The sequence below is a fragment of the Devosia sp. Z6_126 genome (assembly GCF_058133495.1).
On the sequence record NZ_JBYUNO010000002.1, the window covers coordinates 448,987 to 504,938 of the forward strand.

General features: G+C 61.4%; 58 protein-coding genes and 1 pseudogene (1 of these 59 running past the window's edge). 20 read left to right on the forward strand and 39 right to left on the reverse strand.

From position 1 onward, the window contains the following. Positions 1-54 precede the first annotated feature (54 nt). The 7 genes from AC3YOG_RS09115 (at position 55) to dld (ending at position 6,374) form a co-directional block, all read left to right on the forward strand. A complete protein-coding gene (locus AC3YOG_RS09115; RefSeq protein ID WP_489890142.1) occupies positions 55-582 on the forward strand; it encodes a TRAP transporter small permease in 528 nt (175 codons plus the stop codon). 5 nt (positions 583-587) lie between these two features. Further along, positions 588-1,871 (forward strand): TRAP transporter large permease, encoded by a 1,284-nt coding sequence (locus AC3YOG_RS09120; RefSeq protein ID WP_489890143.1) that lies wholly within the window; start codon positions 588-590, stop codon positions 1,869-1,871. Between the two features lie 3 nt (positions 1,872-1,874). Further along, positions 1,875-2,603, forward strand: coding sequence for a FadR/GntR family transcriptional regulator (locus AC3YOG_RS09125; RefSeq protein WP_489934827.1), 729 nt, complete (start codon positions 1,875-1,877; stop codon positions 2,601-2,603). 21 nt (positions 2,604-2,624) lie between these two features. Next, positions 2,625-3,467: a 5-dehydro-4-deoxy-D-glucuronate isomerase gene (kduI, locus tag AC3YOG_RS09130; RefSeq protein ID WP_172123017.1), complete on the forward strand. Its 843-nt coding sequence runs from the start codon at positions 2,625-2,627 to the stop codon at positions 3,465-3,467. Continuing rightward, positions 3,464-4,228, forward strand: coding sequence for a 2-dehydro-3-deoxy-D-gluconate 5-dehydrogenase KduD (gene kduD / locus AC3YOG_RS09135; protein ID WP_489934828.1), 765 nt, complete (start codon positions 3,464-3,466; stop codon positions 4,226-4,228). The genes kduI and kduD overlap by 4 nt, the downstream gene beginning before the upstream one ends. Before the next feature lie 4 nt (positions 4,229-4,232). Then, positions 4,233-4,559, forward strand: coding sequence for a cupin domain-containing protein (locus tag AC3YOG_RS09140; RefSeq protein ID WP_489934829.1), 327 nt, complete (start codon positions 4,233-4,235; stop codon positions 4,557-4,559). Between the two features lie 129 nt (positions 4,560-4,688). Then, on the forward strand, positions 4,689-6,374 hold the full coding sequence (gene dld / locus AC3YOG_RS09145; protein WP_489934830.1) for a D-lactate dehydrogenase: 1,686 nt from the start codon (positions 4,689-4,691) through the stop codon (positions 6,372-6,374). Here the strand turns inward: dld and AC3YOG_RS09150 are convergent, their stop codons facing one another. The 5 genes from AC3YOG_RS09150 to AC3YOG_RS09170 form a co-directional block, all read right to left on the reverse strand. After that, entirely contained in the window at positions 6,375-7,259 is an 885-nt protein-coding gene (locus AC3YOG_RS09150; RefSeq protein WP_489935263.1) for a DMT family transporter, read from the reverse strand. Between the two features lie 17 nt (positions 7,260-7,276). Beyond that, entirely contained in the window at positions 7,277-8,491 is a 1,215-nt protein-coding gene (locus tag AC3YOG_RS09155; protein ID WP_489934831.1) for a mandelate racemase/muconate lactonizing enzyme family protein, read from the reverse strand. A 125-nt stretch (positions 8,492-8,616) separates the two neighbouring features. Next, positions 8,617-9,627: a TRAP transporter substrate-binding protein gene (locus AC3YOG_RS09160; protein ID WP_172123014.1), complete on the reverse strand. Its 1,011-nt coding sequence runs from the start codon at positions 9,625-9,627 to the stop codon at positions 8,617-8,619. 57 nt (positions 9,628-9,684) lie between these two features. Beyond that, positions 9,685-10,962: a TRAP transporter large permease gene (locus AC3YOG_RS09165; protein WP_127752725.1), complete on the reverse strand. Its 1,278-nt coding sequence runs from the start codon at positions 10,960-10,962 to the stop codon at positions 9,685-9,687. Continuing rightward, a complete protein-coding gene (locus AC3YOG_RS09170) occupies positions 10,959-11,495 on the reverse strand; it encodes a TRAP transporter small permease (protein WP_127752724.1) in 537 nt (178 codons plus the stop codon). The genes AC3YOG_RS09165 and AC3YOG_RS09170 overlap by 4 nt, the downstream gene beginning before the upstream one ends. A 199-nt stretch (positions 11,496-11,694) precedes the next feature. On the opposite strand from AC3YOG_RS09170, the gene gntR reads away from it, so the two are divergent. After that, on the forward strand, positions 11,695-12,729 hold the full coding sequence (gntR, locus tag AC3YOG_RS09175; RefSeq protein ID WP_489890150.1) for an HTH-type transcriptional regulator GntR: 1,035 nt from the start codon (positions 11,695-11,697) through the stop codon (positions 12,727-12,729). Between the two features lie 77 nt (positions 12,730-12,806). Here the strand turns inward: gntR and AC3YOG_RS09180 are convergent, their stop codons facing one another. Together AC3YOG_RS09180 and AC3YOG_RS09185 are read right to left on the reverse strand one after the other, a co-directional pair. Continuing rightward, the gene (locus AC3YOG_RS09180) at positions 12,807-13,016 is read right to left on the reverse strand and encodes a YMGG-like glycine zipper-containing protein (RefSeq protein WP_127752722.1); all 210 of its coding nucleotides are present in this window, start codon (positions 13,014-13,016) and stop codon (positions 12,807-12,809) included. 148 nt (positions 13,017-13,164) lie between these two features. Further along, a complete protein-coding gene (locus AC3YOG_RS09185; RefSeq protein ID WP_172123012.1) occupies positions 13,165-13,356 on the reverse strand; it encodes a hypothetical protein in 192 nt (63 codons plus the stop codon). A gap of 192 nt (positions 13,357-13,548) precedes the next feature. Here AC3YOG_RS09185 and AC3YOG_RS09190 point away from each other — a divergent pair, with 192 nt between their 5' ends. Continuing rightward, positions 13,549-14,451 carry a S1C family serine protease gene (locus tag AC3YOG_RS09190; protein WP_489934832.1) on the forward strand — a complete coding sequence of 301 codons (903 nt, stop codon included), beginning with the start codon at positions 13,549-13,551 and terminating at the stop codon, positions 14,449-14,451. 44 nt (positions 14,452-14,495) lie between these two features. Here AC3YOG_RS09190 and AC3YOG_RS09195 read toward each other — a convergent pair whose 3' ends face one another. The 7 genes from AC3YOG_RS09195 to AC3YOG_RS09225 all read right to left on the reverse strand — a co-directional run bounded on the left by AC3YOG_RS09195 (position 14,496) and on the right by AC3YOG_RS09225 (position 22,378). Then, positions 14,496-15,416, reverse strand: coding sequence for an MYG1 family protein (locus tag AC3YOG_RS09195; protein WP_489934833.1), 921 nt, complete (start codon positions 15,414-15,416; stop codon positions 14,496-14,498). A gap of 614 nt (positions 15,417-16,030) precedes the next feature. Next, positions 16,031-16,408, reverse strand: coding sequence for a septal ring lytic transglycosylase RlpA family protein (locus AC3YOG_RS09200; RefSeq protein ID WP_127752718.1), 378 nt, complete (start codon positions 16,406-16,408; stop codon positions 16,031-16,033). 566 nt (positions 16,409-16,974) lie between these two features. Beyond that, positions 16,975-17,889, reverse strand: coding sequence for an SMP-30/gluconolactonase/LRE family protein (locus AC3YOG_RS09205; RefSeq protein WP_489934834.1), 915 nt, complete (start codon positions 17,887-17,889; stop codon positions 16,975-16,977). A 32-nt stretch (positions 17,890-17,921) separates the two neighbouring features. Next, the gene (locus AC3YOG_RS09210) at positions 17,922-18,887 is read right to left on the reverse strand and encodes an ABC transporter permease (protein ID WP_489934835.1); all 966 of its coding nucleotides are present in this window, start codon (positions 18,885-18,887) and stop codon (positions 17,922-17,924) included. Continuing rightward, on the reverse strand, positions 18,884-19,879 hold the full coding sequence (locus AC3YOG_RS09215) for an ABC transporter permease (protein ID WP_489934836.1): 996 nt from the start codon (positions 19,877-19,879) through the stop codon (positions 18,884-18,886). The genes AC3YOG_RS09210 and AC3YOG_RS09215 overlap by 4 nt, the downstream gene beginning before the upstream one ends. After that, the gene (locus tag AC3YOG_RS09220) at positions 19,876-21,345 is read right to left on the reverse strand and encodes a sugar ABC transporter ATP-binding protein (RefSeq protein ID WP_489934837.1); all 1,470 of its coding nucleotides are present in this window, start codon (positions 21,343-21,345) and stop codon (positions 19,876-19,878) included. The genes AC3YOG_RS09215 and AC3YOG_RS09220 overlap by 4 nt, the downstream gene beginning before the upstream one ends. A 19-nt stretch (positions 21,346-21,364) precedes the next feature. Further along, positions 21,365-22,378: an ABC transporter substrate-binding protein gene (locus AC3YOG_RS09225; protein ID WP_127752713.1), complete on the reverse strand. Its 1,014-nt coding sequence runs from the start codon at positions 22,376-22,378 to the stop codon at positions 21,365-21,367. Between the two features lie 223 nt (positions 22,379-22,601). On the opposite strand from AC3YOG_RS09225, the gene AC3YOG_RS09230 reads away from it, so the two are divergent. From AC3YOG_RS09230 to AC3YOG_RS09240, 3 genes are all read left to right on the forward strand, one after another. Continuing rightward, positions 22,602-23,354, forward strand: a complete 753-nt coding sequence (locus tag AC3YOG_RS09230; RefSeq protein WP_489934838.1) for a GntR family transcriptional regulator — start codon at positions 22,602-22,604, stop codon at positions 23,352-23,354. 9 nt (positions 23,355-23,363) lie between these two features. Continuing rightward, positions 23,364-23,573, forward strand: a complete 210-nt coding sequence (locus AC3YOG_RS09235) for a tautomerase family protein (RefSeq protein WP_127752711.1) — start codon at positions 23,364-23,366, stop codon at positions 23,571-23,573. Between the two features lie 114 nt (positions 23,574-23,687). Continuing rightward, a complete protein-coding gene (locus tag AC3YOG_RS09240) occupies positions 23,688-24,731 on the forward strand; it encodes an Ldh family oxidoreductase (RefSeq protein ID WP_489934839.1) in 1,044 nt (347 codons plus the stop codon). A gap of 45 nt (positions 24,732-24,776) precedes the next feature. On the opposite strand, the gene AC3YOG_RS09245 is transcribed toward AC3YOG_RS09240, so the two are convergent. The 5 genes from AC3YOG_RS09245 to AC3YOG_RS09265 are packed head-to-tail and all read right to left on the reverse strand — an operon-like array spanning position 24,777 to position 29,678. Beyond that, positions 24,777-25,388 (reverse strand): DJ-1/PfpI family protein, encoded by a 612-nt coding sequence (locus tag AC3YOG_RS09245; protein WP_489934840.1) that lies wholly within the window; start codon positions 25,386-25,388, stop codon positions 24,777-24,779. A gap of 56 nt (positions 25,389-25,444) precedes the next feature. Beyond that, the gene (locus tag AC3YOG_RS09250) at positions 25,445-26,395 is read right to left on the reverse strand and encodes a substrate-binding domain-containing protein (RefSeq protein WP_172123002.1); all 951 of its coding nucleotides are present in this window, start codon (positions 26,393-26,395) and stop codon (positions 25,445-25,447) included. Between the two features lie 46 nt (positions 26,396-26,441). Then, positions 26,442-27,446, reverse strand: coding sequence for an ABC transporter permease (locus tag AC3YOG_RS09255; protein WP_489934841.1), 1,005 nt, complete (start codon positions 27,444-27,446; stop codon positions 26,442-26,444). Next, positions 27,433-28,944: a sugar ABC transporter ATP-binding protein gene (locus tag AC3YOG_RS09260; RefSeq protein ID WP_489935264.1), complete on the reverse strand. Its 1,512-nt coding sequence runs from the start codon at positions 28,942-28,944 to the stop codon at positions 27,433-27,435. The genes AC3YOG_RS09255 and AC3YOG_RS09260 overlap by 14 nt, the downstream gene beginning before the upstream one ends. A gap of 56 nt (positions 28,945-29,000) precedes the next feature. After that, positions 29,001-29,678, reverse strand: coding sequence for a GntR family transcriptional regulator (locus AC3YOG_RS09265; protein ID WP_127752705.1), 678 nt, complete (start codon positions 29,676-29,678; stop codon positions 29,001-29,003). 169 nt (positions 29,679-29,847) lie between these two features. Between AC3YOG_RS09265 and AC3YOG_RS09270 the strand changes: the two genes are divergently transcribed. After that, complete coding sequence (locus AC3YOG_RS09270; protein WP_489934842.1) at positions 29,848-30,714, forward strand: alpha/beta hydrolase; 867 nt, start codon at positions 29,848-29,850, stop codon at positions 30,712-30,714. Between the two features lie 1,133 nt (positions 30,715-31,847). On the opposite strand, the gene AC3YOG_RS09275 is transcribed toward AC3YOG_RS09270, so the two are convergent. Next, positions 31,848-32,633 (reverse strand): IclR family transcriptional regulator, encoded by a 786-nt coding sequence (locus AC3YOG_RS09275; protein ID WP_489934843.1) that lies wholly within the window; start codon positions 32,631-32,633, stop codon positions 31,848-31,850. 166 nt (positions 32,634-32,799) lie between these two features. Here AC3YOG_RS09275 and AC3YOG_RS09280 point away from each other — a divergent pair, with 166 nt between their 5' ends. Next, positions 32,800-33,903 carry a LacI family DNA-binding transcriptional regulator gene (locus AC3YOG_RS09280; protein ID WP_489934844.1) on the forward strand — a complete coding sequence of 368 codons (1,104 nt, stop codon included), beginning with the start codon at positions 32,800-32,802 and terminating at the stop codon, positions 33,901-33,903. A 2-nt stretch (positions 33,904-33,905) separates the two neighbouring features. On the opposite strand, the gene AC3YOG_RS09285 is transcribed toward AC3YOG_RS09280, so the two are convergent. The 5 genes from AC3YOG_RS09285 to AC3YOG_RS09305 all read right to left on the reverse strand — a co-directional run bounded on the left by AC3YOG_RS09285 (position 33,906) and on the right by AC3YOG_RS09305 (position 41,948). Continuing rightward, entirely contained in the window at positions 33,906-35,777 is a 1,872-nt protein-coding gene (locus AC3YOG_RS09285) for an ABC transporter ATP-binding protein (RefSeq protein WP_489934845.1), read from the reverse strand. A gap of 21 nt (positions 35,778-35,798) precedes the next feature. Further along, positions 35,799-36,683, reverse strand: a complete 885-nt coding sequence (locus AC3YOG_RS09290; RefSeq protein WP_489934846.1) for an ABC transporter permease — start codon at positions 36,681-36,683, stop codon at positions 35,799-35,801. After that, a complete protein-coding gene (locus AC3YOG_RS09295; RefSeq protein WP_489934847.1) occupies positions 36,683-37,618 on the reverse strand; it encodes an ABC transporter permease in 936 nt (311 codons plus the stop codon). Before AC3YOG_RS09295 ends, AC3YOG_RS09290 begins: the two co-directional genes overlap by 1 nt. Positions 37,619-37,689: 71 nt before the next feature. Then, the gene (locus AC3YOG_RS09300) at positions 37,690-40,254 is read right to left on the reverse strand and encodes a hypothetical protein (RefSeq protein ID WP_489934848.1); all 2,565 of its coding nucleotides are present in this window, start codon (positions 40,252-40,254) and stop codon (positions 37,690-37,692) included. Between the two features lie 77 nt (positions 40,255-40,331). Then, positions 40,332-41,948 (reverse strand): ABC transporter substrate-binding protein, encoded by a 1,617-nt coding sequence (locus AC3YOG_RS09305; RefSeq protein ID WP_489934849.1) that lies wholly within the window; start codon positions 41,946-41,948, stop codon positions 40,332-40,334. Positions 41,949-42,219: 271 nt separating this feature from the next. On the opposite strand from AC3YOG_RS09305, the gene AC3YOG_RS09310 reads away from it, so the two are divergent. Then, positions 42,220-44,400 (forward strand): alpha-amylase family protein, encoded by a 2,181-nt coding sequence (locus AC3YOG_RS09310; RefSeq protein WP_489934850.1) that lies wholly within the window; start codon positions 42,220-42,222, stop codon positions 44,398-44,400. A 142-nt stretch (positions 44,401-44,542) separates the two neighbouring features. On the opposite strand, the gene AC3YOG_RS09315 is transcribed toward AC3YOG_RS09310, so the two are convergent. From AC3YOG_RS09315 to AC3YOG_RS09325, 3 genes are all read right to left on the reverse strand, one after another. Beyond that, complete coding sequence (locus AC3YOG_RS09315; protein WP_489934851.1) at positions 44,543-45,367, reverse strand: ABC transporter substrate-binding protein; 825 nt, start codon at positions 45,365-45,367, stop codon at positions 44,543-44,545. 137 nt (positions 45,368-45,504) lie between these two features. Beyond that, positions 45,505-45,900, reverse strand: coding sequence for an ABC transporter substrate-binding protein (locus tag AC3YOG_RS09320; RefSeq protein ID WP_489934852.1), 396 nt, complete (start codon positions 45,898-45,900; stop codon positions 45,505-45,507). Positions 45,901-45,906: 6 nt separating this feature from the next. After that, positions 45,907-46,083 (reverse strand): twin-arginine translocation signal domain-containing protein, encoded by a 177-nt coding sequence (locus tag AC3YOG_RS09325; protein ID WP_489935265.1) that lies wholly within the window; start codon positions 46,081-46,083, stop codon positions 45,907-45,909. A gap of 64 nt (positions 46,084-46,147) precedes the next feature. On the opposite strand from AC3YOG_RS09325, the gene AC3YOG_RS09330 reads away from it, so the two are divergent. The 3 genes from AC3YOG_RS09330 to AC3YOG_RS09340 all read left to right on the forward strand — a co-directional run bounded on the left by AC3YOG_RS09330 (position 46,148) and on the right by AC3YOG_RS09340 (position 47,395). Further along, positions 46,148-46,312, forward strand: a complete 165-nt coding sequence (locus AC3YOG_RS09330; protein ID WP_489934853.1) for a hypothetical protein — start codon at positions 46,148-46,150, stop codon at positions 46,310-46,312. Between the two features lie 323 nt (positions 46,313-46,635). Next, positions 46,636-46,971: a hypothetical protein gene (locus AC3YOG_RS09335; RefSeq protein ID WP_489934854.1), complete on the forward strand. Its 336-nt coding sequence runs from the start codon at positions 46,636-46,638 to the stop codon at positions 46,969-46,971. A gap of 52 nt (positions 46,972-47,023) precedes the next feature. Then, complete coding sequence (locus AC3YOG_RS09340; protein WP_489935266.1) at positions 47,024-47,395, forward strand: hypothetical protein; 372 nt, start codon at positions 47,024-47,026, stop codon at positions 47,393-47,395. A gap of 278 nt (positions 47,396-47,673) precedes the next feature. Here the strand turns inward: AC3YOG_RS09340 and AC3YOG_RS09345 are convergent, their stop codons facing one another. Together AC3YOG_RS09345 and AC3YOG_RS09350 are read right to left on the reverse strand one after the other, a co-directional pair. Further along, positions 47,674-47,916, reverse strand: coding sequence for a hypothetical protein (locus AC3YOG_RS09345; protein WP_489935267.1), 243 nt, complete (start codon positions 47,914-47,916; stop codon positions 47,674-47,676). Between the two features lie 53 nt (positions 47,917-47,969). Continuing rightward, positions 47,970-48,179: a ParB N-terminal domain-containing protein gene (locus AC3YOG_RS09350; RefSeq protein WP_489934855.1), complete on the reverse strand. Its 210-nt coding sequence runs from the start codon at positions 48,177-48,179 to the stop codon at positions 47,970-47,972. Between the two features lie 725 nt (positions 48,180-48,904). On the opposite strand from AC3YOG_RS09350, the gene AC3YOG_RS09355 reads away from it, so the two are divergent. Together AC3YOG_RS09355 and AC3YOG_RS09360 are read left to right on the forward strand one after the other, a co-directional pair. Continuing rightward, on the forward strand, positions 48,905-49,462 hold the full coding sequence (locus AC3YOG_RS09355) for a DUF2924 domain-containing protein (RefSeq protein ID WP_489934856.1): 558 nt from the start codon (positions 48,905-48,907) through the stop codon (positions 49,460-49,462). Between the two features lie 212 nt (positions 49,463-49,674). After that, the gene (locus AC3YOG_RS09360; RefSeq protein ID WP_489934857.1) at positions 49,675-50,133 is read left to right on the forward strand and encodes an oligopeptide/dipeptide ABC transporter ATP-binding protein; all 459 of its coding nucleotides are present in this window, start codon (positions 49,675-49,677) and stop codon (positions 50,131-50,133) included. On the opposite strand, the gene AC3YOG_RS09365 is transcribed toward AC3YOG_RS09360, so the two are convergent. The 9 genes and pseudogenes from AC3YOG_RS09365 to AC3YOG_RS09405 form a co-directional block, all read right to left on the reverse strand. Beyond that, positions 50,109-50,726 carry a LysR substrate-binding domain-containing protein gene (locus AC3YOG_RS09365; protein ID WP_489934858.1) on the reverse strand — a complete coding sequence of 206 codons (618 nt, stop codon included), beginning with the start codon at positions 50,724-50,726 and terminating at the stop codon, positions 50,109-50,111. The genes AC3YOG_RS09360 and AC3YOG_RS09365 overlap by 25 nt on opposite strands. 151 nt (positions 50,727-50,877) lie before the next feature. Continuing rightward, positions 50,878-51,042, reverse strand: coding sequence for a LysR family transcriptional regulator (locus tag AC3YOG_RS09370; protein WP_489935268.1), 165 nt, complete (start codon positions 51,040-51,042; stop codon positions 50,878-50,880). 852 nt (positions 51,043-51,894) lie between these two features. Continuing rightward, a pseudogene (locus AC3YOG_RS09375) lies at positions 51,895-52,092 on the reverse strand (3-oxoadipyl-CoA thiolase); the annotation flags it as partial. A gap of 82 nt (positions 52,093-52,174) precedes the next feature. After that, entirely contained in the window at positions 52,175-53,206 is a 1,032-nt protein-coding gene (locus AC3YOG_RS09380) for a 3-carboxy-cis,cis-muconate cycloisomerase (RefSeq protein ID WP_489934859.1), read from the reverse strand. A gap of 17 nt (positions 53,207-53,223) precedes the next feature. Next, a complete protein-coding gene (pcaG, locus tag AC3YOG_RS09385) occupies positions 53,224-53,844 on the reverse strand; it encodes a protocatechuate 3,4-dioxygenase subunit alpha (protein WP_127751919.1) in 621 nt (206 codons plus the stop codon). Continuing rightward, positions 53,844-54,590, reverse strand: coding sequence for a protocatechuate 3,4-dioxygenase subunit beta (gene pcaH, locus AC3YOG_RS09390; protein WP_127751918.1), 747 nt, complete (start codon positions 54,588-54,590; stop codon positions 53,844-53,846). Before pcaH ends, pcaG begins: the two co-directional genes overlap by 1 nt. Then, positions 54,587-54,976, reverse strand: a complete 390-nt coding sequence (pcaC, locus tag AC3YOG_RS09395) for a 4-carboxymuconolactone decarboxylase (protein ID WP_127751917.1) — start codon at positions 54,974-54,976, stop codon at positions 54,587-54,589. The genes pcaH and pcaC overlap by 4 nt, the downstream gene beginning before the upstream one ends. Next, positions 54,954-55,763 carry a 3-oxoadipate enol-lactonase gene (gene pcaD / locus AC3YOG_RS09400; protein ID WP_127751916.1) on the reverse strand — a complete coding sequence of 270 codons (810 nt, stop codon included), beginning with the start codon at positions 55,761-55,763 and terminating at the stop codon, positions 54,954-54,956. The genes pcaC and pcaD overlap by 23 nt, the downstream gene beginning before the upstream one ends. 42 nt (positions 55,764-55,805) lie before the next feature. Beyond that, positions 55,806-55,952: the 3' end of a type II 3-dehydroquinate dehydratase gene (locus tag AC3YOG_RS09405; protein WP_127751915.1), read on the reverse strand. The gene runs 291 nt beyond the window's last position; the window shows 147 of its 438 coding nt (coding positions 292-438); the start codon falls outside the window, past its right edge; the stop codon is at positions 55,806-55,808.

Here is a 55,952-nt window from a genome sequence, read left to right on the forward strand (position 1 = left end):
ACTTGCGGGCCACGACGGGTGGCACGGCAGGCTCACCCATGAGGTCCAACTGCAATGCGAACCTGGCTCTTGCCCACCAGCCGCCGGCTGGGACAGCTCTCGACCGTCATTTTATGGCTGGCCGGCATTGGCCTCGTCGCAATGACGGCGATCGTTGCCTACCAGGTGTTCATGCGCTTTGTGATCAACGCCTCCCCCGCCTGGACGGAGAGCGGCTCGATCATGCTGATGACCTGGTTCATCTTCCTGGGCGCAGCCGTGGGGGTGCGCGAGAACTTCCATATGGGCTTTGACGTGCTGCTCTACGTCCTGCCGCCCGGCGCCAAGCCATGGCTGCGGGCACTCAGCGATCTGTGCGTCCTCGCCTTTGCACTGGGCATGGTGGTTTATGGCAGCGAATTGGCGGTGCGCTATTGGTCGACCCGCATTCCCGTGCTCGGCCTGCCTACATCCTTCACCTACTTCCCCATCGTCCTGTCTGGCGCGCTGATGTGCCTGTTTGCCGCCGAGCGCCTGCTGCTGCGCCTGGCCGGCGAGCCGATCGATGATGTTGCCGCCGACCCGACGATCACCGAGGCCTGAAGACAATGGAATACTGGATCCTTTTCGGCGTCTTTACCGTGCTGATGGTGATCGGCACCCCGATCGCCTTTTGCCTCGGGATCGCGAGCTTCGCCACCATCGTTTATCTCGGACGCCCGCCGGTGGTGGTGTTCCAGCAGCTCAATTCGGGTGTGTCGGCGTTCAGTCTGCTTGCCATTCCGTTCTTCATCTTTGCCGGCGATCTGATGATGCGGGGCGGGATTGCTTCGCGCATCATCTCCTTTGCCGGCTCGCTGATCGGCCATGTGCGGGGCGGTCTGGGGCAGGTCAATATTGCCGCCTCAACACTGTTTGGCGGCATTTCGGGCTCAGCCGTAGCGGAAGCTGCGGCGGTGGGTGGCATCATGATCCCGCAGATGAAGGCGCGCGGCTATGGCGCTGATTATGCGGTCAATGTGACCTCCATGGCGGCGCTGATCGCGCTGCTGCTGCCGCCCAGTCACAACATGATCATCTATTCGCTCTCGGGCGGTGGCAATATCTCGATCGCCGACCTGTTCACCGCCGGGATCATTCCGGGCTTGCTGTTGGCGGTTGTGCTGGCGATCACCGCTTATTTCGTTGCCGTCAAGCGCGGTTACCCCACCGAGCCTTTTCCGGGCTTTCGGCGCGCCGGCTACTTCTTCCTTGTTTCCATCCCTGGCTTGATGCTCATCGTCATCATCTTTGGCGGGGTGCGCTCCGGGATATTCACCGCGACAGAAAGCTCCTGCATCGCGGTGATCTATGCGCTGCTCGTGACCCTCATCATTTACCGCTCGCTCAACTGGAGCGAGTTCGTCCACGCCGTGTTGGGGGCGGTGCGGACCACGGCAATGGTGTTGTTTATCATCGGAGCGGCGGCGAGCTTTGCCTGGCTAATGGCCTACCTGAAGGTCGCGCTCATTCTGACCGAAGGCATGGCGACGATCTCCTCGGACCCCCTGCTGGTCCTGCTGATGATCAATGTGGCCCTGCTGCTGCTGGGCACCTTCATGGATATGGGACCACTGATCATCATCACGACGCCGATCTTCTTGCCGATGGTGAAGGCATTTGGCGTGGACCCTGTGCATTTCGGGGTGATCATGATCCTCAATCTCGGGATCGGGCTCAATACGCCACCGCTCGGGCCGGTGCAGTTCGTGGCGGCTGCGGTGGGCAAGATCAGCGTGATGGAGGCGATGAAGAGTATCTGGCCGTTCTACCTTGCCGGGATCGTGGTATTGGGCCTGGTCACCTATATCCCTGCCCTGTCGCTGTGGCTGCCGGCGTTGTTCAGGGGATAGGCGATGAGCGCGACCGAAAGCTCCTCTGCCCTGCGAAGACCAAAGCTTGCTGACCTCGTGACCGGAACGCTGCGCCGGCGGATCGCGGCGGGCGAATATGATGCGACCGGCAAACTGCCTACTGAGGGGCAGATGACGACGATCTTCGGCGTCAGCCGCACGGTTGTGCGCGAGGCAATCGCAGCTCTTGCAGCCGACGGGCTGGTGCAGTCGCGCCAGGGCGCCGGGGTGTTCGTTGTGCCCAGTCCGGCCAGCCCCTTCAACGCCCTGGGGGCGGAAAGCGCCAACAAGATTTCCGTCGCCATCAACGTGCTTGAAGTGCGCATGGGCATCGAGATCGAAGCCGCGGGTCTGGCAGCGGTGCGGCGCAGCGCCAGCCAGGAAGCTGCCATTCAGGAGGCCTGGAACGAGTTTGGCCGTTTGCTCAAGCTGGGAATTCCCACGGGCAAGACAGACTTCGCTTTCCATCGGACGATTGCCGCGGCAACCAACAACCCATTCTACACCGAGGTGCTCGAAGCGCTGGGTAGCCGAACCATTCCATGCGATGTGGCCTCGCCCTGGAGCACCGAAACTGTTCTAAGCCGTGAGTATCAGGCCGGGCTGCAGCGAGAACACCGCGATATCATGGAGGCGATCTCGGCACAGGACGCGGCCGCCGCACGTGAGGCCATGCGCCAGCATCTTTCCCGCAGCCAGGAGCGCTATCGCGCCCGCCTGCGCACCGTCTAACCCGCTTACCGAGGACCAGTTATGACCACTGAACATGAAATTCGCTTTGCCATCGACCCGGTCAGCGCGGCCACCATGAACACCGAGGAATTGCGGGAGCATTTCCTGATCGAGAGCCTGTTTACGCCGGGCGGAGTAAACTGGACCTATACCCATTATGATCGTATGGCCGTGGGTGGCGCCATGCCGGCAGGCTCGCCGCTCACGCTTGAATCCATTGCGCCTACTGGCACGGCGGCTTTTCTGGATCGGCGCGAACTGATTGCCGTTAATGTTGGCGGGCCCGGCAGCATCGAGGTGGATGGCACCAGGCACGAACTCGCGCCGCGCGACATGCTTTATATCGGCATGGGCAGCCAAGCGGTCAGCTTCGCTTCGGCCGGCGAGAGCGAGCCGGCCAAGTTCTACCTGCTGAGCGCACCGGCACATGCCGGGTACCCGACCAAGCTCATCCGGCAGAGCGACGCCAAGCGGCTCGACCTCGGCAGCCAGGAAACGGCCAACGAGCGGTCGATCTTCCAGTTCGTCAACGCCGATAGCGTGCAGACCTGCCAGTTGGTGGTCGGGCTGACGAGTTTTGCCCCGGGTTCGGTGTGGAACACCATGCCCGCGCATGTGCATGACCGGCGCATGGAGGCTTATCTGTATTTCGACCTCAAGCCCGACGCTCTGGTGGTGCATCTGATGGGCGAGCCGGAAGAAACCCGGCACCTGATCGTGCGCAACGAGCAGGCGGTGATCTCCCCGCCCTGGTCGATCCATGCAGGTGCGGGCACCGGGTCCTACACCTTTATCTGGGCCATGGCCGGCGACAATGTCGATTATACCGACGTCGAAAAGGTCGGCATGGATCAACTGCTGTGACGGACCTTTCGGCATTCAGCCTTCAAGGCAAAACGGTGGTGGTGACCGGCGCCAATACGGGGATCGGCCAAGGCATCGCAGTATCGGTTGGACGGGCCGGCGCGCGCGTGATCGGGGTTGGCCGATCCAGCATGAATGAAACTGCGGGGTTGCTGGCGGAACTGGCGGCCCCGTTCGTGCCAGTGCAGGCAGACCTGAGTTCAACCAGCGCCGCCCAAGCCATGTTCGATGCCGTCTGGGACCAACATGGCCCGGTGGATGGGCTGGTCAACAATGCCGGCATCATCAGGCGGGCCGATGCGGTTGACCTCACGGAAGCCGATTGGGACGATGTGATGGACACCAATCTCAAGAGCATGTTCTTTCTCTGCCAGGCTTTAGGGCGAAAGGCGCTGGCGGCGAACCGCACGGCCCGGATCGTCAACATCGCCTCCATGCTCAGCTTTCAGGGTGGCGTGCGAGTGGCGAGCTATACGGCGTCCAAGAGCGGCGTGCTCGGCATCACCCGGCTGCTGGCCAATGAATGGGCGGCGCGGGGCATCAACGTCAATGCCATTGCCCCCGGCTATATCCAGACCAACAATACCGCCGCCCTGCGGGCCGATCCGGAACGTTCGGCTGCGATCCTCGGGCGGATTCCAGCGGGGCGCTGGGGTGCCCCTGCCGATATTGGAGATGCGGCAGTGTTCTTGCTGTCCAATGCTGCAAACTACATGCATGGCGCTGTCATCCCCGTGGATGGCGGCTGGCTCGCGAGGTAATGAAATGAAGCTTTTTGCGCAGGCCAACGAAACCGCCTGGACCGGACTGGGCCCGGGCAATAAACGCCGGGTGCTGATCCACACCGACGAGCTGATGCAGGTCGAGTTCGCCTTCGAGGCCGGTGCGATCGGCGCCCTCCATAGCCATCCCCATATCCAGGTGAGCTATGTGGCGGAGGGCTCGTTCGAAGTCACCATCGACGGGGTAACCCAAACCGTCGGCCAAGGGGGCAGCTTCATCGTGCCGTCAGGGCTGGTCCATGGCGTCAAGGCGCTTGAGCGGGGCCGCCTCGTGGATGTGTTCACGCCACATCGCGCCGATTTCCTCTAAGCAGTTCTGCGGCCCTGCGGTCTGCCGATGAAAAGCGCTGATTATTGAACGTCTCGGTCACCTCGGAAGGCGTGAAAACTAGTTAGCGCTGTGCTAAGCGGCAAATGTCTGAAATTTCGGAGCTGCAGCATGGATCGGCTGATTGAAACTTTCGAAGCGATCGTCGGACCGGGACATGTGCATGTGGGCGAGCGCGCCACCCGCCGCTTCCGCAAGGGCTATCGCTATGGTGACGGGGAGATCCTCGCGGCGGTGCGGCCGGCAACGCTGCTCGAGCAATGGCGGGTGCTCGAGGCCTGCGTCGCGGCCGATGTGATCGTCATCTTTCAGGCCGCCAATACAGGCCTGACTGGCGGGTCAACGCCAGCAGGGAACGATTATGACCGGCCCATCGTCATCATCAATACGATGCGGATCGACCGGATCGACCTGATCGAGGAAGGGCGGCAGGTGATCGCCCTGCCCGGCGCCACGCTCGACAAGCTGGAAAAAGCCCTGCGGCCGATCGGGCGCGAGCCCCATTCGGTGATCGGATCGAGCTGTATCGGGGCTTCGGTGACAGGCGGGGTGTGCAACAATTCGGGCGGCTCGCTGATCCGGCGTGGGCCGGCCTATACGCAGTTTTCCCTTTATGCGCAGATCGATGCGGAAGGACGCTTGCAGCTGGTCAACCATCTGGGTGTGGCGCTAGGCGATGATCCCGAGACGGTGCTGTCGCGGCTGGACCGGAAGGATTACCGGGACAGCGACATCACTCATGCCAGCAATCAGTGGGCCTCGGACAAGCAATATTGCGAGCATGTGCGCGATATCGATGCCCCAACTCCGGCGCGGTTCAACGCCGATCCGCGGCGGCATTATGAGGCTTCGGGCTCGGCCGGCCGCATCGGCGTGTTTGCGGTGCGGCTCGACACCTTCGAGGCGGACAAGGATGTGACCGTCTTTTATATCGGCGCTAACGATCCCAATACGCTGGGGGAGATCCGGCGCGATATCCTGGCCAAGTTCGAGAACCTGCCCATTGCCGGGGAATATATCCACCGGGAGGCCTATGAGACCGCGCAGGTCTACGGCAAGGATTTGTTCCTGTTCATCCGCGCCTTTGGCACCGACAATGTGCCCAAGGCCTATGCGGCCAAGAGCTGGTTCGATGGCCTGACCGAGCAACTGCGGCTGGGCTCGACCATTGGCGATCACGTGCTCAACGCGCTGGCGCGGCTGTGGCCCGAGCACCTGCCCAAGCGGATGAATGCGTATCGCGACCGCTATGCCCATCACCTGCTGCTCAAGATGGGCGGCGCCGGAGTAGCCGAGGCGCGCGACTATCTTGCGGCGCGGTTGCCGACCGGGGATGCGGACTTTTTCGAATGCACCAAGGAGGAAGGGGAAGCTGCGTTCCTCCATCGCTTCGTCGTGGGTGGATCAGTGGTGCGCTATCGCGCCACCCACAAGCAAACGGTGGAGAATATCGTGGCGCTGGACGTCGCCCTGCCCCGCAATGCCATCGACTGGTTTGAAACCCTGCCGGCCACCATCACCGACCGGATCGAGCGCACGATCTATTGCGGGCATTTCTTCTGCCATGTGCTGCACCAGGAATATCTGGCCAAGAAGGGCGTCGATTGCCACGCGCTGGAGGAGGAGATGCTCGCGATCCTCGACACGCGCGGCGCGCAATATCCGGCCGAGCACAATGTGGGGCATCTCTACAAGGCGCAGCCGGCGCTTGAAGAGTTTTATCGGAGCCTTGATCCGACCAACAGCTTTAACCCCGGCATCGGCAAGACCTCGCGCAAGAAGATGTGGGCGACCTGATCAACCCGGTTCCGGCTGGGCCGCGCCGAGTTCGGTCTTGGCGCGGTGTTCGCGCAGATAGATGATGAAGCTGGAAGCCAGGATGATGGTCGCTCCGAGCAGCGTCAGCGGGCGTGGCAGGTCGCCAAAGAACAGATAGCCCAGGATAATGGCCCAGGGCAGCAGCGTGTACTGCAGGGGCGCGATGGTTGCCGCATCGGCCAGCTTGACCGCACGATTGACCCCGATATGGGCTACCATGGCCACAACGCCGAGCGCGCCGAGCAGCAGGAGGTCGGGCGCGGTTGGCGTGGTCCAGCTGAAGGGGGTCAGCACCAGGCCGGCCACCAGTGCGCCCGCGAGTTGGAACAGCACCAGCGTAGTATCGGGCGTGCCGCGCAGGGTGCGGCCGGTGATCATCATCAGGGCAAAGGCCAGCGTGCCGACCAAGGCAGCGCCCAGCGCGATGAAATTGATCTCACCGGAGGGGGTGAGCGCAACGAGCACGCCGACAAAGCCCAGGGCGATGGCGGCCCAGCGCACTGGCCCGACCTTTTCCTTGAGCAGGATTGGCGAAAGGGCTGCGACATAGATGGGCGCGGCCAGCCAATAGGTCATCACGTCGGCGAGCGGCAGGTAATACACCGCCCAGTAAAAGCAGAACACTTCTGCGGTAGAGAACACGACGCGCATGAACTGCAGCCAGGGGCGCTCAGCCGAAAGGATCGGGCGCAGTCCCGCTTTCCACAGGAAGGGTAAGAGGATCAGCAGCGCCACGGCGGAGCGCAGCAGCAGGACCTGACCGACCGAATAGGTCGAGACCAGCCACTTGCCAATCGCATCATTGAGCGAGAACAGGAACATCGCCAGCAGCATGACGAGCACCCCCATTCGAGCGGGGGACATGGCTGGCTTAGATGTGGTCACGTCACTTCTCCGTCGGCGCCTGAGCGGCGGTGGATGGCATCGGGGCGGGTAAACAACTCAGGCAGAAGCTCAAGCCCCAAGCCGGGCGCGTCGGTGACCGAAATCTCGCCTTTGCTGACGAGGGGCAACGCGGTCACAAGTTCGGTGTACCAGCCGGTGTAAAAGGCTCGCACGGACTCCTGGATCAGGGTGTTTCGCGCATGGAGCGAAAAATGGCAGGAGGCCATGAACACGACGGGACCCGTGCAATCATGGGGCGCCACCGGAATGTGGTGGGCTTCGGCGAGTGCAGCAATTTTCCGGGCTTCGGAGAGGCCACCGCACCAGGACAGATCGAGCATGGCAACGCCCGCGACACCGGTCGCGAGATAGTCGCGGAAGGCATGGGGATAGGCCAGCGTTTCAGAGGCACAGATCATCGCATCGGAATGGGGCGCATAGGCCTTGAGCGTCTCAAGGCTATCCATTCGAACAGGATCTTCGTGCCAGAAGGTGTCGTAGGGCTTGAGCGCGCGCGCGATGCGCTGGGCGGCCGGCAGTTTCCACAGCGAGTGGAACTCCACCATGATGTCCATCTTGTCCCCTACCGCACGGCGTATGCGCTCAAAGGGCGCCAGAGCGATGGTGAGCTCCTCGGCAGAGATATCCAGGCCATTGGTGCGCTCGGCCGCCAAGTCGAAGGGCCAGATCTTCATGCCGGTGATGCCCTGCTCGAGCAGGGAGTGGGCCAGATCGTCGGCGCGGTTGAGGAATGCGTCCAAGTCTTCGTATGGACCGGGAGCCGCTTCGCCCATGCCCCAATTGGCAACACTTTGCGCACGCGCGTCGCGGATGTAACGGTAGCCGGCGCAGGTGTTGTAGGTGCGGATCTTGTCGCGCGACTTGCCACCCAGGGCCACCGAGATCGGCACCCCAAGCACTTTGCCGAAGATGTCCCAAAGCGCGATATCCACCGCGGAATTTCCGCGTGTTTCGACACCGGCCCCGCGCCAGCCGAGATAACCGATCAGGTCCCGATTAATGGCCTCGATCTGCAGCGGGTCACGGCCGATCAGTTTTGGAGCAACTGTCTCGTGGATATAGGCTTCAACGGCTGCGGCGCCCATGAAGGTTTCGCCCAGTCCGGTGACGCCTTCGTCGGTGCGCAGAATAATCCAGACGATGTTGGCAAATTCGGCAAGCCGAAGCGTCTCGACGCCGGTGATCTTCATCTAGGCAATCCGGGAGCGGTTGTCCGCGCCGTGCTGAATAACGAGCAGCGGATTGGGTAGGCCATAAAGGTCAAACAAGAGGCGGGACCGTAGCACTGGTCCCGCCCCGTTCTGCGCTCGCGGGTTTAGCCGCGGATTTCAGTCAGAGCAGCGTTGACCCGCTCGACGACCTCGGCACCGATGGTGGCGGCGCTGCGCTCGTAGACGCCCTGCACGGCTTCGCGGATCTTGGCCATGTTCTCTGGCGAGATGTCGTTGACCTCGAGGCCCGCGTCCTTGATGCGCTGGAGCGACTGCTCGGAAAGCGTGCGGCTGGCCTTGCGCTGCACGTCGCGGCCAACCACGGAGCATTCCTGCAGGATCTGCTGCTCTTCGGCCGAGTAGGTGTCAAAGATCGGCTTCGAGAACAGGACCATGAACGGCGTATAGGCGTGGCGGGTGTTGGAGACGTAATCCTGCACTTCAAAGAAGCGCGAGGTGTCGATCGTCACATAGGGGTTTTCCTGCGCATCGATTGCGCCGGTTTCGAGGGCCGTGAACACTTCGCCGAATGCCATTGGCGTGGCGTTGGTGCCCAGCGTCTGGAAGGTATCGAGGAAGATGTTGTTCTGCATCACGCGAACGCGCATGCCCTTGAAGTCCTCAAGGCTTTCCACCGGACGCAGCGAGTTGGAAAGATTGCGGAATCCGTTCTCCCAATAGGACAAGTTGACCAAATTGTGCTTGGGCATCATGTCGGCGATGTACTGGCCGAACTCGCCATCCAGCAGGGCGTCAGCTTCCTGTTCGCTCGAGATCAGGAAGGGCAGATCAAACACGCCCAGTGCCGGCTCGATGGCGACAAGTGGCGAGCTCGATGAAATCACCATTTCCAGCGTGCCGGAGCGAAGGGACTGGGCGGACTGCAGATCGTCGCCCAGCGCCGAGCTCCAGAAGGCGTTGACGGTCCAGGCGCCGTCGGTGCGCTCGGCGATGCACTGGGTCATCGCGTCGACGCCGTCCCCCACCGGATGATCGGCGGCAATGCCGTTGGCGATGCGAATGGTGCGCTGGGATACTTCGGCGCTGGCCGGGACGGTCAGGGCCGCAATCAGGGTTGCCGATACGCTTGCGGCAAGAAGTGCCTTGAGTGTCATGTGGTTGTCCTCCTCTTTTGGACGTCGTTCTTTAGTCGTCAGGTCCTCGCGGCGAGGCTAGCGCAGCCAGCGCAACGGCGTGAGGACAAGTTCTGGAAACAGTACCAGCAGCAGCAGCACAAAACAGTGCGCCAGCAGGAACGGCATCACGCCGGTGATAACCTTGCCAAGCGGCACGCGCGCTACGCCGCTCACCACATTGAGTACGACACCAACGGGCGGCGTCAGCAGGCCGATGCAGTTGTTCATGATGAACAGGACGCCGAAGTAGACCGGGTCGATACCGGCCTGACGCACGATGGGCATCAGGACCGGGGTGAGGATGAGAATGGTGGGGGTGAGATCGAGCGCCGTACCGACGACGAAGACCAGCACCATGATGAGCAGCATCAGGAGCAGTTGGTTGCCCATCACCGGCTCAAGAATGCGGGTGATCTCGCCCGGGATGTTGGCGCTGGTGATGAGCCAGGCCGAAACCAGCGCACCCGCTACCAGGAACAGGACCACCGATGTGGTCTTGGCGGCGCGCAGGAACACCCAATAAAGATCGACGAGCTTGAGTTCGCGATAGATGAACAGGCCGACGAACATGGCGTATACGGCGGCGATCACACCAGCCTCGGTTGGCGTAAAGATGCCGAAGCGAATGCCGCCAAGAATGATCACGGGCATCATCAGCGCCCAGCCAGCACGCAAGGTGGCACGGCCGCGGGCACCCCAATCCTGCTTGGGCAGGACCTCGACGCCATCCCGGCGCGACACGATGGACCAAGCAACTAGCAGCGCCACCGCCATCAGCAGGCCCGGCACGATGCCGGCCAGGAACAGCTGAGTGATCGACACATTGGCGGCCACGCCAAAAACGATGAAGGCGATGGAAGGTGGGATCACTGGGGCGATAATGCCCCCCGCTGCGATCAAGCCAGCAGAACGAGGCACGTTGTAGCCGGCCTTGCTCATCATGGGGATCAGAATGGCGGCCAGCGCTGCCGTATCGGCGGCGGCAGAACCCGACAGCGAGGCCATGATCAGGGCTGCGAAGATGGCGACAAAGCCGAGGCCGCCACGGAGATGCCCAACAAAGGAGATGGCGAAATCGATGATGCGCTTGGACAGGCCACCCGCATTCATCAACTCGCCAGCGAGGATGAAAAACGGAATGGCCAGCAGAATGAAGCTGTTGGTGCCATCGACCATGTTCTGAGCGACGATCTGCGGATTGAAGATGCCCATATAGGTCATGAGCACGATGCCGCAGAACATCAGCGCAAAGGCGATCGGTGCGCCGATGGCCATGGCGCCCAGCAGTGACGAGAGGAATACGAACAGCGTCATTCGCCGCGCTCCAGCAAGCTGTCGATACTCTCGTAGTCACCCACGAACTGGGCGATCTCGCCTTCGGTCACCCGGCCGGTGAAAATTCGGAACAACCGCCAGATCGCGATCACACCAATGCCAGCCGCGGTAAAGAAGGTGACACCGAACACATAAGCCAGGGGCATGCCAGCGACTGGCGAACGCATGGAGGCGTTGATCGGCGCCTGCATCCAGGTGCCCCAGAACAGAACCACCACGCAAAACAGGATGAGGATGTTGGTCAGCGCCATGCAGATAATGCGGCCGCGGCGGCCGAACCGACGGACCAGCGTTTCGACACCCAGATGACCATTCTCACTGAAGGCCAACACGGCCCCGATAAAGGTGAGCCAGACAAAGAAGAACCGGCTCATCTCCTCGGAAATGACCAGGCCGGAATTAAAGCCGTAACGAAGCACGACATTGAGAAAGATCATGGCCGCCATGCCTGCAAGCAGCAGCACGAGGGATACCTCGATGATCCTGCCGATGCCCGAAGTGAGCCGCCTCATGGCAAGCATGCCCCGAGCGTGGCGAACGGAGTCGCATTGGTCACGATGATCTTCTCCCCACGGCCTGCCGCACATTGCGGCCTGCCGCTCTCCCCTCACGACTGTCCTGGTCAGCCGTCAATATAGACAACGGCTTAAATGACAGCGTATGTCATTGTCAACGGCTCACCTGCTGCGGACGGGTGCATTTGGAGGGGCGATGGGGGAAAATGGCAGAAGTTACAGGGCGGTAACGCTTAAGGATGTCGCGGCCGCTGCTGGTGTAAGCGTTATCACCGCATCTCGCGCTTTGCGGACGCCTGACATAGTGTCCGGGCTTGCTTTGGCGAGGGTAAAAGAAGCCGTTGCGAGTCTCGGCTATACACCTAACCAGGCAGCCCGCGCGCTCGCATCCGCGACCACCTCGACCATCGGGGTGATCATCCCATCCCTGACCAACCAGGTCTTTGCGGAAGTGCTGCGGGGCATTTTCGACGCGGCGGAAGGCACAGCTTACCAAGTGCAGCTGGGCAATTCGCGTTATACGAACCGCAAGGAAGAAGAGCTTCTGCGCTTGTTTGGTGCACAACGTCCCGCGGGGCTCGTGGTCGCGGGAATCGATCAAAGCGAATTGGCGCGTGCCATGCTCGACAGCTTCGGCTGTCCGGTGGTGCAGATCATGGACATCGGCGCCAGCCCAATCGACATGATGATCGGGTTTGACCACCGGGAAGGCGGGCGCGCCGCGGCGCGGCACCTGCTGGAGAAAGGTTATCGGCGCATCGGTTTCATTGGAGCCCGTATGGACCCGCGCGCGCAACGGCGGCTGGAGGGATATCGGGACGTTTTGCAAGCTGTCGATCTGTTTGACGAAAGGCTGATCTATACCAGCCCGCACCCATCTTCGGTCACCCGAGGCGCGGAGATGCTCGCCGATTTTCTGGAACTGGTGCCGGATGCAGATGCCGTATTCTGCAACAATGATGACATGGCCCTGGGCGCCCTTTTCGAGTGCCAGCGGCGACATATCCGGGTACCGAGCCAGTTCGGCATTATGGGTTATAACGACCTGGAATATGCTGCAGCTAGCGCGCCGAGCGTGTCATCGATCCGCACGCCGCGCTACGAAATGGGGCGCCAGGCGATCGGAATGATCATTGCCGCCGCGAATGGCGAGCGCCCTGTGCCCGCGGTGGTGAACCTTGGTTTCGAGCTCAAGGCGAGAGACAGTACGGATCGTCAGATCAGCGACTGACGCCAGCCTATCGCCAATGAAAAAAGGGGCCCGAGCGAACTCAAGCCCCCAGACAATCGCGAAACGTATTGGCCGCCCTATCGGGAGTTCCGGCCAATAACGGCGCCCGTCGCGCCACCGGCGACGCCACCGACAACGGCACCGGGCGTGCCAGCGACCGCGCCGCCGACAACTGCGCCAGCGCCAGCGCCAATCGCAGCGCCAGCGACAGTACGCTCAGTGGTGGTGCACGCAGTAAGGGACATGGCCCCAACAAGGACCAAGGCAATAGGTGCAATCTTCTTCATGTTTTCCTCCGGAGGTAAGATGGAGAGTGAACCACTAAAATCCTATGTGGTTCCAACCGAGATTGCCGCAACTTAGATCAAAGCCGCAAGGATTGTCGTTGAGGGAGTGGGACTTACCTTCCTGGATTGCCGAAATGAGCTCCTGGCGTCAGCCGGTTGTAGTGTAGGTGGCTAGCAACCAGGCCTTCAGCTCGGACTTATCCAAAATGGAAGCGGGCAACTGGTTGGGCAAGGCAAAGCCGTGCCGGCGCAGCGTCGCGCTCAGCGCGAGAGCGCGGTTTTGCGGGTTGACGACCTGCATTGTTCGTTCTGCGATCTCTGCCGCGAGGGTCTTGGACATGCGTTTTGTCAATGTTTCACTCCGAAGCTGACAGGCGCCAGTGAACGTAAAGCACGAGGCCAGCTTCTGTATGGCACTTCACTCTCGCGGGTTGAACCGGCAGAGCATGTTAACGGGCTGGAGACGAGCCTTGCGGCTGTGCGATATCATCCTATCTGGAACAAGTGCATGGCTCGCCGTGGGGAGATAGAAATGACCAACAAGTTCCGAACCTCCATTGTGTCCCTCAGGGCGATGGTGCCCGAAACGGCATTCACCGCCTCGACCCTGGGTACGATCCGTGAAGGCAGCGGCGTCGTCATCAACACCACGGGCCTGGTCCTGACCATCGGATATCTCATCACCGAGGCTGAGGAAGTATGGCTAACCACGCATGACGGGCGGGTTGTCTACGCCCATGTGCTCGGCATCGACCAGCAAACCGGATTTGGCCTCGTCCAGGCTTTGGGAGAACTGGATCTCCCTGCCCTTACCCTTGGCAGTTCCGGTGCCACCAAGTTGGGCGATATCGGCACTATCATTGATGGGGAAGGCAGTGAGGTGCTGACCGAGATAGTCGCCAAGCAGGAATTCGCCGGCTACTGGGAATATCTGCTTGATGAGGCGATCTTTACCGCCCCATTCCACCCTTCCTGGGGCGGAGCTGCGCTGGTGGATCCGCAGGGTCGGCTGATCGGACTGGGTTCGCTGCGCCTGCAGATGCTGCAACTCGGGCGCACCACGGACATCAATATGTTCGTGCCGATCGATTTGTTGAAGGACATCCTTGATGACCTCGTCAACCTCGGGCGGTCGCGGAACGAGCCTCGCCCGTGGCTAGGCGTATTCACGGCCGAGCAGAACAACGAGGTGATCGTGATGAGCGTCGCCGAGCACGGCCCCGCTGCAGACGCGGGGCTCAAGAGCGGGGACATCATTAGTGAGCTCGACGGCCATGCTATCAATGGCCTGAGTGATTTTTACCGCAAGCTTTGGACCACGTCGCCGGTGGGCTCCGAGTTCGCCTTGCGCCTGGTCCGAGACGGAAGAGACAATTGGGTCCGGGTAAAAACCGCGGACCGCAACAGCTTCCTGCAAAAGCCGCAACTGCAGTAACGAACAACGCCCCTGCCCCGAGGTATCGGAGCGGAGTGGGATGGTCAGGAGGTAATTTCTCGAACAGCCAAGTCGGCCATGGCCAGGATGGCGTCGCGAGACTTTGCCGCCGCGATGAACCGCCCATTGTGGCAGAAGCTCGCGCCCTCGACGCCGCAGATGGCCTCGAGATCGCCATTGGTCAGGCCAGCCCATGCGGCGGGAAGATCCGCGCGGAGCTTGAATTCGCCTTGCACGACGGGAATGCCGCCCAGGCACCAATCCTTGTCGCGGGGATGGACCACAAAGAGCAGGTGGTCGGCACCTGATTTCGCGATCGCTGATCGGTATGGCATGCCCTGGGGAAGCTCTAGGATCCGTCCTGAGCCGGCTGTTTCGATCGCCTGCAATACCACTTGTTCGGCACGCAATTTGGCAGCCCTGCGAGCGACATTGCCCTCAACAAACCGGCTGACGATGGCAAGAGCTTCGGCAAAGGCTCTGTCTTCGCTTGCCGGATCGGCCTGATCAAAGGGGGGCTTGAGACTATCCAGCAAAGCCGGCAGGGTCAGTTCGGCCAAGGCCCCGGCGACGGTGGCGCTGAGCGCGCCATTGTCCATCAGGTCGACCGGGAGAACGAATTCGCTGTCAAAGGAGGCGTGCACCTCATCCAAATTGGCGTCGATGATCCCTGAGGCACGGAGATAATCGCGTCCGTAATGCTTCCAGACCAAGCCAAAGGAGCTAAACGGCTCGCCGCTGTCCCGAACCGGCGCACCGCGCTGATGGTGATCGAAGATCTGTGCTGCGGCATCATAGGCGCCGCCAACATCGTAGATGATGCGGTCTTGGGCGGGAGTAATCCACTGTGCAGCGCGGGAGCGGATTAGTTGCGCATCGGGGAAGAGCCGGGTCAGAACGACGCTGGACAGGAGTTCGTCGGCGTGAAAGCCACCGGAGTGAGTAACGAGAAAGTTCGGCTGCAAAACGGGAACGCGCCTTTCTTGGGCAGAGCGATACCGCGCCTAGCATCTGGCTCGCCGATAAACCAGTGGCGCATGGCAACAAAAGTGCGGGAGGCGCCAAGCTCTACCCCGAATGGCGGATGATCAGAAGCGCAGGACTCAGCGAACAGCAGCCGATCGCTGAACCGGCCGCTCGGGGCAAATTGCGCAGTCTTCTGGGTCAACGCTGGCTTGGCTATCGGCTGGCGAAGTAGGGGTTCTCCGGGAAATCTCCTACCAAGCAGCGCGAGAAGCCGCGGGTGCCGGGCCGATAATCGAGCCGCACGCATGCCGCACGGCGGTCAGCTTCCGGAAACGCGGCGACATAGCCGCGGCCGGGCCGCAGCGCCGCGACGGAATCCACATTTCCCCTGGCGAGTGGCGGTTCGACGCGCCGAACCACTGGCTGCGGCTGAACAATAACCGCAGTTGGTGGTGATAAGACCACGACGCGCTCTCGAGACGTAGAACAGCCTGCCAGTGCCACAGCGGCTGCGAAGACTACAAGGACTTTACGCATGATGATCACCTCTGCTTGGAGAACACCCGTCTTATTGGTTTGTTCCCGAGCGCATTGAGGTGCAATTTCTGCTTATTTATGCGAGTATTTCTACAGTGACCGACGCGGTCCCGGAGCCGATCATGCCGATGGCCTGGGCAGCGCCTTTGGAGAGGTCGATGATCCGACTGCCGACGTAAGGTCCACGATCATTGATCCGCACGATGACGGACTTGCCGTTCTTCTTGTTGGTCACACGAACCTTGGTGCCGAACTTGAGGGATTTGTGAGCCGCGGTGAGCTGGTGCATATTGTACTTCTCACCATTAGCCGTGGTACGCCCGTGAAAGCCGGGGCCATACCAGGAAGCCACACCCGACAAAGTGCTGTCCTTGGCGAAAGCTTGTGGAGCCATTGGAACTGCGGCGAGGGTGAGGGAAAGAGCAACGGCGGCGGCTTTAAAAATCTTCTGCATTAAGGGAACGATATCTCGCTGTTGACGTTGAGGTCAGCATTAAAGGGATCGTTGCGGCCTCAATGGGCGGACAGAACGGCCGGATTAGGGTGATTCTGGGACCCTGCCGCATTGCGTCCTTATTGTGGGGCGTTGCTGCCCAACATGCGTCCAAATCGGGATCGTCAACCCTGCGACAGGTGTGCCTGGTCGACGCAGGTGGCGGTGTAGCTTGACATTGAGGACGCTCGCTAGGCGCCGCTGTAACCTGTGCTCGCACGTACCAGCGGAGATGTTGGGACCGTTGGAAACAAGGATTAACACTTCAATGCCGCGGAAAGCCCGTATTACAGGGCTCGGGAGATCGGGAGCGGAGCACGCAGCAAAGAACAGGAAACTACCCTTGAGGCACCCTCTCTATCTCGTGACCGGGGAGCGTCTTGCGGGTCGGCCAGCCGCAACTATCTAAGGGTCAAGCCGGTGCGCGATCCCCTCCTCGCGGCCGCCGGCGAAAAGAAGGCCCTGGCGCTGTAATAGCTGCCGGGGCCTTTGTTTTTTGTGCGGTGCCTGGCGTTGAGTGGTCGGGCTTAGAAGGTCTTTGCGCCGTTAACGAAGAGGCGCACGGAATACAGCGTCGTTGTGGCGCAGATAAAGAGCCGGTCCCGCTTGGGTCCGCCAAAGCAGACATTGGCGACCACTTCGGGAATGCGCACCTTGCCGATCAGGGTGCCGTCGGGATCATAAACGTGCACGCCATCCGCAGCCGAGGTCCAGATGCGGCCATCCGTATCGAGGCGGAAGCCGTCGAACAGCCCGGCCGTGCAATCCGCAAAGACTCGGCCGCCTGAGAGCGTGCCATTCTCGCCGACTTCGAAGACGCGCATATGGGCCGGGTTCTGCGGGCCATGGGTGCGGCCGGTGTCGACGACGTAAAGCAGCTTTTCATCGGGCGAGAACGCAAGGCCGTTTGGCTTGACGAAGTCATCACAGACAATGGTGAGAGCGCCGGAAGCGGGATCGATCCGGTAGACATTGGACGCGCCGATCTCGCTTTCGGCCTTGTTGCCCTCGTAGTCAGAATCGATGCCGTAGGTCGGGTCGGTGAACCAGATTGAGCCGTCTGACTTGACCACCAAGTCATTGGGGCTGTTCAGCCGCTTGCCGTTGTAGTTGTCGGCAAGGACCGTGATGGAGCCGTCATGCTCGGTGCGGGTGACGCGGCGGGTGCCATGTTCGCAGGTAACAAGGCGACCCTGGCGGTCAACGGTGTTGCCGTTGCTGTTGTTGGCGGGCTGGCGGAAGACGCTGACGGCGTCGCTGGCCTCATCATAGCGGAGCATGCGGTTGTTGGGCGCGTCGGACCAGACGAGGTAGCGCCCGGCCGGGAAGTAGGCGGGACCCTCGGCCCAATGGCAGCCTTGATAAAGCTTATGGACACTGGCCGTGGTGCACGGCAGGCGCGCAAAGCGTTCGTCCAGAATCTCATAATCCGATGCAGCCAAAATACCCTCCTCCGAGATTGCTTCTTGGGCTCTTACCTGAGCGCCTGACGCGTGCCAGTGATGGCGATCGCGGCAACGATGATCAGGCCGGTAAAGACGTCCCGCAAGCCCGAGCCGAAGCCTGCGGTGTTGAGCAGCGTGGACACCATGAACAGGAACAAGGCGCCGCCCCAAAGGCCGGGGACATTGGCCCGCCCGCCCGCGACCGAGGTGCCGCCGAGCACGACCACGGCGATTGAGGTCAGCAGGTATTCGCGGCCCATCGACAGCGAGGAACCACCCGAAAATCCGGCCAATAGCGCGCCGCACAGCGCGGCAAGAGCGCCGGAAAGCACATAGGTCAACAGCCGCGTGCGCTCGACCGACAGGCCAGCGAAGCGGGCGGCGCGCATGTTCTGGCCAGTGGCGAGCACGGTGCGGCCATAGATGGTGCGGTGCAGCACGATTCCCGCCACGACCGACAGCGCGATGGCGACGATGGCGAGTACGGGAACACCCAGAAAGCGCGAGAAGGTAAAATCGGAGAGCGCTGCGGGCGGCTTGATCTGCAAGCCGCGGCCATAGCTGATGCCGACGGACTGGATGATGAAGCTCGAGGATAGGGTCGCAACGATGGGCGGGATGCGGAGCAGTCGGATCAGCAGATAATTGAAGCCACCAATCAGGAGGCCGCAGGCGAGCGCGGCAAGGAGACCCCAGAGGATAAGGCTGTTCTGCCCATCCATGACCTTCATGGCGACGGCGCTGGCCAGGCCAATGGTGGCCGGGATCGAAAGGTCAACATTGCCGGGCCCGAGGGTGATGACGAACATCTGGCCCAAGCCCACCATGACGGTGAACACCGAGAAGGACAGGGCGGCGACGAGCATTCCCTGGGCGCCCTGCCCTGCAATGGAAAAGGAGAGCACCCAGACCAGGAAGGCGCCGAGGAATGACCAGAGCCAGACCGGAAGACTGTTTAGGGTGAACCGCGAAAGGGAAAGGGTCTGATCGGTCATTTTTCAGCTTTGCTGATGAGCACGCGAGCGGCGAGGATGATGATCAGGAACATGCCTTGGGCGCCGACCTGCCATTCCTGCGGAATGCGGCCGCCCGGCAGGAACGGGACCTGGAAGAAGTTCAGGGCCGAGGATGCCAGTTGTAGCACCAGGGCTCCGATTACCGCGCCGATGGGCGAGATGCGACCGCCAACGAACTCGGCGCCGCCGATCACCGCTCCGGCGATGGAGAGCAAGGTGTAGCCGGTGGCCATGTTGGCGTCGGCGCTGGAGGACACGCCGACGAGCGTCATGCCGGCCAGAATGCCGAAGATACCGGCTAGGGCGAACATGGCAACCTTGGCCTTGAGGATGGACCAGCCGGCACGATGGACCGCGCGGGCATTGCCGCCAACGCCGCGCAGCACCGCGCCATAGGAGGAGCGCATCAGGATCAGGTGCACGACAAGGCCAATCACGATCGCCAGCAAGACCGGCATCGGGATGAACGGGGGCTGGAGGGCCATGAAGTCGCGCAGCAAGCCGGGAGCCGAGCCACCGGGCGTCGGACGGATCAGGAGGGCGAGGCCGGCCCAGAAAAAGCTCAGGCCCAGGGTCACGACGATGGAGGGGACATTGCGCAAGTGAATGATGACGGCCGCCAGCATGTAAACCAGCACGCCGCCGGCCAGCATGAGCGCGGCAAGGAGGGGCGCTTCAGGCATATAGGTGGCGGTGACGCAGGCGACGAAGCCGACAAAGGCACCGATCGACAGATCAAGCTCGTTGGTGGCCATGACGCACATCTGGGCGATGGTGGCCAGAGCGACCGGAATGGCAAGGTTCAGCATCAGGTTGAGGCCGAAATAGCTGATCGCCCGGGGATTAAAGTACCAGATCGCGGCAAGCACGATGACGAGCGAGACGGCCGGCAGGGCGCCGCGCAGCAGGCGCTGACGGGAGGACGCAGCCAGGTTCTGGCCGCGTGCCGTGGTCGAAATGTCGGTGGTCATGCCGCGTCCTTGTCCTTGAACGAGGAGCCAATCACGCTGGCCTCGGTAATGTCAGCGCCCTGCAGTTCGCCCACGATGCGCCCGTTCTGGAACACGTAGACGCGGTCGCAATATTCGAGTTCTTCGAACTCGGTGGTGTACCAAAGGAAGGTTCGGCCGCCCGCTGCCTGCTCGGCAATGATGTCATAGACTTCAAGCTTGGTGCCGATATCGACGCCGCGCATGGGATCGTCCATCAGCACCACGGCGGATGTGGTCGAGAGCGCCCGGGCAAAGAGCGCCTTTTGCTGGTTGCCCCCGGATAGAGAAAGAATTTCGTCGTCAAGCGAGGGCGCCTTGATCGCCATGGTTCGGCCCCAGCGGCTCGAAAGCTCCCGCTCCTTGGCGCCTGACAGAAGCAGGCCGTTGCGGAGCACCGGCAGCGAGCCGACCGCGATGTTGTCGGCGATGGACCAGAGCGGGAAGATGCCATCGGCTTGCCGGTCGCCGGCAACGAAGGACACCGCGCCCGCGACGGTGATTTCGGGCTCGCGGGCGCGGGCCGCTTCAAAAACCTGCACCAGGAATTCGGTCTGACCATGCCCCGACAAGCCAGCAAGGCCGATGACCTCGCCGCGCCGGGCAACGAAGGGCAGCCCCCTGCCCGCCCGTTCGGCCTTGACGGCAATGGGAGCGTCGGCGAGGGAGCGGATCGAGCGCTCGCGCGCGGCGCGGTCAGGATGCTCGCCGCCGCTCATCAGATCGACGAGGCTTTCGCGCGAGAAGTTAGCGACCGGGCCGGAAGCCACGAGTTGGCCATTCTTCATCACCGCGATCTGATCAGAGTAATCGAGGATTTCGCCCAGCATATGCGAGATGAGGATGCACGAGACCCCGTTTTGCACCTCCTTGCGCACGAATTCCAGTAACTGGCGCGAAGTGGTCGCATCAAGTGAGGATGTCGGTTCATCGAGGATCACGAGGCGCAGCACGCCTTCGCTGACGGTGAAGGCTCGGGCGATCTCGACCATCTGGCGGCGGCCGATGGAGAGGTCGGAAACTACGGTGTCGGGCGAAATGTCGTGGCCGGGAAAAATGCGCTCCAGCATGGCGCTGATCAGCGCACCGGCCTTTTTGCGCCAGCCCCAGCCCTTGATGGAGGGGTGGAGGATGCGCGCGTTCTCGGCCACTGTGAGGTTGGGGCACAAGGACAGTTCCTGAAACACGCAGCGCAGCCCCAGGGTTTGCGCCAGGTGCACCGAAATCTGGTCGTACTGCTGCCCGCCGGCCTGGATGCGGCCCTGATCGGGTCGCAGCGTGCCGGCAAGGACATGCATCAAGGTCGACTTGCCGGCCCCGTTATGGCCGACAAGTCCGAGGCACTGGCCCCCGGCAATCAACAAGTTGACGTCGGACAGGGCGCGCACCGCGCCAAAGGAGCGGGAAACACCCGCCAGCTCAATTGCCGATCCGTTTGGCGCGGTCATGGCTTACTTCTGCTCTCGCCTAGAGGTTGTCTGCGATGGCCTGGATGGCTTCCTCTTGCGAGTATTCCTTATTGGCAACGCCGCCGACCGGCGTGTTGGCAACAGCTTCATCCAGCGTTTCCTGGGTGACGGTCAGGTAGGGAACGGTCACGTCCTTGGGGATTTCCTTGCCGTCAAGGATCTGCTGGGCAACCCAGAAGGCGAGCGTCGAGATGCCGGGCGCGATGGTGCCGGACCAGGTCTCGTAACCATTGGCATCGCGCTGCTCCTGCCACCAGGCCAGCTCGTCCTGACGGTTGCCCATGATGATGATCGGCACATCACGGCCGGCAGCACGGAAGGCCTGAGCCGCGCCATAGCCGTCGCCGCCCTGGGTGACGATGGCATCGATCTCGGGCAGCGAGGGCAGCACGGTCGACACAGCGCGCTGGGCCGTGGCCTGATCCCAGTTGCCGGTAGCTTCACCCACAATGGTGAAGTTTGGATGAGCCTTGACGCCGTCGGCGATACCTTCATGAATGAGGTTATCAATGGAAGTGCCGGCAAGACCACGGATTTCCAGGAGATTACCGCCTTCGGGAAGACGGCCGGCGAGATAGTCGAGCTGCTGCTGGCCGAGCTGCTTGTAGTCGACCGCCACGCGCCACGCGCAAGGCTCGGACACAGTGCCATCAAACGAGACAACAACGATACCGGCGTCGCAGGCGGCCTTGACGGCGCCGTTCAGGGCGTCGGGGGAGGCGGCATTGATGACGATGGCGTCGTAGCCCTGCAGGATCAGGTTTTGGACCTGGGCGGCCTGGGTGGGCACTTCCTGATCGGCGGTGGTGAAGGTGTCGACGGCCGCGACGATCCCGTCAGCAACGGCCTGGCTCGTCACCTTCTCCCAGCTTTCGAGCATGGCCTGACGCCAGGAATTACCGGCATAGTTGTTGGACAGGGCAATGCGCTTGCCCGATGTTTCGGCATGCGCAATGCCGGTCAGGCTGGTCGATGCCAGAACTGCAGTCAGCAGAATCAGTGAACGCTTCATTGATATTCCTCCTCGCCGCCAGGCGGCCCTATGAACCCCTCGTCAGCTCGCGCAACACCTGAGCAGCTTACCTGCTTCTTTGGACGGGTCGCTTCGCACCAGGTTGTCGGATGCGAGCTGGCTCTGTTCTGTCCGATTTCGTAGTATATAGGATATTGATTAGCAAGCTGGCTTGTGGTGGTTTGCAGAGCAGGTTGCTGATGGGGAGCCGTGAAGACGTGGCGTGCCTGGCGTCGTGCTGCAGGACGCGCCATCGGAAAGGACGATTATGCCGGCGGCGGACAAGACCCTCGACAAGACCAGCCTGGCCGAGCAGGCCTATAATCACATTCGCGACCTGGTGCTCGACCAAGCCGTCGAGCCCGGTGAGGTGATCGGCATCGATGTGATCGCGAGCAAGCTGGGCGTGTCCCAGACCCCAATCCGCGAAGCCCTGGCGCGCCTCGAAGGGGACCGGCTCGTCGTACGTCTGCGCAATGGGCGCTACACGGCGGCGCCGGCCATGTCCCTGCTCGACTACGCGCATCTGTTTCAAACGCGCTTACTGCTGGAGCCTGCGGCCGCGGCTCTCGCGGCGCAGCATCGTACCGAGCAGACCATTACGACGCTCGAGCAGTCGATCAAGGGAATCAACTCGGCCGGACGGGGCCCACGCAGCCAGCTGTTCGTGAACTTCGTGGACGCAGATGCCCTGTTCCACCAAACCATCGCCGCCGATTGCGGCAATATCTTTATTACCGGCGCCCTCGCGCAGTTGCAGGCCAATCATCGCATCGGGCCGCTTTATCGCAATCGTGGCGTGGTCGATGCCGATGCGGTGATTGCCGAACATACAAAGATCTGTGCCGCTATTCGTGCTGGCGATGCCAAGGGCGCCGAAGACGCCATGCGGCATCACATAGAGCGGGCACGCGACGTCATCCTGGCCTGGGTGGAGGATGCCCCGGCCGAGCATGATAGCACCAAAAAAGGGTAGGAGATCCCCATGCCGTTCATCAACATCCGACTCGTCCGGGAAGTCATCGCTGATGATCCCGAAGGCAAGAAGGCCCAGATCGCGCGCAAGGTGAGCGACGCGGTGACCGAAGCGACGGGGCTGGCGCCCGAGGACGTCTGGGTGGTGTTCGAAGAGGTTGCGGCGCGCGACTGGTATGTCGGCCCCACCAATGTCCATACCCGGCGAAATCTCGGCTAGGTCCGCCGGATCAAGCACGCCACGGAATGGCAGTGGCTGCAGCCACCGCGCTCTTGCGCGGGCGACCGCGATTGCCTCGCGACCCCTCACCCAACAAGAACTGAAAGCGCTGATATGACGGATGTTTCTGCCGGCACCATTACCATTGCCCCCGAGGAGCTGGAGGGACGAGTCCAGGGGGCGCTGCGGGCAGCGGGCGCGAGCGAAGCGTCGTTGCTGGCTGCGACCAAGGCGATGATGCATGCTTCGATGCTTGGGGTAGACAGCCATGGCGTGCGCCTCGTACGGCATTATTGCCAGATGCTGGGTGGCGGCCGGATCAACAAGAACCCGGAACTGCGCGTCGAGCACAAGGGGGCTGGCAGCACCATGCTCGATGGGGATGACGGGCTGGGTCATTACGCCTCTTACCGTGCGATGGATATTGCCTGCGAGCGGGCCAAAGAAAGCGGCATTGCCGCGGTGGGAGTCCGCCGCTCGTCCCATTTCGGCGCCGCGGGTGCCTATGCCCTGGAGGCCGCGCATGCGGGCATGATCGGCTTTGCCACCACCAACACCGATTCCATGGTGCCGCTGTTTGGTGGCGCCAAGCGCTTTCACGGCACCAATCCGCTGGCCTTTGCCGCCCCCCTGCCCGGCCACAAACCCTGGCTGCTGGACATGGCGACTTCCTCGATCCCGATGAACCGCGTGCTGCTGCATCGATCGCTGGACAAGGAACTGCCGCCCGGTGTTGCGGCCGATGAGAGCGGCGGCACCGTGACCGACCCGCATAGCGCCGAGATGGTTCTGCCATTGGGCGGGGACGAGTATGGCTACAAGGGCGCGGGGCTAGCGGGCCTCGCCACGCTGCTTTCGGCCGTGCTCACCGGCACAACCCTCGATGCCGATTTCATCCCGATGGTCGGGGCGGACGATATCAGCACGCCCCGCAATATGGGTCACTTCGTGCTGGCGATCGATCCTGACCATTTCGCCGGCCGGGCCATTTTCGAGATGGGCATGTCGCGCTATATCGCCTCCTTGCGCGAAGCTCCCACGCGGGAGGGACACGAGGTTATGGCGCCCGGCGACCGGGAATGGAGGCGGGCCGAACATCGGCGCCAGCATGGCGTCCCGATCGATCTCGATACGGGTCGGTTCCTCGACCTTGCCTGATGCAAAGATTGAGCCGGCCACGTGGCGCGGCCGGCTCAATGGTGGTTAGGCGGCTTTCTCGGTGACGTCGCCGCTGTGGCGGATTTCGGTACCGAGGACTTTGAGGCATTCGCGGATAAAGGCGGCAAGAGCCGTCCAACCCTTGGCTGAAACCATGGTGCCGTCCACATAGGCTTCGGTGGGCGACAGATCGATATAGGTGCCGCCGGCCAGGATCACTTCGGGCTCGCAGGCGCCGAGAGCCGCGACTTTCTTGCCACGCACCACGCCATCCACCGCCACCAGGATCTGCACGCCGTGGCAGATGGTGAAAATGGGCTTGTTGGTTTCGTGGAAGTGCCGGACCATGGCCTGCACGCGCTTGTCGGTGCGGATATATTCGGGACCACGGCCGCCCGCGGCATAGACGGCGTCGTAATGGTCCAGCTTGACCTCATCGAAGCTTTTGTTGAGCTGGAAATAGTGGCCCATCTTTTCGGTATAGGTCTGGTGACCTTCAAAATCGTGCAGGGACGTGGCGATGATGTCGCCGGCCTTCTTGTCGGGGCAGACGACGTGGACCGTGTGGCCAACGGCTTCCATGGCCTGCTGATAAACAAAGATCTCGTATTCCTCGGTGAATTCACCGACCAGCATCAGGATTTTCTTGCCTGGCATTTTGCGTCTCCAGTGGTTGTATGGGGGGGGCCAGCACTGGGCTGGCCCTGCAGCTATCAGAACGGGGAGTCAGGGAAGTAATATTCAGCCGCATTGTCCTTGGTGATCAAGGGCGCGTCGAGCTTTACAGAACCGCGCACCGGAGCCTGCCCGTTGAACTGGGCAGCGGTCATGTAGATCGCGGTCTTGATCATGGACGGCGGATAAGGCGTCTCGATCGGGGTCATGGGGTCACCCGCCATCACCTTTTCGATGATTTCCTTCATGCCATTGCCGCCGAGCGCATATTTGATTTCGGTGCGGCCAGACTGCTGGATGGCTTCGAGTACGCCGAGCAGCATGTCGTCGTCATTGGCCCACACGGCGTCGATATGGGGGTACTTGGCGAGATAGTCCTGCATCAGGCTGAAGGCTTCGTCGCTGTTCCAGTTGGCATACTGGATGTCGAGCACATTGATGTCAGTGCCTTCGATCGTGTCCTGGAAGCCCTGGATACGCTCGTCATCGATCACGGTGGGAATGCCGCGCAGCACCACCACATCGCCCTTGCCGCCGAGATTGTCGATCAGGAACTGGGCCGTAGTGGAGCCAACGGCGATGTTGTCGCCGGCCACGTAAAGGTCCTGGATTTCGGGATCCGTCAGACCACGATCAACCACGGTGATGAAGGTGCCGGCATCCTTGATGCTCTGGACCGGCCCTGTCAGTTCCTCGGAGGAATGGGGCAGGATCACGAGGGCATCCGGCTGGCGGGTGGCGGTCAGATCCTCGAGCGCGCTGACCTGGGCGGATGCCGAAGGTGAAGTCTTGACGACAACTTCGATATTGGGGAATGCGGCCTGGATTTCTTCGGCTGCGGCCTGGGCGTGGTAGACAACACCGGCGGTCCAGCCATGGTCGGCGGCCGGGATCGAGACGGCGATCAGCTTTTTTTCCTGGGCGAGAGCAGGCACGGCCACGAGCGCGGCGGCGACACTGATCGCGGCAAGCATATTCAATCGAGACATAGTTTCCTCCCTTTGACCTTTCGCAGGTGCAAGCCGTTCGGTCGCTTTACGGCTGCGCTTTCGAGAACCTCTGTACGAGCATCGCAATGATGATGATGACGCCTTGCACCGCGGCGACGAGGTATTCGGAAATGAAATCGGACAGCACCATCAGATTTGCGATCATTTCAAGGATCACGGCGCCGGCGATGGTGCCCCAGATGCGCCCCTTGCCACCGCGCAGGGCGGTGCCGCCGATCACGACGGCGGTGATCACCTGCAACTCCCAGAGGAGCCCGGTGGTGGGGGTGGCGGCCCCGAGCCGCGGGACGTAGCAGATGGCGGCGATGGCCACGCAAACGCCCTGAATGACGAAGGCGGTGGTGCGGATCTTGGGGATGGAAATGCCGGAAAAGCGCGCCACTTCCTCATTGGCACCGACAGCGGCGCAGCGGCGGCCGAACTTGGTCTTGTAGAGCAGGAAGGCGCCGATCAGAGCCACGACGATCGAAACGATGATGGGGATCGGGATGCCCGCCAGAGTGCCGAAATAGATGGGCCGGAAGGGCTCGCGCAGGCTGCGGTCGATCGGGATCGTGCCGCCATTGGACATGAAGGTGATGAGCGCGCGGAAAATGCCCATCGTGCCTAGGGTCACGATGAAAGGCTCGATCTTGCCGATGGTGACGATGAGGCCGTTGAACAGCCCGCACAGCGCACCGACGCAAAGCACCAGCGCCATGCCGGCGATGATGGCATTTGCTCCCAGACTGGGCACGAGGGCGTTCATGAACATGATCATGACGCCAGTTACAAAGGCTGCCATGGAGCCGACGGAGAGGTCGAGGCCGCCGGAGGAGATGACGAAGGTTGCGCCCACCGCGATGATGGCGATGAAGGACGAGCGGGTAATGACATTGGTCAGGTTAGTGGGCGAGAGGAAATCGGGGTTGACGAGGAAACCGACGATCACCAGGACGGCCAAGGCGATGAAGGGACCCAGATCCACCCAGTTGATGCGCCCGAGCAGGGTTTCGCGCGGTGATGCGGCACTGATTTCAGCCACGGGCATTTCCTCCAGTTGAACTGGCGGTTGTCCCGCCACTTGTTGCGGCAAGCACCACCGCATGTTCGGTGATGGCGTCGCCCTCCAGTTCGGCCACGAGCCGGCCCGACCGCATCACGAGAATGCGGTCACACAGGCCCACCAGCTCCTGCAGTTCCGAGGAGATGACGATGCAGGACTTGCCCTCGCGCACCAGCTTGTCGATGAAAGTGTAGATCTGGCTCTTGTTGCCGATATCGATGCCGCGCGTCGGCTCATCGATGATGACGACTGAAGGGTTGAGCAGCATGATCTTGGCCAGCAGCAGCTTTTGCTGGTTTCCGCCCGAGAGCTGACCGGCCTGCAATTGGCGGCTGCGCACGCGGATATCATATTCCTGCACCGCGCGATCGAGCTGCTGATCTTCGAGCTTTTGCTCGAGATATGGTTTGCGATATATCCAGGACAGAGCCGTCAGCACCAGGTTGGGTGCCAGTCGCTCCCGCAGCAGCAGACCCTTGCCCTTGCGATCTTCTGTCAGATAGCCGATCCCGGCCTCGATGCCATCGGCAACCGAACGGATATGGGTCTTCTTGCCGCCGACGCGCACGGCACCGGTCTTGGCGGGCCGCAGTCCCAGCAGGCCCTCAAAGAGCTCGGTTCGCCCAGCCCCGATCATGCCGCCAAAGCCGAGCACTTCGCCCGGGCGGGCGACGAAGGAAATGTCGTGCGCGAAACCTGGCACATCGGCATGCTCGACTTCGAGCAGCGGCGCTGCAGTGGAGAGGCCGCGCTTGTGTGGGTAGAGCATAGCCAGGTCGCGTCCGACCATGAGGTTGGCCATGTCCTGCTGGGTTAAATCAGCGGCGGGATAGGTGCCGATCTTCTTGCCATCGCGGAGCACTGTGATGCGATCGGCGAGAGCTTCGACCTCATCCAGGCGGTGGGAGATGTAGAGCACGGCTGCGCCCTGGTCCCGTAGGCCACGCACGATCGCCAGCAGAGTTTCGACTTCGGTGGCGGCGAGCACCGCGGTGGGTTCATCGAAGATCACCATGGTGTGCTCTTCGAGCAGGGCACGGGCGATTTGCACCAGCTGGCGCTGGGCGATGGGAAGATTGCGAACCAAATCCCGGGGGGAAGCGGTGCAGCCGATCGCCGCGAGCCGCTCGGCGGCGATGCGCTCCATGGTCGCGTCATCGACCAGCCCGTTGCGACCGAGTTCGCGGCCTAGAAAAAGGTTTTCCACCACGGTGAGACCGTCGGCGAGCAGGATCTCCTGATGCACCAATACAATGCCGGCATTTTCGGCCTGCACCGGCTTGCTGAAGTGTGCGGGCTGACCGTGATAGGTGATGGTACCGGTGGTGGGTTCCACATGCCCGGAAACCAGGCGCATCAGCGTAGATTTGCCAGCGCCGTTCTCGCCGATAATGGCGTGGATTTCCCCGGCGCGGATATCCAGGTCAACGCCGCTCAGCACCGTGATCGGGCCATAGGCTTTGCCGAGATCCTGCAATTGCATCAGCGGCTGCGCTGTGGTTTGCGCCCGATCCTGGAGCACAGCGTGCGCGACCCCGGTCATTCGAAAACCGGCAGCAAGCGGTCGCGCGAGCGCTCGATGTGGGCCCGCATCGCCTGCTCTGCGGCCTGCCCGTCACGCGCTTCAAACGAAGCAATAATCGCCTCGTGCTCCTCCAGCGCTTCCGCGGTGACGCGCGAGTGGAACATCAAGCGAAAGATGTGGAAGTGGACATGCTGGTGTGCCAGCGTATCCCGGATCAGATCGTTGCCAGCGGTCTGGACGATCATGTCGTGGAACACCGCGTCCTGCCGGGCAAATTGCGAATAGCGCGCGCGTTCATCGCCTGATTTGGCGCGCCGCCCCATAACCCCCGCAGCTTCGGTGAGTGCAGCAAGGTTCTTGTCGGTGAGGCGCGCAACGGCCTCCCGGGCAGCATGAGGCTCGAGCAGAAGGCGAAGTTCATAAAGGTTGGCGAATTGTCGAACCGAGATCTGTGGGGCGGCGCTAAAGCCGATGAGATGAGTCTTGTTGACCAGCCCCTCACCCTCTAGGCGCCCCAAGGCCTCACGGATGGGAGTCTGCGAGACGCCAAGCTCGCGAGAAAGATTGTCGACGGTGATGCGGGCACCAGGCGCGATCTTGAGCGCCATCAGCTGGGAAAAGATTGCCTCATAGACTTCGTTGGCGAGACTGATCGGGCGCGGGATTGGCGCGGCGCTTTTGTCCGCCTCCATTTTCGCATCTCTCGTGAGCACGTGCCGAGCCATTGCTTCCCCCTCGCAATGACAAACAGCTAGCACGACATACCTCGACATGCAATCGTATATGATATTGGATTGCGGACGCAGCAGTTGCTCCGAGTGGCCTCGGGGCGCACACGAGGCTCAGCATAGGAAGTGGCCAGTGCGAAAAACGGATGACTTGCAAGCTGGGGAAATGATGGTGGAAGATGCCAAGGACCTGTTTCGGACACGCGATCACGTGCCGGACTTTGAGGGCTACCTGAAAGAATATGCCGGCCGCAGCGCCCTAGCGCGGCATAATCCCCGGGCTGTACTGGACCTTGAGTACGGGCCCGAGCCAGACGAAAAGCTCGACCTGTTTTTGCCACCGCCCGCGGCCGCCCGGGTGCCGGTGCATCTCTTTATTCATGGCGGCTATTGGCGGATGTTCAGCAAGGACGACTTCTCCTTTATTGCCGATACGGTGGTCGCTGCCGGCGCCATCGCCGCTGTTATGGACTATTCCCTGATGCCAGCGGTTCGCATGGAGACGATTGTAGCGCAGGTCCGCCGCGCTGCCGATTGGCTTGTAGCGAATACACCTCGCTTTGGCGGCGACCCGAACCAACTGAGCGTATCGGGCCACTCCGCTGGCGCCCATCTGTGCTGCACGCTGCTGCAAGCGGATTTCCTAGTAGCGCCTAAGAGCGCGCTCCTTCTCAGCGGTATCTATGACCTAAAGCCGCTGCGGTCGTCCTTTCTGCAGCCAATGATCGGCCTGATGGAGGACGAGGTCACTAAATTCTCGCCTCTCTCGGGAAACTATCGTGCAGGCGGCGATGTGCTGCTGCTGGTCGGGGAGCAAGAAACCCTGCCGTTCCATTCCCAGGCAGACGCGATGCAATCGCGGCTTGCTGCCCAGCAGGTGCCAACCAGAAGGATCGATATCCCGGACAGCAACCATATGAGCATAGCTCTTGACCTCGGGGTCGGCTCAACCGCAGTGGGCCAACTCCTGACCGCCGCCATCAAGAGCACCATAGGCTAGACTTCTCCCCACTTATTCAACGTGGCGCGGGAAGCGCTTTACTCCGTTGCCGCTCCGGGGCATCTAGCCCCGCATGTTTTTCATCCTGTCCAAGATCTTCTGGCTGTTCGTGCAGCCCGTCAGCCTTACCTTCGTGCTGTTTTTGGCGGGATGGATGTTGAGCCTGTTGCGCCGTCGACTAGCGGGGCTGGTATTCGTTGACCTAGGGCTGTCCAAGCCTTTCAGCACGCCAGCACCGAAATGGCGCCGTGGCTGCGCCTGGCTACGGTCTCGATCTCGTGGCAGCGAGCCACGTGCTGGGACAAGTCCCGACATTGCCAATGTTTCGAGCCATCCTACACCGCCGCCTGCTGGCGCAGGGTCTTGGGATTAATGGTCAGAGCCTTGGCGACACGCTCTTCAGGAATGCCCCGCCGGCATAATTCGCCACACTACGGACTGTGTCAGCGGGTTAGCCGTAGGCCAATAACGGAGCGCGAGTTACGTTAGCATGGGCAATCATGTGACATGTCGGCGGTCAATATTATACCTTCAGCGTCCGGCAAAAAGGCAGCACCTACAACCACCACTACGGCTGGCACAAAGAAGCTGGCATCAAATCCAACCAGAGCGCAGCGCGATCACATAACGGTAGAGGCCCCAGGCAAGCACACGATACCGGCCCGAGTTGGCGGAAGCTTAGTTTGTCGAAGAAAAATAAAGCTTAGCCCAACTGCGAATACGACGCTCGGCAGGCTTATAGCATCGGCACCCACTACCTGGATGCGCGTGTTCGCAAAGATCACCGCTGCTCCACCCAAGCGCCGGCCATAACCCGGAACACCTGCGTTGGCCGCTGTGAGCTCTGGAGACTACCCCAGTTTTACCCGCGCATGAGCGCGAGGAAACGTTGGTAATTATGCCCCAAGATAGCGTAAAAAATAACCTGCAGCGGCGACGCCGGCTCGTTCAAAAACCTGCCTGAGCTGAAAATGACTACAAAAATGGATGTCGCCTTACCGGAAAAATGCCGGCGGCGAGGTTGCCCCGTCCCCTCTCGCTCCGGGTCACAGACCGGCCTCACAGCACTGACTTACGATTGTGTCCACCGGAAGCTTGTCCTTCATACAAGACCCCTGAATGAGTTGCAGATTTTACATCTTTGGGCCGACTACGCCCCCTAGGCAGCGTGTCATCTCCGCTGCCGCGCTGGCGACGAGCTTTCCAAGAACTGGAATGCGCGAACCTACAAGTCGGCTTGGCAGGCCTGAAATGGAGAGAGCACAGACAACCTCCGCATGGCTGTCATAAACTGGTGCGGCGACACATCGAAGCCCAGCGACATACTCTCCGTCATCCACCGCATAACCTTCGCTCCGGATCTCGGCGAGTTGGAGTTGCAGCGCATCTCGGCAGGTCAACGTCTTTGCGGTAACGCGACGCATGCCGTGGCGCGCGAGAAACGACGACACTTCTCCGCCGGAGTATGCTGCCAGAACCGACTTGCCCATCCCCGAGGCTGTCATTGGCGTTCGCCCGCCAATGCGGGATATCGCACGGGTGATTTCCCGGCTTTTCATCTGGTCAACGAGAACGATCTCGCCATTGTCCACCACGCCCAAATTCGCGGTTTCATTGGTTTGATCACGTAAACGGCGCAGGTAGGGCTGGGCGGGAGCCATAAAACTGCGCTCGCGGATGAAGGCGTTTCCGATCGCAAAGGCGTGCGAGCCAATGTGCCAACGATTGTCGGCGGCCAGAAATTGCACAAACCTCCTCTGCTCGAGTGTCGTAAGTAGACGGTGCACGGTCGTCAGCGAGAGACTGGTACGTTTCGAGACGTCGGTTAACCTAAGCCCCCCGTCTGCTTGACTGAGGGTTTCCATCAGTAGCATGGCACGGTCAACCGACTGCACCCGTCCATCGAGTTGCTTTTCCATTCCAGCCCCTCCTCCCAGGGATTGCTAAATGGCGACCAGGCGAACCTCGTCCTCCGGGACGTCAACGACTGTCATGGTAGCGCTACCAATTTTATTGTCAATGTGGGGTTTTGCGTTATGATCTGGTGCCTCGGGCCGCGATTGGCTCTGGACAATCGGAAACGGCATGGCACGACGAAGCTCAAGGGGACGCCCCACTATCTCAGACGTTGCGGCGCGGGCCGGCGTTGGCGCCATTACGGTGTCGCGATACCTGCGGCAGCCTGACAAGGTCTCGGAAGCGTTGGGGCAATCGATCGCAGCGGCGGTCCAAGAACTCAACTATGTCCCTGACCTAAATGCGAGAGCGCTGGCATCTCGACGCACCGACGTGGTGAGCGTTCTTGTTCCCTCGTTGACGCAGAACATTTTTTCAGACGTGCTACGCGGCATCTACGATGGTGTTGAAGACAGTGGTCTCCGAATTGAATTGAGCAACACCCGCTATGACAGCGCGACCGAAGAGTTGCAGGTCTATGCGGCGTTGCGGCACGGGCCTGCAGCCATCATCGTGTCAGGGACGGAGCAAACGGCAGCGACCCGGAAGATGCTGGAAAATGCCGGGTGTCCCGTGATCCAGATCATGGATCTGTGCGACGATCCAATCCAGAAGGTGATCGGCTTTTCGCATTATCGCGCCGGCTTCGCCATGACCCAACACCTTATCGAGGCGGGTTACCGACGCGTGGCGTTCTTTTCGGGGTGGATGAATGCCCGGTCCAAGCAGCGTATGGCCGGCTATCGTGATGCCCTAGATGGAGCTGGCTTGTTCGATCCCGATTTGATCGGCCAGATCGGGAATGAGAACCCACAGGCCAGCCGTGGTTCGGTCCAGGATTTTCGTCAGTTCTCGACAGCGGTGATGGGGCGCGAGTTGATGTTCGCCATGTTGGATCGGCGACCAGACGTCGAAGCAGTGTTCTGCAACAATGACGTGCTTTCGCTTGGGGCGCTGTTCGCGCTCCATTCACGCCGTGTATCGGTGCCGCAACAGGTCGGTATCGCCGGGTTCAACGACTTCGACTATATGGAGGCTGCCTACCCGGCTATGAGCAGCGTGCGTATTCACCGCTGGCAATGCGGTTACGAAGCCATGCTCGCGGTGCGCCATCAGCTCGATGGCGGTGCGGCTGGTGACGCAGTTGTCGATCTCGGCTTCGAGGTGATGAAGCGCGCCAGTACCGACCGCAGTGGTGCGTTGCGGCCGGTTGTGGCTGGTGAATTGGCCTAAGCCTAGACCTTCCAGTCGCTGCTCCAATCCTGCACCACATGTCCCGGCGACACAGTGGTATAGGTCCGCTTTGGGGGGACGAAATCTGCGGCCCGGATAGGGCTCTTGATTTCGTCGGTAGAAATTTGACGGACCTGGTTGCGGCGGGAGGGGTCAGGGATCGGCACGGCCGCGATCAGGCGCTGCGTGTAGGGATGCCTCGGGTTTTTGAAGACTGCCGCGGCGGGCCCCATCTCCACAATTTCCCCCAAATACATGACCGCCACCTTGTGGCTCATGCGCTCGACCACCGCCATATCGTGCGAGATGAAAAGGTAAGACAGGCCGAACTTCTGCTGCAGGTCCAGCAGCAGGTTGACCACCTGAGCCTTGATGGAGACATCGAGGCCGGACACCGACTCATCGGCGACGATCACCTTGGGTTCCAGCGAAAGCGCGCGGGCGACGCAGATGCGCTGGCGCTGGCCGCCCGAGAACTGGGCCGGATATCGATTGGCGACGTCTGGATCAAGGCCGACCTGTTCGAGGAGTTCCGCCACCTTGGCGCGGGCCTGCTCCCTGGTACCCAAGCGATGGGTGAGGTAGGGCTCGGCGACCGCCTCGCCCACGCGTATGCGGGGATTGAGGCTCGCGAAGGGGTCCTGGAAGATCATCTGGATATGGCGGCGCATGTCACGCATGCGCTCCTTGTCGAGTGCCATGATGTCGGTGCCGGCAATCGAGATTTGTCCGCTCTGCGGCTCCGTGAGACGCATGACGGCCCGACCCGTAGTGGACTTGCCGCAGCCCGATTCCCCGACGAGCGAAAGGGTTTCGCCCGGCTGGATATCGAAGGAAACGTCTTCGACCGCGTGCACCCGACCCTGCACCTTGCCGAAGAAACCGTGCCCGAGGTCAAAGCGCTTGACCAGGTTCTTGACGGAAAGCACGGGCCCGCTGGCATGATCGACCGTATCGGGCCGCGCTTCGGGCACCCGCAGCACACCCGTCTTGCGATCAACGACAGGGAAATGTTCGGGCTGGCCGTTGCCCTTCATCGAGCCCAAGCGGGGCACGGCCGCAATCAGGGTCTTCGTGTAAGGGCTTTGTGCCGAATTGAATATGGCGTCGGTGGGTCCCTGCTCCACCACCTGCCCGCCCAGCATGACCACTGTACGATCCGCGATCTCGGCGACGACGCCCATATCGTGGGTGATGAACAACACCCCCATCCCCTCGTCCTGTTGCAATTGTTTGATTAGCTGCAGGATCTGGGCCTGGATGGTGACGTCAAGCGCGGTGGTAGGCTCGTCGGCAATCAGCAATTGTGGCTTGCACGCCAACGCCATGGCAATCATGACGCGCTGGCGCATGCCGCCGGAGAGGTTATGCGGCAGTTCCTTGGCGCGGGCCTTGGCGGCGGGAATACGCACCTTCTCGAGCATGCGCACAGCTTCGGCATCGGCCGCGGCGCCGTCCATCTGGCCGTGGATAATTAGGGTTTCGGCGATCTGCTTGCCGACGGGGGCGAGTGGATTGAGGCTGGTCAGGGCTTCCTGGAATATCATGCCGATCTGGCGGCCGCGAACCGTCCGCATCTCAGGTTCGGAAAGCGTCAGCAGTTCGCGTCCGCTTAGCTTAACCGAACCAGTGATCCGGCTTTGAGTAGGATCAAGCAGGCGCATGATGGAGAGGGCGGTAACGCTCTTGCCCGAGCCTGATTCACCGACCACGCAGAGGGTTTCGCGGGCGCCGATCTCGAAGGAGATGCCTTTGACGATCTCGATCGAGCCGGACTTGGTTTGAAAGGACGTCTTGAGGTCAGTGACGCTAAGCACCGATTCGGCAGTTTGTGGTGCTCGGTTGGAAATCTCGGCGATGCCAATATCACTCATGGATGTGCTCCCGTGGCATCATTATTGCGAGGTGGACGGGTCGAGCGCATCGCGCACGGCGTCACCCACGAGGTTGAAAGCCAGGACGACCAGGGTGATAGCTGCCCCGGCCCCGATGATCGGCCAGGGCGAACCGAAGATGTTGTTGAGCCCGTCCTTGATTATGTTGCCCCAGCTTGGATTGGGCGCCTGCGTGCCAATGCCCAGGAAGCTCAGCGAGGCTTCGAGGCGAATGGCGGAGGCAACCCACAGCATCATCAGCACCACGATGGGAGCCATGATGTTGGGTATGATGTGCCGGAAGATAATGGTCGGCGTCCGTACGCCGACCGAGATCGCGGATTCCACAAAAGGCTCGTTCTTGACCGACAGGGTCTGCGCCCGGGCGACGCGGGCAAAGCCCGGGACAAAGGCTATGGTGATGACGATGATGACATTCCAGAACCCGCCACCGAGCACAGCGGCGATCATGATGGCGAGCAGCAGTTCGGGGAACGCGAGAAGAAGATCGACGACGCGCGAGATGACGCGGTCGACGATGCCGCCGAAGTAGCCGGCGATGACACCGAGTGTGGTGCCGATCAAGGCGGCGCAGAAGGGCGAGATCAGCCCGAAGATCAGCGAGTTGCGCGAACCGTAGATCATGCGCGAGAGCACATCGCGACCAAACTGGTCGGTACCGAGCCAGTTCTCCCAGCTCGGCGTACGATTGATCTTGAGCATGGATTGGGTCAGCGGATCATATGGGGCGAGCACGGGGGCCAGGACCGCCACGACGATCAACACTGCGATGATCGCAACGGCGACGATCGTTCCCGGCCGCCCAAACAGCACGGATTTGATGTTCTGGAAGATCGACGGCTCGGGGGCGAGCAGATGTGACGAAGTCTCTGAAAGTGTGGTCATCATTTCATCCTGATGCGCGGATCGACGACAATATAGAGGAGGTCCATCAGGAGGTTGATGACCACCACGAACATGGCGAAGACGACGACGCCACCCTGAATGACAGCGTAATCACGCTCGGCGATCGCGCTGATCAGCAGCTTGCCAATGCCGGGACGGTTGAAGACCATTTCAATTGCGACCGAGCCCGAGAGCGTGGCGAGCGTGCTGAGGCCGAGGCCCGTGGTCAGGGGCAGCAAGGCGTTGCGCAGGCCGTGGCGATAGATCACCCTACCCTCCTTGGCGCCCTTGGCGCGGGCGGTGCGGACATAGTCCTTGCTGAGGACTTCGAGCAGTGAAGTACGCGTCAGCCGCCCGATAAAGGCTGCCTTGACGAAAGCCAAGGTTAGTGCGGGAAGGAATACATGGTACATGCGGCTCGCGAAATCAGTGCCGCCGCCATTGATCGGGAACCAGCCAAGGTTCAGCGCAAAGGTGATAAGCAGCAATGCACCGAGATAGAAGTCGGGGATGGCATAGCCAACCAGTGAAAACACGCGCACCGCGCCGTCAGGCAATTTGTTGCGGTTGGTGGCTGCAAGCACGCCGAGCGGCACGCCGGCCAACAGCCCCATGAGCATGGCGACGATGGTGAGCTCGATGGTGTATGGCAGATTGTAGAGGATCAGGCCAACCACATTCTGATTGCTCATCATCGAGGTGCCCAGGTCGAGGGTGAACACCCCTTTGACGAAATTGATGAACTGCAGCCAGAGCGGATTGTTCAGGCCCATGCGCTCACGGAAAAGGGCCAGTTGTTCGGCGGTTGCCATGTCGCCCAGCGCGGCGATGGCGGGGTCACCCGGCAAGATGCGCATGGCGATGAACACCAGCAGCAGAACAAGAAATATGGTGGGCACGGCGTCGGCCAGCCGCAGCAACAGGTATCTCGCCATCTTCACCTCCCACCGATTCTTCGGCGTTTTGGCCGCAGCATACCCCGAGGGCGCGCTGCGGCCATTCTTGATTATCGTTGCAAAGCCGTAAAATAAGGCTCGTTGGCCAGGTTCGCCTCAAGGCCCGGGACCAGCACGGATCGGCCATCGCGCTGGAAGCTGATGAAATACTGCAGGTGGAAATCGGACCGGGTGTAATCGGCCGGGATCGTGGCCGAGAAGCCATCGTTGCCAGCCGCCATGGGCATGGATTTCCAGCGTTCCGCCTGGTTGATGTGGCGGTAGTGCAGGATCGGGAGGTCATCGGCTCCAGCCGGCACCGAGATCGTCATCGGCTCGCCGCCTGTGAAGCTTGCAACGGGCACCTTGATGGACGTGTCGGCCGAGGTGAGCCGCTGTGCCCTGAGCGCCGCAATGGCAGAGTCTACCGCTGCCGTAGCTGGTACCGATTCAGTGCCACCGAAGCCGCGTAGGGCTTCCAGGTCGAGCAATTCGGCCTCCATCTCGGGAAGTCGGGCATGCCAGGAGCCGCGCAGCCAGGATTGCGGGCCATAAGTCAGATCATCATGATAAACGCCGCGCGAAACGGCAGACAGCCGCTGCCAGGCGGCGACGCTGCGTTTGGCATGGTCGATCATCGGCTCGATGAGTGCCGTTGCCTTGCTGGCGATGAAGAGTTCCGCCCAACAGGATGCACGGAACTTCTCGGCAAAATGACGGGCGATGCCCCCCAGGATTTCAACGTCGATCTGGATACGCTGCGGTTCGGCGTGGCCAAAGTCCGCAGCACCGCGCGCGGCGGCCAAGGCGTCCTCGCAGCCCTGGGCCATGGTGTCGAGCCAATCGGCAACGTCGAGGGGGGTATAGCGGTGGCTAGGTTTGCCCGCCAGAAGCAGCTCCGCGAATTCGCGCGGGGAGGCGAACAGCGCGGAGTCGAATGTGGGGGCGTTGCCAAAGCGGGTTGGCCCTTCCATGTCAAAGCCATAGGCGCGTTTGCCGGAGCCCTCGATCAAACCCAGATTAGTGTAGATCTCGGGCCAGTAATGGTTGTTGGATGCCGATGGACCGTGCGCTAGGGTGATGAGTGGCAGCACGCGGCTGGCCCATGACAGTCCCTGCTCACAAGCTTGCGCGACATCGCCGCATTCATGTTCAAGCCATCGCATCCAGCTCTGGCGAGGGGCCTCGGGGTTGTAGAGCAGTCGGCCCCAGACGCGGTATTGATAGTCGTATTTGCGCCAGTCCTGCCGGGCGGCCAGGCCGTGCTTTTGATAGTTGAAGCGCTGGCCCGCCATGCCGGTGCCCATGCGGCCCTTGAAGCTCTGCGGCTCACACCACTCGACCCCATCCGACCCGGCGAACATCGAACTCTTGCCATAGCCGGCGGCGAACACCGGATCGCCCCAGAGCAGCACGCGCTGCGTGCCGGCCCAGATGCGGTAGATGACCTTGTAGTCCTTGTCCTTCGTCAGCAGGTCGCCATAGGAGTAGCGCAGGAATTTGCGCGAGCCTTCGCTGAGCTGCTCGCGTTCGCTCTTGGCGCTTTCGGGCGGGTATTCCTTGTTGCGGATGGCGGACTGATGATAGGGGGGCCCCATGTGCTCGGCCAGGTATTTTGGCGAGGCAGCGACCGGCATGCCGGAGCGGCGGGCGATGTCGATCATCTTGTGATCGAGACCCTTACCGTGCATGTCGATCTCGACCGGCCGACCCGCCGCGGCTACGCCCGCAAACGCTTCCTCCCAAAAGCCATATTCTCCTTCGGCAATACCGCCCTCGACATGGACGCGGAAGGTCAGGCCGGTAATTTCGGGGACCTCGGTCAGCAGCGCAGTGATGGCGTCGCGGCAATAGGGGGCGAGGTTCTCGTCGGTGACGCCGCGGACGGTATAGTTGGCGCGAGGGACGTCGTCGAAATCATAACGCTGGGTCCAAAGGGCCAGTTGGAACTCGAGGCCCCGGCGGGCGCATTCGCGGCCGATGAACTTGAGCATCTCGAGGTTGTGCTCGCGTTCTTCGACGCTCAGTTCCTTAACGTCGACTGCATACCCCTCGAGCTGCAGCAGGAACGGATAGGGGAAGTAGAAGTAGACGTCGGTGATCCAGGGATTGTGGTAGGGGTAGTTATAGCCCATGCCCAAGGTAAGCGAGAAACGGTTGAACCGGTTCGAGGCTAGCATGGACAGGTAATCCCGCCACTGCTGCTTGTCGTAATACCAGACCTTGTCCTCTTCCTCGGCGCAGAAGAGGCGTGCCATGGATCGAATTCTGGCGGTCGGCTGCTCGACGAGCGGGAATTCTCCAGCAAACAGATCTGCGGTGCCCGCGGTGCGGACGCGGTCGGCCAGTTCAGTCAAGGCATAGACCAGACCGCGGGTATCATAGCCCCAAACACGAATATTATCACTATCGCGCTCGAGCACCATGGCTTCGGCGACCTGGGGATAGTGCGGAGCGCCGGCCCCAGGCGCTACAACTTCGATGGTGATGGCGGCGTTGTCCATGGCGCCGATCTCGGCCGTCACCTCGCGCTGCCGGAGCGCGTACTGCAGCTGGCCCGAGGCCCAGGCTACGGAGCCATCGGCATCGCTGAGCGATGCCGGAACGATAATTGATATGGATGGAGCCGCGCTCATGAACCAAATGCCTTCTGGAGACGCAAGAACGATGGTTCCGGAGAAGAACTTCCCCGGAACCGCGATGCTGTGTTCGTCTAGACGAATTTGGCCTGCGACAGCGGCCAGTTGACGTACCCGGATTCTACAGGGAACCCGAGATCAACCTTGTTGGAGCGCACCATCATGAAGCCGTTGTTTGAAACCGGCAGAATGACGGCATCGGCGAGTGCCTTGACCTCGATCTGCTGGACAATGGCGATGCGCTTGTCGAGGTCGGGCTCGGCGAGCGCCTGGCCCAGCAAATCATCGATGCCTGGGATGGTCACCCCGTAATGGCTCATATTGGAGCCACCATTGCCGTCGGCTCTGACTTCCGCTTCGGCGGGCAGATAAGTGAGAATAACCTGCGTCGGCACGGGCGGCATGGCCGACGACTGCTGGCTTAGCGTGTTGGTGCCGATGTTCTGGTCGGCATGGAAGGCCGTATGATCCTTGATGTTAAGTTCCATATTGACGTTGATCCGGCGCAGCTGGTCCTGGATCATCAGCATGATGGCCGAGAAGTCCTCACGCTGCGAGGTGTCGTTGGTGAAGCTCAGGCCATCAGGGAAACCAGCCTCGGCAAGCAGTGCCTTGGCCTTTTCGGGGTCGTAATTGTAAGCAACCTCGGGAGGTATGGTTTCCGCGGTGAACCCGCCTGGAAAGGACGGAGGATTGAGACCATAGGTGCGCTTGGAAATGGGCGCGATCGCCGTGGTAATCTCATCCCGATCGATGCCGTAGAACAAGGCCTGGCGCACCCGGATGTCGTCGAACGGGGGCTTGGTCAGGTTGAACTGGATCGTAAAGAAGCTGCCCGGGCTGACCACATCGAAGAGCAAGTTGGGATCCCGCTGCTTCATGGAATCGGCCCACCCCGGCGCCCGTACGCCTTCGATGATGTGAACATCGCCCGACAGGATAGCTAGGGTACGGGCCGTTGTGTCGGCAATGTACAGCAGCTGCAGCTTGGGAGTCGCGGCGGGAGTATCCCAGTAGTCGGGGTTGGCAGCGAGCGTTATACCTTGGGAAGGATCGGTAGCGGTGGTTTCCAGGAAATACACGCCGGTGCCGATCGGGTCGGTGCCAATGGCCTCCTCACCCTTTTCTTCAATGGCCTTCTTGCTCATGACCGCGCCGTCATAGTCGCTGAGCGCACCCAGCATGAACAGGGGGTCGGGCTGCTCGAGGTTGAAGATGACTGTATAGGGCCCGTCCGTCTCGACGCTGGCGATATTGGTGAACTTGGCGCGAACACCCCCTACTCGCGGTGCGTCCGTTGCCCGATCAAAGGTGAACTTGACGTCTTCCGACGTCATCTCGCCGTACCCTTTGTGGAACTGCACACCCTCCCGTAGCTGGATCGTCCAGGTCTTGGCATCTTCCGAGCCGGACCAACTGGTCGCCAGGCGCGGCACAAGTTCATCTTGAGTGGCCGGGAAGCTCCAGCGCGGCAAATCGACCAGTTTGTCGTAGATCGCGATAATGGCCCAGTTGTCGACGCCCTGGATTGACTTGTGCGGATCAATGGTGCGCAACCCGCGGGCGGCAAAGCCGACGCGCAATGTGTCTGTCCCTTGCGCGAATGCGTGGCCTGTCATGACTGATGCAAGGCTCAGTCCCGCCATGGTGGCCGCTGCGCCGCCAATGAAATGTCTTCTAGTGACCTGCATATTCAACCTCCCTTTGTGGGCCGTCGCTGCTGTCTCCCGCCCTTTTTGGCAGGTGCAGTGAGCGTGCAGACGTCCCTATCGGGTCACCGTAGCGCCGCCGGAAAAAACCGGTCAAGGGAAGTACTGCTGCATTTTCCGCATGGTGGAAGTCGGATCTCCAGCTGCCGAAATACCTTCCACATCGCGGAAAGACGTTACGCCGGGCCCTGCCCACCCGCAGAGTTTGCGCTAGGCCTTCGGCTCGATCGTAAGCGTTGAGCGGAGGACATCGATGAGCGCCGAACCATGGTATAAAACGACGTTGCGCTGGGGCCAGACCAATCTCGTCGAGTGTGACCCCGAGCGCTACGACGCCCAGTGGTGGCGCGAACACTGGGCGCGGACGCGGGTGCAGGGTATCATCGTCAATGCCGGCGGGATCGTCGCTTATTACCCATCCAAGTTTCCGCTCCACCATCGTGCCGAAAAGCTCGGTGGACGCGACCTTTACGGTGATATCGTCAAGCTTGCCCGCGAGGACGGCATCAAGGTCATCGCGCGCATGGACTCAAATCGGGTTGCGCAAGACTTCTACGAAGCCCATCCCGACTGGATCTGCCGCGACATAGACGGTGAACCCTATACCCAGGGCGACAAGTTCGTGACGTGCATCGGCTCGCCCTACTACACCGAGTATCTGCCTGGCGTCATGGAGGAGATCATCGAGCGCAGCCATCCAGATGGCTTTGCCGACAACAGCTGGGCCGGCCTGCCGCGCGACAAGATCTGCTACTGCGAGAACTGCCAGAGCCAGTTTTCCGAGTTAGCCGGAAAGCAGGTGCCGCGCAGCCATGACTGGTCCGACGACGGCTACCGGGACTGGATCCGCTGGAATTTCCAGCGCCGTACGGATCTGTGGGCCCTGAACAACCGCGTGACCACCGCCGCTGGCGGGCCCGATTGTGCCTGGATGGGCATGATCGGGGGTGAGGTGCTCTATAATTCGCAGCGCTTCATCGACCTGCAGCAAATCATGGCGCAGTGCGCCATTGTGATGCTGGACCATCAGCGCCGTAACCATTTCGATGGCTTCGAGCAGAACACCGAAGCGGGCAAGCGCCTGCACGAGATGGCGGGCTGGGACAAGCTGATCCCCGAATCGATGCCGCAATACCAGCTGGGGGAACCCGCGTTCCGCCTGTCCAGCATGCCTAAGCCGGAGGTACGCCTGTGGGCGACCTCGGGGTTTGCCGGAGGGATCCAGCCCTGGTGGCACCATATCGGCGCGCTGCACGAGGATCGCCGGCAATATACCACCGCCGAACCCATATTCATGTGGCATGAGGATAATCAGGATATCCTGGTCAACCGTGAAATCCGGCCCGACGTCGGTATCGTGTGGTCCCAGCAGAACCACGACTACTTCGGCCGCGACGATGCCAAGGAAAGGACCATGGCGCCCTACAAGGGGGTGGTCAAAGCCATGGACCGCGCGGGGATCCCCTATCTGCCCTTGCACGCCGACGACGTTGCCACCGCGATCGACCGTGTCGGGGTGATCGTGCTCCCCAATATGGGCGCCCTGAGCGACGCGCAATTAGCCCATGTCGAAGCCTATGTGGCCGCGGGCGGGTCGGTGATTGCCACCGGGGAAACCTCGGTTGTGTCTACCTATGGCGATGCACGCGATGATCTGGCGCTAGCCAAGCTGTTCGGCCTGCACCGGGGCGAAGGCAGCCGCGGCGACACGGGCAAGATCGATCCCAATATCGAGAAATGGTCGCGTCACAGCTACTTGCGGCTGGTGCCGGAAAATCGCGCGGACGTTTATGGGCCGAGAGACGTAACGGCGCCTGCCGCCAAGGGGGAGCGTCATCCCATCTTTGCTGGCCTTGAAGAAACCGACACCCTGCCCTTTGGTGGCTGGTTGCCGGTGATGAGCGTGGACGACGACGTCGAGGTATTAGCCACCTATATCCGGGACTTTCCGATCTTTCCGCCGGAAACCTCGTGGATGCGCGAACCCAAGACCGATCTGGCGGCCATAACGGTCAAGACCGCGCCCTCGGGCGGCAAGCTGGTCTGGTTTGTCGCCGACCTCGATCGCTGCTTTGCCCGAGACGAAGCGTTCGAGCATGGGCTGCTCTTGGCCAATGCCGTACGCTGGGCGCTGGGGAATATGTCCAAGGTCACGCTCTCGGGGGGCCACGGCGTTGTGACAGCAGAGCTCTATCGGCAGGGCCAGCGACACATCCTGCACCTGAACAACCGCCTCCTTCTGTCGCGGGTACCGGGACGCCAGTACGATCTGGTGCCGATCGGTCCGGTCACGGTGCGGGTGCGAACCGACGGGCCTGCACAGTCGGTGGACCTGCGCGTAAGCGGAAAAGCCGTCACCCCTACGCGCGAGGGGGATGAACTGGTCTTTACGGTCGAGCAAATTCTCGACCATGAAGTGGCGATCATCGGCTGACGCTACTTGAGTGGCGGTGCGCTGGTTGGCGCACCGCCCTTTCTCAGGTCGTCCGGCGGGCCTTGTTCAGCGGCCAGTAGGCATAGCCCCCCCTCGATCGGGAAACCCAGATCTACGCGCGGGTTGCGGGCGATTAAGTAGCTCAGCGTGATGATACCCAACACCGGCAAGTCGGTGAGGAGCTTTTTCTCGATCTCCTTGACGATCGCAGTGCGCTTGTCAAAATCCGGCTCGTCCTGAGCCTTGGCCACAGGTCGTCGATGCCGGGCATGGTCACGCCATAATGGTTGAAATTGCCCTGTCCTGTATCGTCCGCCTTGACTTCGGCGCCGGCCGAAACCTGCTGGAGGAACACGTTGAGCGGCACCGGTCCATAGCTGGACGAATTGAGCGGCATGGCGTTCTTGTCGAGACGGTTCTCGGCGTGAAAGGCGGTATGGTCGATGATGTCGAGTACCAGGTTGATGCCGACCGACCGCAGCTGCTCCTGGATCATCAACATGATGGCGGCATAATCTTCGCGCTGGCTGGTATAGCAGGAAATCTCCAGGCCATTCGGGAAGCCCGCCTCGGCAAGCAGAGCCTTGGCCTTCTCCGGATCGTAGTTGTACTGCAACTCGGGCGGCAGCTCCTCCTTGGTTACCGAGCCCTCGAATTCCGAGGCGATGATGCCCACCATCGGCTTGGCCAAGAGGCCGTAGGCGGAGGCCAGCGCTTCGTTGTCGATAGCATAGCGAATGGCCTGGCGGATGCGCAGATCCCGGAGGGGCTCGCGCGTCAGGTTCAGGTGCAGCATGTTGATGCTGCCCGGCACCGTGGCGTCGAAGATGGTGTCGGCCGAGCGCTGCTGCATGGACGGTATCCAGCCGGGCGAGCGGACGCCCTCGACCATGTTGACCTCGCCCGAGGCGAAGGCCAGCGTGCGGGCGGTTGTATCGGCGATGAACGAGACGATGAGTTTCGGCATGCCGGTTGCTCACCGAAATGCTCGGGGAATGCAGCCAGGGTGATACCGGTGGTCTCGTTGACGCTCTCGACCTGGTAGGAGCCGGCCCACAGGATCGAAGTTGAACTCCTCCCATTTCTCCTCAAACGCCTTCTTGCTCAGAATGGAGGCTGGCAGGGTCGAGATGGCAGCGCCGTTGAACAGAGGGTCGGCCGCTCGAGCGTGAATATGACCGTAGCCATCGGGGGTCTCGACGCTCGCGATGGTGGTAAAATCGACCTTGCCGCCCGGGCGATCTCGGGGTCAAAATGCCGCCCCGAAGGTAAAGCCACGTCTTCCAAAGTCATCTTGCCCTGCCCTTTGTGGAAATGGACGCCCTGACGCAGCGTGTAGATCCAGGTCTTGGCGTCTTTCGAGCTCTCCCAGCTTTCGGCCAGGCTGGGCTCGAAATCCTCTGGGCGGGTGGCGAACTTGCGGTCCGGATTGAGGGCTACATGCCCACCGCCTTCGCGCAGGCGACGTGGTGACCGTCGCGCTCGCCCCTCGCGCTCCAACCGGGGTCAATCCCCAGCAAACCGGGCTGCCCGTGGGGGATAACTGGGCGATCTATCAGATTTCAACACGCTATGCAGGCCGATGCCCGCCGCAGCGCTAGCGGCACCGGCATTGATCAGAAAACGTCTTCTTAGTGCCGCGCCTTTGACCCGGACTTGAATTCTACATCGTGAAAAAGCCAGCCGCCCTGCGTCGACCCGGCTGGCTTGCCTGCTCTAGCCTCACGGCAAAGCGGGAGTGGTAGACATGACAAGCTATGTCGCGCGCCCCAGCATGCGGGTTGCCCACGTAATGTATGACCTGATCGAAAATGAAATCGCAGCGGGCACTCCGGTGTCGCCAGAACAGTTCGGGCGCCATTATGCGACGATGCTGAGGGATCTCGCGCCGTGTAATCGCCAATTATTGTAGACGCGTTCCCGATGCAAGGGCAGCTCGACGACTGGCGCTGGCACTGGCGCGCAAGGGCAAGGACTGGAATGAGGATGCCTATCGTGCATTCCTGGCAGAGACTGGCCACGTAGACCCGACACCAACAGAGTTCGCCATCGAGACGGAAAATATTGACCCAGAAATTGCCAGCATGGCCGGGCCGCAACTGGTGGTGCCGGTTAGCAATGCACGGTTTGCAATCAACGCCGCAGATGGGCGCTGGGCAGCCTTCACGACGCGCTTTATGGCACCGTTTCCGTGCACCGTTCAGGAGCGCTGGCTTCCGGCAAAAATTATAACCTGTGCGTGGGATCGAAGTGGTGGCAAGGCCTGTCGCGTTTCTCGATCTCGCCATCTCGCTGAGTGCGGGACAGCACGCCGGCGCCAAAAGCTACACAGTGGCCGGGTCCGAAGTACAGGTGGTCTTGGCCGATGGCAGCGGCGCTTCCCTGGCCGACCCCTGCCAATTTTGGGGCCAGGCCGAGGGGGCCTGTTGTTTGCCCATAGTGGGCTGCATGTTGAAATTGTCTTTGATCCGAAGAGGCCCACCGGTCGCATCAGCCCAGCCGAAATCAGCGACATCATCCTCGAGGCGGTGGCACGACCATCAAAGATGCGGTGTAGCTGGCCGCGTATGAAAACAACAATGTCGACCAGGGGGCTAAAGGCGGGATCAGCGGCAAGGCGCAGATTGGCCATGGCATGTGGGCGCTGCCCGACAACTTGGCCGAGATGCTGGCCAGCAAGATCGGTCATCCTAAGTCGGGGGCCAGTACCGCATGGGCCCCCTCCCCGGCCGCCGCCGTGATGCATGCCACGCACTATCACCAAGTGGAGGTAACCGGAGTGCTGCACGACCTGCAAAGCCGGGCCGCTGCGGCGCTCGACGCGGTCCCGCCGCTGCCGCTGCAGGGGGCGCAACCTTTCGTCCCAGGATGTGGAGCGCGAACTCAACAACAATGGGCAGAGCATGCTGGGTTATGTGGTACGCTGGGTCGACCAGGGCATCGGCTGCTTCAAGGTGCCGACATCGACAATGTGGCGCTGATCGAGACCGGGTAACGCTGCGAATTTCGTCGCAGCACATTGCCAATTGGTTGCTGCACGGATTGCTTACGCCCGAGCAAGTGGAAGAACTTTCAGACGGATGGCACTAGTGGTGGACAAACAGACGGAGCAGGATCCATGATAACAAAACGTGATGCCAAATTTTGGCTGGAGCGTCGCTTTTCAAACGGCACTAGAGCTGGCTTTGCGAGGAACGGAGTCACCGAATGGTTACACCATAAGGTGGGTTGGTCACCATCAGATGAGGCTTGACGCCAACGACTAATCGGCGACTACATCAAGATTGGGCTGTCGCCGTAGATGATGTGATGATCACGCCGGATCCCTAGATCCTCCGGCGGGCCCACCGGCTGCTCAGGTACAGCCCGGATGTGGTCGGCGTCACCTTCCACCACATTGGGCAGCAGCTTGCCAAACTCCGCCTCTGATAACCCGGTCAGCAGCAGGTCAAAGCCGAACTCGCCAAGGTCGGTTAGCGCGCTCCTCAGCAGGTCCTCGTCCCAGCCCGCATCCAGGGCTAGCCGACTGTCAGAAGAACATAGGCGCGCCGCTGGGCTTTGGTCCTGCCCTAGGCAACCATTACGGGCACCTCCTCAAGGATCGGATTGGCCCAGCCCCACTCTCGGATGGCAGCGGCAATCTTGCTGATCTGGGCGGGGCTATGGATGCGGGCGTTCCTAACGTAGGGCACCAGTTCCGCCACGGGACTTCGCTCGATCTTGTCCGCGGCCGAGCGGCAGTCGTAGGGCTCTGATGTGTCATCTTCCGAGTCTAGCATTTGGGCTAACACTATGTAGCAACGACATATTGCTCAGAGGCACGAATGGCTGCGCGAAATGCCTGCCCGTCAAATTTGTTTTCGCGTGCGTTTAGAGCTCACATATAGGGCAACTACAGAAATGCCTTGTTTAGCGCGTCCTCAAGGGGCGGTAATTTTTTCAGCGACTTTTCGGACTGAAGCACTACCGACCTGTCATATTTTCAGCCAGTGGAAATTCCGATGAAGTGCGCGATGAACGCCGTCCCGGGCTTGGTCCAAGTGAACAGGGGACGGTTCTTAAGCAGGTGAGCATAGGGATGAATTTTGAGGTTTCGCAGCCATCGCCGTTTAGGCGTGAGCGCCCATTTGTGCGAGCTTCCCCGCGTGTAGTCACTGCCTGCGGCTACGCTTCGGAAATCGGCATGGCGGTAAGCCGAGGACCGGAACTGTTCAGGTACTGGCTCCTAGCCGCACCGCTACCCTAAGTACCTGATTTTGTTTGTGCGGCTAGCTGGCCATGGGCATCTTGCTTCCAACCGGAGGCACCAGATGAACCCGCTGCACCCCAACAGAATGACAGCCCAGGAGCGCATTGCCGAGGTGAGAGAGATCTTGTCGCTTGGCCTGGTTCGGCTGCGAGCGGCACAATCAACCAAACTCTCTCGGCAGTCGGCAGATCTTGGGCTGGATAGGTCCCGAACTCCACGCATGTGTGTGCCCCAGAACCAACCGGGAGTGCGTGCATGAGTGTTGCTGCAGCGAAGACTAGGAATGCGGATGACGGGCAGCGCGAGAGCGTTCTGGCGCAGATCGCAGAACTCAAGACCCTGTCTCTCATAGACCTCAAGACCAAGTGGCGGACCCTGTTCGGTACCGAACCACCACCTTACAACCGCAAGTTCCTCGAGAGCCGCCTCACCTACCGCATCCAGGAACTGGTGTATGGCGGGCTCAAGCCCGAGGCCATTCGGCGCCTGGAGCAACTCGGGGAGGAACTGGATGGTGGCCGGGCTGAGGTGCGGAAACGGTCAGCCAATTTGCTGCCGATTGCGGGTACCCAGTTGCTGCGCGAATGGCAGGGTGTCGAGCACACGGTCACTGTAACCGACAAGGGCTTCGACTATCTTGGTGTTCCCTATACCTCGCTCTCCGCCATCGCTCGCCGCATTACCGGCACCCGCTGGAACGGCTGGACCTTCTTTGGACTTTTAAGAACCAGAGGAGCAAGCCATGAGGGATGGTGTTGTCCGTCGGCTGCGCTGCGCGGTTTACACCCGCAAATCGACCGAAGAGGGGCTTAGAGATGGCCTTCAACTCGCTCGATGCCCGCGGGAAGCCTGCCACGCATACATCACCAGCCAGAAGCCAGAGGGTTGGATCCCGGTGCGGGACAACGCGAGGTCATTGGCGAGCGCGTCAGGGACAAGGTGGCGGCGTCCCGCAAGAAGGGCAGCGCGTCTGCATTGCGCGGGCGCTGGCCTGTCGGCCCGAACTGCTGGTATGCGACGAGGGGGTGTCGGCGCTCGACGTTTCGATCAAGGCGCAGATAGTCAACCTGCTGATGGACATTAACCGCGAACGGCAGATTTCCATCATCTTCATCAGCCACGACCTGGGCATTGTCGAATACATAGCCGACCGGGTGATCGTCATGTATATGGGCGCGATCGTCGAGACCGGCTCGGCGCAGGACATCTTCTACGCACCCCGGCACCCCTACACCAAGGCACTCCTGGACGCGGCGCTGGTCGTAAATGCCGGCCCCCGCCCGCCCAGAGTGCCGTTGAAGGGTGAGGTCCCCAGTAACAGCGAGGCCCTGTCCGGCTGCCGGTTCCACAGCCGCTGCCCGGTGCGCCAACCCATCTGCCAGAGGGTTGAACCGGCATACAATACCGATGCGGCACACGGCGTCGCCTGTCACTTGGCCAATGACCCCGAGCTGATAGCTCAGGTGGCTACCGAAGCCTCGTAGGAATCGGCTTCGCTGCGCAACCAGATGCTCCAGTCCTGGAACTGCTGGTCGAGGCGACGATGGGCAGGGTGGACGAAATACCAGCCTGTGCCGGGAGTCAGCGATGGGACATTGAGCGGCAGGACCAGCCGTCCTTGCGACAGGTCCTGAACAATTAGCGCCCGATCGGCCAGGGCGATGCCGATGCCGTTGATGGCCGCTTGCACCGGCAGGAAGGATGTTGGGAACACAACTTTGCGCCGGCTCTCGGCATACTTTATCGCATATTGGCCAAACCAGTCGCGCCACAGATTCTCGTTGGTCTCCGAGACGATAAGGGCTTCCGAAAGCAGATCGGACGGCCGCTCCAGATGCTGGGCCTGCGCCAGATATTGCGGGCTGCACACTGGCACGAAACGGTTGGTGATAAGCAGGTGTGCCTCGACATCCTGCCAGGTGCCGCGTCCACTCACGATTGTTGCGTCATAGCGCACAACCTCGAGATCCTGCGCAATCTCATTTCCGGTGAAAAGGCGCAGTTCGATATCGGGATGCTTGCGGTAGAAGGAGTTAAGTCGGGGCATCAACCACCCAGTAGCGAAGGCGTTTGACACTGGATGGTGATTGGCTCGTGATTGATGCTCTTTTTAACCCGGTCAACGCTGCTGTCGACAATGTTGAAGGCGTCGGCAAGAGACGGCAGCCAGAGCTTGCCGAATTCGGTAAGTTCGATCGCCTGAGGATGGCGGATAAACAGTTTTTCATTCAGCTATCCTCCAACACACGGACGTGTCTGCTGATGGCAGCGGGTGTGACAGCCAGTTCGTCGGCCGCTGCCGCAAAACTTTCATATCGCGCCGCGACCACGAATGCGCGGAGCGCATTCAAGGGCAATCTCGAACGTTTTCTTGCGTCGTCTTTCAAACGCACCAATGTTGCCTCTGTGATTTGAGGAAGCTGGCGAAGGTATTGGATGAAACCCAGACATTAAGACCCGCCAGACTCACGTCAGCCCATTTTTAGGTCATCGCAGCTTGGTTCACTAGCGCCACCGTGTAGTTAGATCACGGCAAATGGACTACATGTAATTCATCTGTCTCCGTAGCGGATTAACCCATGGGCCTTTTGGCACTTCCAGGGACCCTCTGCTCATTCGCTGGGCGGCACGACAATGTCCGCTTTCGGGACTCGTGAAGATCCATTGAACGGCCGGCATGGGGGCGCGAAGCCGACCTTTGTGCTCGATAGAACCTGTTAAATTCGACGCGGGTTCTCCCGCGAGGCCAAGTATGGTACGTCCAACTTAAATCCAGCCACCAAGCTAAACCACTGTTAATGCACAACAATAAAGCTGTGTACTAAAACGCCGAAGTCACCAGCTTTAGAGAACATCGGGCCTAGAGAGAGCATTCAAGGTGTTTTGCAGCTGGTGGCAGTCCACAGGTGCAGCCGCAAAGGCCCACAGAAGCAGGGCTTCTCGCCCCCGCCCTACGCGCCAGAGAATGTTTGCTGGTATGGCACTGGCGGAGGAAGAGGAACTGGCATCCAACATTCTCCACTTTAGGTCGGGTTAGCGACCCTATTTCAGCCGTTTGAGTCAGCTTTGACTTTTCTCGAAGGCTGCCATTCCGGTTGGCCCCGCCGACGTCCGATACGTGGTGGAATGCTGCCAGTCCGCTTTCAAGCAACTCTGGTCCAAAGCAGGCACCGATTGCTTCTCTAGCTAAAGACGTGTTGCCAACCTGCGTTGCTTGATTCGGTGTTCTTTTCACCTGCTCATGGTTAAACACCCTCAAATCCGACTGAAAGGCCCTGCCCTACCCCGATGCACATGGTGACGAGCGCGCGGCGCTTACCAGTAAGTGACAACTCCAGCGCTGCGGTGCCGGTGATGCGGGCCCGCTCATGCCTAGCGGGTGCCCCGAAGGCGATGGCACCGCCATTGGAGTTAACGCGCGGATCATCTTCTGCGAGGCCCATGATCTGCGGAGCAGCGCCGAGGATCTGACCAGGTATCTGCCCGCCATGCGGCGCGTCCACGCGAATTGCAATGTATGCTGCGCTAGCGCAGTTCCACCTGATCGAGCACCTCCAGACCCAGCCGCAGGCTGGCGCCGGTGTTGAGTAGCATGGGCGGCAAAGTCAGCCATTCGAGGGTCCAGGCTGCGCCCGAGCGCTCATATTCATGCACCATGGCCTGTTGCAACGTGCCGGCCAGGCCCGCATTGGCGCGGGCCAGCGCCACCAGCACCTCGGCATTGACCGGGTTGGACTTGTGCGCCATGGCCGACGAGCCGCCCCCGCCGTGCAGCTGCACAGCTGCCACCTCATTTTGCGCCAACAAGGCGATATCCGCGCCGATCTTGCCCAGACTGCCGCTGATCATCGCCAGGAGATTGCCAAGCGCCACGATGGGGTCGCGCGTGGCCTGCCAAGCGGCAGCGAGTCCCAGATCAAGCCGCCGCGCGAGGGCTGCAGCAATGGCGTCGCCTTGCCCGGCAAAACTGCCGCGATCCCCCACCGGCCCGCCCAGTTGCACCACGAGCAGGGTACGGCGCATGGACAGCAGCAGGCGCAAATAGCGCTGCAGGGGCTCGCGCCAACTCGCGAGCTTGGCGCCCCAACTGGTCGGCAGTGCCACCTGCATGCGGGTATGGGCCATCAGCTCCCGCCCGCCAGCCGTTTCCGCCAGCCGGTCGAGCTGCCCCAGCAGGGCGCTCAGCCGCTCCTCATAAAGATCAAACACCTCGGCGAGCTGCAGCATCAGGGCGGTATCGATGATGTCCTGGCTGGTCGCGCCCTTGTGCACGGCCGCGCGATGCGGCTCAGCAACCAGCCCCCGCAATTGCCGCACCAGCGCCGGCACCACAACGCCATCCTGCGCCATTCCGGCCGCCAGAGCTTGCCAATCGGGCACAAAGTCGTTGATGCCGGCACCTACTGCAGCCGCCGCATCTTCGCTGATCCAGCCGCACTCGGCGCTCGCCTCGGCCAGCGCCTTTTCCACCGCCAGCATGGCCGTGATCTGGGCGTCATCGGAGAGTAGGCTGGCGACTTCGGCGTCGCCGGCGAGGGCTGCGAGCAAGGTGTTCATAGCCGTCACTCCCCCGCTCAGATGTCAAAAAACACTGTTTCTTTGTCACCCTGCAGGTAAATGTCGAGCACATAGCGCGGCACCATGCCCTCCTCGCGCCGGGCAATCAGCGTCTGCCGGCGGCGCGGATCGGGAATCCTGTTGAGCACGAAATCGGCCGCATTGGCTTCCGCTTCATCGGCGAAATAAAGCCGTGTCTGCAGCCCGATATTGATGCCGCGCGCCACGATCCAAAGGCTTACATGCGGCGCCATCGGCTTGCCGTCCGGCCCTGCTACGGGACCAGGCTTGATCGTCTCGAAGGTAAAAACACCCTCGGCATTGACGGGCTGGCGGCCCCAGCCGGTAAAAGGGGGGGCCGAATTGCTGTTGGGCCCCATGGGCGCCGCGAAGGCGCCGCTCGCATCGGCCTGCCAGATTTCGACCACGGCATCGCCAACCGGTGAGCCCGCGCCATCGACGATGTGGCCAACGATCTCGATGCGCTCGCCCACCGTGTGGGGCGTCAGCATGGCCAGGCCCGGATCGGCGTCATAGATGCCGTGGATTTCGGCAAAGTTCGGCGTCATGCCGATATGCACATAAGGCCCGGCCGTTTGCGAGGGCGTTTCGCGCAGGGTTGGAACAGGGTGCAACATCAGTTCCCCTCCAGCTTGTTTTCGAACATGGTCGAGCGGCGTCCGCGCAGCACGATGTCAAAGCGATAGGCGAGCGCGTCCATGGGCGTGGTGTTGTGGCGATCCAGCCGGGCGATCAGTTGCTCAATGCCAGCCTTGTCGGGCACGGTGCCCACAATCGGGCATTGCCAGATCATTGGATCGCCTTCGAAATACATCTGGGTGATCAGCCGCTGAGCAAAGGCGTGCCCGAATACCGAAAAATGGATATGGGCGGGGCGCCAGTCATTGGCGCCGTTGGGCCAGGGATAAGCCCCGGGTTTGACCGTGCGGACGGAATAAAACCCGTTCTCATCGGTGATGGCCCGCCCACAGCCACCGAAATTGGGGTCGATCGCGGCCAGATAGCCTTCCTTTTTGTGGCGATAGCGCCCGCCGGCATTGGCCTGCCAAAATTCCACCAGCGTATTGGGCACGGGGCGGGCGTTTTCATCCAGCACCTGGCCATAAACGATCATGCGCTGGCCGATTGCCTCGGTGCCATCCTGGCTGTAGTTGCGGATCAGATCATTATCGAGCGGGCCCAGCATCGAATGACCAAAGGTGGGGCCGGTCAGCTCGCTCGCCGTCGCGCCCAGCGCCAACAGGGGCTGGCGCGGCGCGCGAAAGGTCGTGCTCTTGTAGCCGGGGGTGTTGGCCGGCGGGTGCCAGCTGTGGTCGCGCTGATAGAGGGCGCCGTCGGCGCCGGGCAGCATGATCGCACTCATTGGCTCACCTCATCGCGCTTGGCCAGCTCTTCCTTGGCAATCCGGAAGGCCCGGTTGGCGGCCGGAACGCCCGCATAAACGGCAACATGCAACAGGGCTTCCTTGATGTCGTCGGGTGAGGTGCCCGTGTTGACGCTGGCGCGCACATGCATCGCCACTTCCTCGTCGTGGCCCAGCGCCGCCAAGAGCGCGATGGTCAGCATGGAGCGCTCGCGCTTGCTCAATCCCGGCCGCGACCATACCGAGCCCCAAGCGCCTTCGGTGATAAAGGTCTGGAAATCGTCGTCGAACGCGGTCTTGCGCGCGTTCGCCTTGTCGACATGGTTGTCGCCGAGCACGGCGCGACGGGTCGCCATGCCGCGTTCAAAGCTTGGGCTTGTTGCCATAACCGGCCTCGCTGAGGAAAGTGGCGATCAACCCGGCCAAGAGTCCGGGCTGCTCGATGGATGGGATATGCCCGACCCCGGGCATGATCTTGAACTGCGTACCGGGGATGCGCTCCGCGGTCGCCTGCACCAGCTCGGGCGGCGTGGCGAGATCGGCATCGCCGGCCACTACCAGCGTGGGCAGCCCAATAGCGGCAATGGCTTCGGTCAGGTCGGTGTCGCGCAGCGTGGCGCAGGTGCCGGCATAACCAATGGCGGGGGTGCGCAGCAGCATGTTGCGCCAACCGGTGACGGCGTCCGCCTCAGCGGCCCGATAGCCCGGTGAAAACCAGCGCTCCACCAGCAGGTCTGCCAGCGCCGCCATGCCACCATTCTCGACGGCGGCGATGCGCTCGCTCCACAGCGCGTCATTGCCAATCCGCGCCGCGGTGTCGCACAGGATCAGGGCGCTGAGCCGCTGGGGTTGCGCAAGCGCAAAGCCCTGGGCGATCAAACCGCCCACCGAAACCCCTGCCAAGGCGAGCCGCTCCACCCCCAGATGATCGAGCACCGCCGCAAGGTCGGACAGGTGATCGGCAAGGGCGTAGGGACCCGGGGGCGCATCGCTGAGGCCATGGCCGCGCTTGTCATAGCTCAGGAGGCGATAGTGCGGCACGAGCCTCTCGATCACGCCGTCCCAGATGCGCGCATCGGTACCGAGCGAATTGACCAGGGCGAGGACTGGCGCATCGGCGCGCCCCTGCACCGAATACCGCAGCACCACCTCGCCGTTGCGCACAAATCCCATGCTTTCCCTCCCACCCGGCGCCAAGGCTGGCGCCGCTCGCCGCTAGCTCCGGCTTTCAATCATATTGAGCAGGGCCGCGACGCCCGTGGCGTAGCCGGAGGCCCCCAGGCCGGCCAGCACCGCGTCGGCCCGCATGGACACATAGGAGCGGTGATAGATCGGCTCGCGCCGGTGCACATTGGAGATGTG

Excerpts from the sequence above, each read along its gene's own strand:
- AC3YOG_RS09115 (WP_489890142.1), top strand. The coding sequence starts at position 55 with ATGCGAACCTGGCTCTTGCCCACCAGCCGCCGGCTGGGACAGCTCTCG.
- AC3YOG_RS09120 (WP_489890143.1), top strand. The coding sequence starts at position 588 with ATGGAATACTGGATCCTTTTCGGCGTCTTTACCGTGCTGATGGTGATC.
- AC3YOG_RS09125 (WP_489934827.1), top strand. The coding sequence starts at position 1,875 with ATGAGCGCGACCGAAAGCTCCTCTGCCCTGCGAAGACCAAAGCTTGCT.
- kduI (WP_172123017.1), top strand. The coding sequence starts at position 2,625 with ATGACCACTGAACATGAAATTCGCTTTGCCATCGACCCGGTCAGCGCG.
- AC3YOG_RS09140 (WP_489934829.1), top strand. The coding sequence starts at position 4,233 with ATGAAGCTTTTTGCGCAGGCCAACGAAACCGCCTGGACCGGACTGGGC.
- dld (WP_489934830.1), top strand. The coding sequence starts at position 4,689 with ATGGATCGGCTGATTGAAACTTTCGAAGCGATCGTCGGACCGGGACAT.
- AC3YOG_RS09150 (WP_489935263.1), bottom strand. The coding sequence starts at position 7,259 with ATGTCCCCCGCTCGAATGGGGGTGCTCGTCATGCTGCTGGCGATGTTC.
- AC3YOG_RS09155 (WP_489934831.1), bottom strand. The coding sequence starts at position 8,491 with ATGAAGATCACCGGCGTCGAGACGCTTCGGCTTGCCGAATTTGCCAAC.
- AC3YOG_RS09160 (WP_172123014.1), bottom strand. The coding sequence starts at position 9,627 with ATGACACTCAAGGCACTTCTTGCCGCAAGCGTATCGGCAACCCTGATT.
- AC3YOG_RS09165 (WP_127752725.1), bottom strand. The coding sequence starts at position 10,962 with ATGACGCTGTTCGTATTCCTCTCGTCACTGCTGGGCGCCATGGCCATC.
- AC3YOG_RS09170 (WP_127752724.1), bottom strand. The coding sequence starts at position 11,495 with ATGAGGCGGCTCACTTCGGGCATCGGCAGGATCATCGAGGTATCCCTC.
- gntR (WP_489890150.1), top strand. The coding sequence starts at position 11,695 with ATGGGGGAAAATGGCAGAAGTTACAGGGCGGTAACGCTTAAGGATGTC.
- AC3YOG_RS09180 (WP_127752722.1), bottom strand. The coding sequence starts at position 13,016 with ATGAAGAAGATTGCACCTATTGCCTTGGTCCTTGTTGGGGCCATGTCC.
- AC3YOG_RS09185 (WP_172123012.1), bottom strand. The coding sequence starts at position 13,356 with ATGTCCAAGACCCTCGCGGCAGAGATCGCAGAACGAACAATGCAGGTC.
- AC3YOG_RS09190 (WP_489934832.1), top strand. The coding sequence starts at position 13,549 with ATGACCAACAAGTTCCGAACCTCCATTGTGTCCCTCAGGGCGATGGTG.
- AC3YOG_RS09200 (WP_127752718.1), bottom strand. The coding sequence starts at position 16,408 with ATGCAGAAGATTTTTAAAGCCGCCGCCGTTGCTCTTTCCCTCACCCTC.
- AC3YOG_RS09210 (WP_489934835.1), bottom strand. The coding sequence starts at position 18,887 with ATGACCGATCAGACCCTTTCCCTTTCGCGGTTCACCCTAAACAGTCTT.
- AC3YOG_RS09215 (WP_489934836.1), bottom strand. The coding sequence starts at position 19,879 with ATGACCACCGACATTTCGACCACGGCACGCGGCCAGAACCTGGCTGCG.
- AC3YOG_RS09220 (WP_489934837.1), bottom strand. The coding sequence starts at position 21,345 with ATGACCGCGCCAAACGGATCGGCAATTGAGCTGGCGGGTGTTTCCCGC.
- AC3YOG_RS09225 (WP_127752713.1), bottom strand. The coding sequence starts at position 22,378 with ATGAAGCGTTCACTGATTCTGCTGACTGCAGTTCTGGCATCGACCAGC.
- AC3YOG_RS09235 (WP_127752711.1), top strand. The coding sequence starts at position 23,364 with ATGCCGTTCATCAACATCCGACTCGTCCGGGAAGTCATCGCTGATGAT.
- AC3YOG_RS09240 (WP_489934839.1), top strand. The coding sequence starts at position 23,688 with ATGACGGATGTTTCTGCCGGCACCATTACCATTGCCCCCGAGGAGCTG.
- AC3YOG_RS09245 (WP_489934840.1), bottom strand. The coding sequence starts at position 25,388 with ATGCCAGGCAAGAAAATCCTGATGCTGGTCGGTGAATTCACCGAGGAA.
- AC3YOG_RS09250 (WP_172123002.1), bottom strand. The coding sequence starts at position 26,395 with ATGTCTCGATTGAATATGCTTGCCGCGATCAGTGTCGCCGCCGCGCTC.
- AC3YOG_RS09255 (WP_489934841.1), bottom strand. The coding sequence starts at position 27,446 with ATGCCCGTGGCTGAAATCAGTGCCGCATCACCGCGCGAAACCCTGCTC.
- AC3YOG_RS09260 (WP_489935264.1), bottom strand. The coding sequence starts at position 28,944 with ATGCAATTGCAGGATCTCGGCAAAGCCTATGGCCCGATCACGGTGCTG.
- AC3YOG_RS09265 (WP_127752705.1), bottom strand. The coding sequence starts at position 29,678 with ATGGAGGCGGACAAAAGCGCCGCGCCAATCCCGCGCCCGATCAGTCTC.
- AC3YOG_RS09275 (WP_489934843.1), bottom strand. The coding sequence starts at position 32,633 with ATGGAAAAGCAACTCGATGGACGGGTGCAGTCGGTTGACCGTGCCATG.
- AC3YOG_RS09280 (WP_489934844.1), top strand. The coding sequence starts at position 32,800 with ATGGCACGACGAAGCTCAAGGGGACGCCCCACTATCTCAGACGTTGCG.
- AC3YOG_RS09285 (WP_489934845.1), bottom strand. The coding sequence starts at position 35,777 with ATGAGTGATATTGGCATCGCCGAGATTTCCAACCGAGCACCACAAACT.
- AC3YOG_RS09290 (WP_489934846.1), bottom strand. The coding sequence starts at position 36,683 with ATGACCACACTTTCAGAGACTTCGTCACATCTGCTCGCCCCCGAGCCG.
- AC3YOG_RS09295 (WP_489934847.1), bottom strand. The coding sequence starts at position 37,618 with ATGGCGAGATACCTGTTGCTGCGGCTGGCCGACGCCGTGCCCACCATA.
- AC3YOG_RS09300 (WP_489934848.1), bottom strand. The coding sequence starts at position 40,254 with ATGAGCGCGGCTCCATCCATATCAATTATCGTTCCGGCATCGCTCAGC.
- AC3YOG_RS09305 (WP_489934849.1), bottom strand. The coding sequence starts at position 41,948 with ATGCAGGTCACTAGAAGACATTTCATTGGCGGCGCAGCGGCCACCATG.
- AC3YOG_RS09310 (WP_489934850.1), top strand. The coding sequence starts at position 42,220 with ATGAGCGCCGAACCATGGTATAAAACGACGTTGCGCTGGGGCCAGACC.
- AC3YOG_RS09315 (WP_489934851.1), bottom strand. The coding sequence starts at position 45,367 with ATGCCGAAACTCATCGTCTCGTTCATCGCCGATACAACCGCCCGCACG.
- AC3YOG_RS09330 (WP_489934853.1), top strand. The coding sequence starts at position 46,148 with ATGACAAGCTATGTCGCGCGCCCCAGCATGCGGGTTGCCCACGTAATG.
- AC3YOG_RS09350 (WP_489934855.1), bottom strand. The coding sequence starts at position 48,179 with ATGCTAGACTCGGAAGATGACACATCAGAGCCCTACGACTGCCGCTCG.
- AC3YOG_RS09355 (WP_489934856.1), top strand. The coding sequence starts at position 48,905 with ATGAGTGTTGCTGCAGCGAAGACTAGGAATGCGGATGACGGGCAGCGC.
- AC3YOG_RS09380 (WP_489934859.1), bottom strand. The coding sequence starts at position 53,206 with ATGAACACCTTGCTCGCAGCCCTCGCCGGCGACGCCGAAGTCGCCAGC.
- pcaG (WP_127751919.1), bottom strand. The coding sequence starts at position 53,844 with ATGTTGCACCCTGTTCCAACCCTGCGCGAAACGCCCTCGCAAACGGCC.
- pcaH (WP_127751918.1), bottom strand. The coding sequence starts at position 54,590 with ATGAGTGCGATCATGCTGCCCGGCGCCGACGGCGCCCTCTATCAGCGC.
- pcaC (WP_127751917.1), bottom strand. The coding sequence starts at position 54,976 with ATGGCAACAAGCCCAAGCTTTGAACGCGGCATGGCGACCCGTCGCGCC.
- pcaD (WP_127751916.1), bottom strand. The coding sequence starts at position 55,763 with ATGGGATTTGTGCGCAACGGCGAGGTGGTGCTGCGGTATTCGGTGCAG.